Annotated in this window: 50 protein-coding genes, 1 tRNA gene and 2 pseudogenes (1 of these 53 running past the window's edge); 35 read left to right on the top strand and 18 right to left on the bottom strand. The window is 66.3% G+C overall.

Going from position 1 to position 57671, the window contains the following annotated elements:
- On the bottom strand, window positions 1–346 hold the beginning of the coding sequence (locus tag IPM80_09480) for a carbon starvation protein A (GenBank protein MBK8958648.1). 1736 nt of this gene lie to the left of the window's left edge; 346 of the gene's 2082 nt are visible here — the first part of the coding sequence; its start codon is at window positions 344–346; the stop codon falls past the left edge of the window.
- A 125-nt stretch (window positions 347–471) separates the two neighbouring features.
- On the opposite strand from IPM80_09480, the gene IPM80_09475 reads away from it, so the two are divergent.
- Genes IPM80_09475 through IPM80_09460 form a run of 4 tightly spaced genes read left to right on the top strand, consistent with a single transcriptional unit; the run spans window position 472 to window position 10021 of the window.
- The gene (locus IPM80_09475; protein MBK8958647.1) at window positions 472–1710 is read left to right on the top strand and encodes a hypothetical protein; all 1239 of its coding nucleotides are present in this window, start codon (window positions 472–474) and stop codon (window positions 1708–1710) included.
- Window positions 1601–6325 (top strand): hypothetical protein, encoded by a 4725-nt coding sequence (locus IPM80_09470; protein ID MBK8958646.1) that lies wholly within the window; start codon window positions 1601–1603, stop codon window positions 6323–6325. Before IPM80_09475 ends, IPM80_09470 begins: the two co-directional genes overlap by 110 nt.
- Window positions 6322–8421 (top strand): penicillin-binding protein 1C, encoded by a 2100-nt coding sequence (gene pbpC, locus IPM80_09465; protein MBK8958645.1) that lies wholly within the window; start codon window positions 6322–6324, stop codon window positions 8419–8421. Before IPM80_09470 ends, pbpC begins: the two co-directional genes overlap by 4 nt.
- Before the next feature lie 28 nt (window positions 8422–8449).
- Window positions 8450–10021: an AMP-binding protein gene (locus IPM80_09460; protein MBK8958644.1), complete on the top strand. Its 1572-nt coding sequence runs from the start codon at window positions 8450–8452 to the stop codon at window positions 10019–10021.
- A 177-nt stretch (window positions 10022–10198) separates the two neighbouring features.
- Here IPM80_09460 and IPM80_09455 read toward each other — a convergent pair whose 3' ends face one another.
- Window positions 10199–11602 carry a phosphotransferase family protein gene (locus tag IPM80_09455; protein ID MBK8958643.1) on the bottom strand — a complete coding sequence of 468 codons (1404 nt, stop codon included), beginning with the start codon at window positions 11600–11602 and terminating at the stop codon, window positions 10199–10201.
- A gap of 110 nt (window positions 11603–11712) precedes the next feature.
- Here IPM80_09455 and IPM80_09450 point away from each other — a divergent pair, with 110 nt between their 5' ends.
- From IPM80_09450 to IPM80_09435, 4 genes are all read left to right on the top strand, one after another.
- The gene (locus IPM80_09450; GenBank protein MBK8958642.1) at window positions 11713–12312 is read left to right on the top strand and encodes a glutathione S-transferase family protein; all 600 of its coding nucleotides are present in this window, start codon (window positions 11713–11715) and stop codon (window positions 12310–12312) included.
- 9 nt (window positions 12313–12321) lie between these two features.
- Window positions 12322–13152, top strand: coding sequence for an NYN domain-containing protein (locus IPM80_09445; GenBank protein MBK8958641.1), 831 nt, complete (start codon window positions 12322–12324; stop codon window positions 13150–13152).
- A 100-nt stretch (window positions 13153–13252) separates the two neighbouring features.
- Window positions 13253–13876 carry a hypothetical protein gene (locus IPM80_09440; GenBank protein ID MBK8958640.1) on the top strand — a complete coding sequence of 208 codons (624 nt, stop codon included), beginning with the start codon at window positions 13253–13255 and terminating at the stop codon, window positions 13874–13876.
- Window positions 13877–14015: 139 nt separating this feature from the next.
- Complete coding sequence (locus IPM80_09435) at window positions 14016–14993, top strand: LLM class flavin-dependent oxidoreductase (GenBank protein ID MBK8958639.1); 978 nt, start codon at window positions 14016–14018, stop codon at window positions 14991–14993.
- A gap of 48 nt (window positions 14994–15041) precedes the next feature.
- Here IPM80_09435 and IPM80_09430 read toward each other — a convergent pair whose 3' ends face one another.
- Window positions 15042–15743, bottom strand: a complete 702-nt coding sequence (locus tag IPM80_09430; GenBank protein ID MBK8958638.1) for a 2OG-Fe(II) oxygenase — start codon at window positions 15741–15743, stop codon at window positions 15042–15044.
- Window positions 15733–16824 (bottom strand): bifunctional DNA-binding transcriptional regulator/O6-methylguanine-DNA methyltransferase Ada, encoded by a 1092-nt coding sequence (gene ada / locus IPM80_09425; GenBank protein MBK8958637.1) that lies wholly within the window; start codon window positions 16822–16824, stop codon window positions 15733–15735. Before ada ends, IPM80_09430 begins: the two co-directional genes overlap by 11 nt.
- Window positions 16825–17007: 183 nt before the next feature.
- Between ada and IPM80_09420 the strand changes: the two genes are divergently transcribed.
- A complete protein-coding gene (locus IPM80_09420) occupies window positions 17008–17883 on the top strand; it encodes a class I SAM-dependent methyltransferase (GenBank protein ID MBK8958636.1) in 876 nt (291 codons plus the stop codon).
- A gap of 112 nt (window positions 17884–17995) precedes the next feature.
- On the opposite strand, the gene IPM80_09415 is transcribed toward IPM80_09420, so the two are convergent.
- From IPM80_09415 to IPM80_09365, 11 genes are all read right to left on the bottom strand, one after another.
- Entirely contained in the window at window positions 17996–18676 is a 681-nt protein-coding gene (locus tag IPM80_09415; GenBank protein MBK8958635.1) for a response regulator transcription factor, read from the bottom strand.
- A gap of 110 nt (window positions 18677–18786) precedes the next feature.
- Entirely contained in the window at window positions 18787–19779 is a 993-nt protein-coding gene (locus IPM80_09410) for a VWA domain-containing protein (protein ID MBK8958634.1), read from the bottom strand.
- Window positions 19776–20855, bottom strand: a complete 1080-nt coding sequence (locus IPM80_09405) for a VWA domain-containing protein (protein MBK8958633.1) — start codon at window positions 20853–20855, stop codon at window positions 19776–19778. The genes IPM80_09410 and IPM80_09405 overlap by 4 nt, the downstream gene beginning before the upstream one ends.
- Before the next feature lie 19 nt (window positions 20856–20874).
- Entirely contained in the window at window positions 20875–22170 is a 1296-nt protein-coding gene (locus IPM80_09400; protein MBK8958632.1) for a hypothetical protein, read from the bottom strand.
- Between the two features lie 15 nt (window positions 22171–22185).
- Window positions 22186–22404, bottom strand: a complete 219-nt coding sequence (locus IPM80_09395; protein ID MBK8958631.1) for a hypothetical protein — start codon at window positions 22402–22404, stop codon at window positions 22186–22188.
- Window positions 22394–24568: an SUMF1/EgtB/PvdO family nonheme iron enzyme gene (locus IPM80_09390; protein ID MBK8958630.1), complete on the bottom strand. Its 2175-nt coding sequence runs from the start codon at window positions 24566–24568 to the stop codon at window positions 22394–22396. Before IPM80_09390 ends, IPM80_09395 begins: the two co-directional genes overlap by 11 nt.
- Window positions 24565–26073: a hypothetical protein gene (locus IPM80_09385; GenBank protein MBK8958629.1), complete on the bottom strand. Its 1509-nt coding sequence runs from the start codon at window positions 26071–26073 to the stop codon at window positions 24565–24567. Before IPM80_09385 ends, IPM80_09390 begins: the two co-directional genes overlap by 4 nt.
- A 5-nt stretch (window positions 26074–26078) precedes the next feature.
- A complete protein-coding gene (locus IPM80_09380; protein MBK8958628.1) occupies window positions 26079–26858 on the bottom strand; it encodes a hypothetical protein in 780 nt (259 codons plus the stop codon).
- Window positions 26859–27027: 169 nt separating this feature from the next.
- Complete coding sequence (locus IPM80_09375) at window positions 27028–27228, bottom strand: cysteine-rich CWC family protein (GenBank protein ID MBK8958627.1); 201 nt, start codon at window positions 27226–27228, stop codon at window positions 27028–27030.
- On the bottom strand, window positions 27228–27641 hold the full coding sequence (locus IPM80_09370; protein ID MBK8958626.1) for a PaaI family thioesterase: 414 nt from the start codon (window positions 27639–27641) through the stop codon (window positions 27228–27230). The genes IPM80_09375 and IPM80_09370 overlap by 1 nt, the downstream gene beginning before the upstream one ends.
- Window positions 27638–29533, bottom strand: a complete 1896-nt coding sequence (locus tag IPM80_09365; GenBank protein MBK8958625.1) for a beta-ketoacyl synthase — start codon at window positions 29531–29533, stop codon at window positions 27638–27640. Before IPM80_09365 ends, IPM80_09370 begins: the two co-directional genes overlap by 4 nt.
- Window positions 29534–29652: 119 nt before the next feature.
- Here IPM80_09365 and IPM80_09360 point away from each other — a divergent pair, with 119 nt between their 5' ends.
- The 4 genes from IPM80_09360 (at window position 29653) to IPM80_09345 (ending at window position 34487) form a co-directional block, all read left to right on the top strand.
- On the top strand, window positions 29653–30702 hold the full coding sequence (locus IPM80_09360; protein MBK8958624.1) for a helix-turn-helix domain-containing protein: 1050 nt from the start codon (window positions 29653–29655) through the stop codon (window positions 30700–30702).
- 393 nt (window positions 30703–31095) lie between these two features.
- A complete protein-coding gene (locus tag IPM80_09355; GenBank protein ID MBK8958623.1) occupies window positions 31096–32391 on the top strand; it encodes an O-acetylhomoserine aminocarboxypropyltransferase in 1296 nt (431 codons plus the stop codon).
- A 34-nt stretch (window positions 32392–32425) separates the two neighbouring features.
- Window positions 32426–33214, top strand: a complete 789-nt coding sequence (locus IPM80_09350; GenBank protein MBK8958622.1) for an alpha/beta hydrolase — start codon at window positions 32426–32428, stop codon at window positions 33212–33214.
- 16 nt (window positions 33215–33230) lie between these two features.
- Window positions 33231–34487 (top strand): O-antigen ligase family protein, encoded by a 1257-nt coding sequence (locus IPM80_09345; protein MBK8958621.1) that lies wholly within the window; start codon window positions 33231–33233, stop codon window positions 34485–34487.
- 73 nt (window positions 34488–34560) lie between these two features.
- Here the strand turns inward: IPM80_09345 and IPM80_09340 are convergent, their stop codons facing one another.
- Window positions 34561–35970: a dihydropteroate synthase gene (locus IPM80_09340; protein ID MBK8958620.1), complete on the bottom strand. Its 1410-nt coding sequence runs from the start codon at window positions 35968–35970 to the stop codon at window positions 34561–34563.
- A 202-nt stretch (window positions 35971–36172) separates the two neighbouring features.
- Here IPM80_09340 and IPM80_09335 point away from each other — a divergent pair, with 202 nt between their 5' ends.
- The 4 genes from IPM80_09335 (at window position 36173) to IPM80_09320 (ending at window position 39705) form a co-directional block, all read left to right on the top strand.
- Window positions 36173–36394 carry a YdcH family protein gene (locus tag IPM80_09335; protein ID MBK8958619.1) on the top strand — a complete coding sequence of 74 codons (222 nt, stop codon included), beginning with the start codon at window positions 36173–36175 and terminating at the stop codon, window positions 36392–36394.
- A 183-nt stretch (window positions 36395–36577) separates the two neighbouring features.
- Window positions 36578–37354 (top strand): enoyl-CoA hydratase/isomerase family protein, encoded by a 777-nt coding sequence (locus tag IPM80_09330; GenBank protein MBK8958618.1) that lies wholly within the window; start codon window positions 36578–36580, stop codon window positions 37352–37354.
- Window positions 37355–37432: 78 nt separating this feature from the next.
- Window positions 37433–38407 (top strand): HTH-type transcriptional regulator CysB, encoded by a 975-nt coding sequence (gene cysB / locus IPM80_09325; GenBank protein MBK8958617.1) that lies wholly within the window; start codon window positions 37433–37435, stop codon window positions 38405–38407.
- A gap of 218 nt (window positions 38408–38625) precedes the next feature.
- Entirely contained in the window at window positions 38626–39705 is a 1080-nt protein-coding gene (locus IPM80_09320) for a hypothetical protein (GenBank protein ID MBK8958616.1), read from the top strand.
- Between the two features lie 41 nt (window positions 39706–39746).
- Here the strand turns inward: IPM80_09320 and IPM80_09315 are convergent, their stop codons facing one another.
- Window positions 39747–40643, bottom strand: coding sequence for an FHA domain-containing protein (locus tag IPM80_09315; GenBank protein MBK8958615.1), 897 nt, complete (start codon window positions 40641–40643; stop codon window positions 39747–39749).
- Window positions 40644–40806: 163 nt separating this feature from the next.
- On the bottom strand, window positions 40807–41925 hold the full coding sequence (locus IPM80_09310) for an aminopeptidase (protein MBK8958614.1): 1119 nt from the start codon (window positions 41923–41925) through the stop codon (window positions 40807–40809).
- A gap of 131 nt (window positions 41926–42056) precedes the next feature.
- Here IPM80_09310 and IPM80_09305 point away from each other — a divergent pair, with 131 nt between their 5' ends.
- The 18 genes and pseudogenes from IPM80_09305 (at window position 42057) to IPM80_09220 (ending at window position 56573) form a co-directional block, all read left to right on the top strand.
- Window positions 42057–42908: a sulfurtransferase gene (locus IPM80_09305; protein MBK8958613.1), complete on the top strand. Its 852-nt coding sequence runs from the start codon at window positions 42057–42059 to the stop codon at window positions 42906–42908.
- Window positions 42905–43957 carry a VWA domain-containing protein gene (locus tag IPM80_09300; GenBank protein MBK8958612.1) on the top strand — a complete coding sequence of 351 codons (1053 nt, stop codon included), beginning with the start codon at window positions 42905–42907 and terminating at the stop codon, window positions 43955–43957. The genes IPM80_09305 and IPM80_09300 overlap by 4 nt, the downstream gene beginning before the upstream one ends.
- On the top strand, window positions 43930–45321 hold the full coding sequence (locus IPM80_09295) for an FHA domain-containing protein (GenBank protein MBK8958611.1): 1392 nt from the start codon (window positions 43930–43932) through the stop codon (window positions 45319–45321). Before IPM80_09300 ends, IPM80_09295 begins: the two co-directional genes overlap by 28 nt.
- Window positions 45322–45356: 35 nt before the next feature.
- The gene (locus IPM80_09290; protein ID MBK8958610.1) at window positions 45357–46322 is read left to right on the top strand and encodes a biotin--[acetyl-CoA-carboxylase] ligase; all 966 of its coding nucleotides are present in this window, start codon (window positions 45357–45359) and stop codon (window positions 46320–46322) included.
- A 1-nt stretch (window position 46323) separates the two neighbouring features.
- On the top strand, window positions 46324–47061 hold the full coding sequence (locus tag IPM80_09285) for a type III pantothenate kinase (GenBank protein MBK8958609.1): 738 nt from the start codon (window positions 46324–46326) through the stop codon (window positions 47059–47061).
- On the top strand, window positions 47061–47837 hold the full coding sequence (locus IPM80_09280) for an SPOR domain-containing protein (protein ID MBK8958608.1): 777 nt from the start codon (window positions 47061–47063) through the stop codon (window positions 47835–47837). The genes IPM80_09285 and IPM80_09280 overlap by 1 nt, the downstream gene beginning before the upstream one ends.
- Window positions 47838–47893: 56 nt before the next feature.
- Window positions 47894–47969 (top strand) — tRNA-Thr (locus tag IPM80_09275).
- A 946-nt stretch (window positions 47970–48915) separates the two neighbouring features.
- Window positions 48916–49203 (top strand): WYL domain-containing protein, encoded by a 288-nt coding sequence (locus IPM80_09270; GenBank protein ID MBK8958607.1) that lies wholly within the window; start codon window positions 48916–48918, stop codon window positions 49201–49203.
- Window positions 49203–49373 carry a hypothetical protein gene (locus IPM80_09265; GenBank protein ID MBK8958606.1) on the top strand — a complete coding sequence of 57 codons (171 nt, stop codon included), beginning with the start codon at window positions 49203–49205 and terminating at the stop codon, window positions 49371–49373. The genes IPM80_09270 and IPM80_09265 overlap by 1 nt, the downstream gene beginning before the upstream one ends.
- Window positions 49358–49528 (top strand): hypothetical protein, encoded by a 171-nt coding sequence (locus tag IPM80_09260; GenBank protein ID MBK8958605.1) that lies wholly within the window; start codon window positions 49358–49360, stop codon window positions 49526–49528. Before IPM80_09265 ends, IPM80_09260 begins: the two co-directional genes overlap by 16 nt.
- A 1843-nt stretch (window positions 49529–51371) precedes the next feature.
- A complete protein-coding gene (locus tag IPM80_09255) occupies window positions 51372–51686 on the top strand; it encodes a hypothetical protein (GenBank protein MBK8958604.1) in 315 nt (104 codons plus the stop codon).
- 216 nt (window positions 51687–51902) lie between these two features.
- Window positions 51903–52280, top strand: a complete 378-nt coding sequence (locus IPM80_09250; GenBank protein ID MBK8958603.1) for a type I-E CRISPR-associated protein Cse1/CasA — start codon at window positions 51903–51905, stop codon at window positions 52278–52280.
- 33 nt (window positions 52281–52313) lie between these two features.
- Complete coding sequence (locus IPM80_09245) at window positions 52314–52571, top strand: type I-E CRISPR-associated protein Cse1/CasA (protein MBK8958602.1); 258 nt, start codon at window positions 52314–52316, stop codon at window positions 52569–52571.
- Between the two features lie 1465 nt (window positions 52572–54036).
- The gene (locus IPM80_09240; GenBank protein MBK8958601.1) at window positions 54037–54318 is read left to right on the top strand and encodes a type I-E CRISPR-associated protein Cas7/Cse4/CasC; all 282 of its coding nucleotides are present in this window, start codon (window positions 54037–54039) and stop codon (window positions 54316–54318) included.
- A gap of 340 nt (window positions 54319–54658) precedes the next feature.
- A complete protein-coding gene (locus tag IPM80_09235) occupies window positions 54659–54862 on the top strand; it encodes a type I-E CRISPR-associated protein Cas7/Cse4/CasC (protein ID MBK8958600.1) in 204 nt (67 codons plus the stop codon).
- A 20-nt stretch (window positions 54863–54882) separates the two neighbouring features.
- Complete coding sequence (locus IPM80_09230; protein ID MBK8958599.1) at window positions 54883–55140, top strand: type I-E CRISPR-associated protein Cas7/Cse4/CasC; 258 nt, start codon at window positions 54883–54885, stop codon at window positions 55138–55140.
- 61 nt (window positions 55141–55201) lie between these two features.
- A pseudogene (gene cas5e, locus IPM80_09225) lies at window positions 55202–55897 on the top strand (type I-E CRISPR-associated protein Cas5/CasD).
- 289 nt (window positions 55898–56186) lie between these two features.
- Window positions 56187–56573, top strand: a pseudogene (locus IPM80_09220) (type I-E CRISPR-associated protein Cas6/Cse3/CasE).
- Window positions 56574–57671: the final 1098 nt, after the last annotated feature.

The following is a 57671-nucleotide window of genomic DNA, read 5'->3' as shown; positions in this document are numbered from 1 at the left end:
GGGTCGGCCCGATCAAGGGACCCGGGCCGGCGATGGCGGCGAAGTGATGGCCGAACACGATCCAGCGATTGGTCGGCATGAAATCGCGCCCGTCATTCAAACGTTCGGCCGGCGTCGCGCGACTGGCGTCGAGCATCAGCACGCGGGTGGCGACGAAGGCGCTGTAGAAACGAAAGGCCAGTGAATAGACGCACAAGGCCGCGACGATGAACCACAGGCTGTTGATCGATTCGCCGCGACGCAAGGCGATGCCGCCCACCGCGCCGGCGCCGATGAGTGCGACCAGCACCCACACCAGCCACGGTACCGACGCCTTGGCGTCAGCGTCGTGCTTCACTCCCGTCATCTCCTCGCTCCCCGTGCTGCGCCCCCCGGCGGTGCGTGTACGATAGCGGCAGCAGGCCACAGCGACAATGCGCGTCCAGCGCGCGACGGAACCAGGAGGGAATGAACACGATGAGGCAGACAGCCATGCGCCGTGTGCGCCGCCGTGCCCTGTCCTGCTGGAGTCTGTGGTGGTGGGCCTGTTGCGCGTTGGTGCATGGCACCGCTGTGCTGGCCACACCCGGTATCGAGATGTTCTCGCCGCAAGGTTCGATGAAAGACGTGCGCCAGGTCAGCGTACGCTTCACGACGCCGATGGTGGCGTTCGGCGATCCGCGCGTGGCCGCGCCCTTCGCTGTCGATTGCGCCGCGCCCGGACGCGGACGCTGGGCCGACGCGCGCAACTGGGTCTATGACTTCGAGGCCGAGCTGCCGGCCGGCCGTGTCTGCCATTTCACGCTCAAGGAAGGGCTGCGCGACCTCCAGGGCGAAGCCTTCACCGAACACCCGGTGTATGCGTTCGACACTGGCGGGCCGGCCATCCGCAAGTCCATGCCCTACCAGGGTGACGAGAACATCGACAGCGATCAGATCTTCATCCTCGCGCTCGATGCGCCGGCCGACGCGGCGAGCGTCGCGGCCCATGCGAGTTGCGCCATCGCCAACATCGCCGAGAAGGTGCCGCTCGAGATCCTGGACGGCGACAGGCGCAGCGCGGTGCTCGCGCAACGTCGCGCGCTCGGCTACCAGTATTTTTCCATCCTGTGGAAGTCCGGCCGCGAGAGCATAGAGAAAGTCAAAAGCGAGGATCTGGAACGCGCCGAACAGCACTTGCTGGTGGTGCGGTGTCAGCGCGAGCTGCCGCCCGACAGCGACGTACAACTGGTGTGGGGCGCGGGCATCGCCACCGAGCACGGCATCGCCACCGTGCAGGATCAGAGCCTCGCCTTCCACACCCGCCCGGCGTTCAATGTTCGCGTCGAATGCGAACGGGTCAATCCGCGCGCGGCCTGCCTGCCGTTGTTGCCGCTCAGCGTGAATTTCTCGGCGCCGGTGCCGGTGGCGACGGCGCTGCAAGTGACGGTGGTCGACGAAGGCGGCAAGCGCCACGCGCCGCTGGCGCCGCCCGCTGGCAGCGTGACGGTGGAAGGCTTGAGTTTCGCGCCACCGTTCAACGAACACGGTGCGCTCAAGGTCACGCTGCCTGCGGACTTCAAGGACGATGCCGGCCGCGTACCGGACAACGCCAAGCGCTTTCCGCTGGATGTGAAACTCGATGGCTACCCGCCGCTCGCCAAGTTCGGCGCCGAGTTCGGCATTCTCGAAGCGCGCCGGCGGCGTGCTGCCGGTGACCTTGCGCAAACTCGAGACCGCCTTGCCGGGTAGGCGCATCGGGCCGCTGCCCGGCAGCGTCGCGCATGCGCTGGCGGTCAACGATGCCGCGGCCATCGGTGCGTGGCTGCGCCGCGTCGAGCAGGCCATGGCGCCGAGCGGTGAATGGCAGGTCGACGAGCAGGGCAAGTCGAGCTGGCATGAAACGACCGGCAGCCGCTCGGTGTTCGGCGCCAACGACCCGACCAAGGCCTACACGCTGCCCAATCCGCAGGGCGACCACAGTTTCCAGGTCATCGGCATACCGTTGGGCAAGCCCGGCTTCTACGTGGTGGAACTCGATAGCACCGAGCTCGGCGCGGCCTTGCTCGGCCGCCGTGAGCCGCGCCATGTCGCCACCGCCGCCCTCGTCACCGATCTCGCCGTGCATTTTCAATGGGGGCGCGAAACCTCGCTGGTGTGGGTCACGCGACTCGACGATGGCCAGCCGGTGGCCGGCGCGGCGGTCGAAATCGCCGATTACTGCACGGGCGAAAAGCGCTGGTCGGGCAGCACCGGCGCCGATGGCCTTGCCCATGTCGACATCTCGCTCGGCAATCCCCATGGCAACAGCTATTGCGAATCGTGGACGCCGGCGCCGCTGATGGTGACGGCGCGTGTCGGCGAGGACATGAGCTTCGCGCTGTCGCAGTGGCACGACGGCATCGCGCCGGCCGACTTCAGCATGCCGGTGGGCTATGGCGGCGATGCGACGCTGGCCCACAGCGTACTCGACCGCAGCTTGTTCCGCGCCGGCGAAACGGTGTCGATGAAGCACTTCCTGCGCGAACACCGCGGCACGGGTTTCGCGGTGCCGGCGCAGGCGCGCGCCAATATCGAAGCGAGCGTGGTGCACCTCGGCAGCGATCAACGCTATGCACTGCCGGTGACCTTCGATGAGCATGGCGTGGCGCTGACGAACTGGATCATCCCGCCCGACGCCAAGCTCGGCGAGTACCAGGTTCGACTCCTCACCAAGCTCGAGGACCGCGAGCAATGGAGCGCCACCACCGGCAAGTTCCGTGTCGAGCAATTCCGCGTGCCGTCGATGCGCGCGCTGGTGCAGGCGCCGACCACGCCGCAGGTCAATCCGCCGACGCTGCCGCTCGATATCTATGTCGGCTACCTGTCGGGCGGCGGCGCCGCCCAGGCCAAGGTCAAGCTGCGTACCCAGCTCGAGCCGCGCGCGGTGGCCTTCAAGCATTACGGCGACTTCACTTTCGGCGGCGCCGCTGTCAAGGAAGGCGTGAGCAATGAAGACGAAGAGGAGGGCGATCCCTTCGCCTATTACCTGCGCCAGTTCGGCGCCTACCGCGGCCAGGACAGCGGCACGGCCGCGCAGGCCGTGGCGGTGCAGGACATCACGCTCGACGAGCACGGCAGCGCGCGCGTGACGGTGCCGGCGCTGGCGACGGCGAACGGGGCGCGCAACCTGGTGGCGGAACTCGAATACCAGGACGCCAATGGCGAGCGGCTCGCCACCTCCACGCGCGTGCCGCTGTGGCCGGCCGCCATCGCGCTCGGTATCAAGGTGGAAGGCTGGGCCGGCACGCGCGACAAGCTGCGTTTCCATGTCGCGGCACTCGATCTCGAGGGCCGGCCGGTGGTCGACAAGCGCGTCGACGTGAAGCTCTTTCAACGCGAGCGCTCGTCCTATCGCAAGCGACTCATCGGCGGTTTCTATGCCTACGAGACCACCACCCGCGTCAAGGCCATCGCCGCCCATTGCGAGGGCCGCACCGACAGGCATGGTGAGTTGTCCTGCGAGTTGGCGCCGGCGGCGAGCGGTGAACTGGTGTTGAGCGCGGCGGCCGACGATGGCGCCGGCAACCAGGCGGTGGCCAGCACCACCGCGTGGGTGGCGGGAGAGGACGACTGGTGGTTCAAGCCCGGCAACGCCGACCGCATCGATCTCTTGCCCGAGCAGAAGGAATACCAGGCCGGCGACACCGCGCGCTTCCAGGTGCGCATGCCGTTCCGTCACGCCACCGCGCTGGTGTCGGTCGAAAGGGAAGGCGTGCTCGATAGCTTCGTCACCGAGCTCGATGGCCACGAACCACTCATCGATGTCCCGATCAAGGGCAACTACTCGCCGAACGTCTACGTGTCGGTGCTGGCGGTGCGCGGGCGCGTGAGCTGGCTGCAGGCCGCGCTCGGCAGCGTGGTGCGCTATTTCAAACTGCCGTGGGCGGTGGACGGCGCGCTGCCGACGGCGCTGGTCGATCTCGGCAAGCCCGCCTACCGGCTTGGCCTCGCGCGCATCAATGTCGGTTGGAAGCCGCACCGCTTGGAAGTCGACGTCAAAGCCGCGCACACCGTCTACAAGGTGCGTGACACGGCGCACGTCGACATCACCGTCAAACGCGCCGATGGCAGCGCGCTCGCGCCCGGCGCGGAAGTGGCGCTGGCGGCGGTCGACGAGGGGCTGCTCGAACTGGCGCCGAACGAGAGTTGGGATCTCTTGAAGCGCATGATGGGTGAGCGCGCGCTCGAAGTGTGGACCTCGACCGCGCAGATGCAGGTGGTGGGCAAGCGCCATTACGGGCGCAAGGCCGTGCCGCACGGCGGCGGTGGCGGGCGCGGCGCCGCCGCGCGCGAGCGCTTCGACACCCTGCTGGCATGGCAGGGCAGCGTGAAGCTCGATGCGCAAGGCCATGCCGGCGTCGACATTCCGCTCAACGATTCATTGAGCGCGTTTCGCATCGTCGCCGTCGCGCACGACGGCCTCGAGCGATTCGGCACCGGCGCGGTCAGCATTCGCACCAGCCAGGATCTCATGCTGATGTCCGGCCTCGCACCGCTGGTGCGCGAGACCGACCAATACGCGGCGACGTTCACGCTGCGCAATACCAGCGACCATGCCATGACGGTCGAGGCCGAGGCGAGCGTCACGGCCGACGGCCAGGCGCCGCTCGCGCTCGAAACGAAATCCCTCACGCTCGCCGCCGGCGCCAGCCAGGAGGTCGCGTGGCAACACACCGCGCCCATCGATACGCGGGCCTTGCAATGGCAGGTGGCGGTGAGCGAGCAGGGCGGCGGCAAGGCCAGTGATCGCGTCAAGCTCAGTCAGCAGGTGGTACCCGCCTACCCGGTGCGCGTCTACCAGGCCACGCTCACCCAGCTCGACAAGCCTTTCAGCCTCGAGGCGGCGCGGCCGGCGGGCGCCATCGCCGGGCGCGGTGGCATCGAGGTCGCGCTGCGTGCGCATCTCGGCGATGGTCTCGACGGCGTCGCCGAGTACATGGGCGACTATCCCTACATCTGTCTCGAGCAAAGCCTGTCGCGCGCCATCGCGTTACGCGATGAGAGCTTGTTCAATGACGTCATGGCGCGCTTGCCCGATTACCTCGACAGCGATGGACTCGCGCGCTACTTCCCGAGCGACTGGCTGCAAGGCAGCGACACCCTCACCAGCTACATCATCGCCATTGCCCACGAAGCGGGCTGGCAGGTACCGGAAGCGAGCCTGAAGGCTATGCACAACGCGCTGCGTCGTTTCGTGGCTGGCGAAGTCGTGCGCGACTCGGTGTTGCCGACCACCGATCTGGCCCTGCGCAAACTGGCGGCGATAAGCGCATTGGCGCGTAACGGCCAGGCCGACGCCGCGATGCTCGGCAGCATCGCCATCGAGCCCGAGTTGTGGCCGACCTCGGGCCTCATCGACTGGGTGGACATCCTGCGACGCGTGCCGGACATCGAAGACGGCGCTGGCAAGCTCGCCCATGCCGCACAGCTGGTGCGTGGGCGTCTCAACTTCCAGGGCACGGTGATGGGCTTTGCCACCGAGCGTGAAGACGCGCTGTGGTGGCTCATGATCTCGGGCGACGTCAATGCCACGCGCGTGATCCTCGCTTTCCTGGCCGACGGCGCGTGGCGCGAGGACATGCCGCGCATGGTGCGCGGCGCGCTCGCGCGTCTCGATCATGGCCATTGGAACACCACCACCGCCAACGCCTGGGGCGTGCTGGCGATGGAGAAATTCAGCGCCGCCTTCGAGGGCACGCCGGTCGATGGCGAGACCGAGCTCGCCTTCGGTGGCGAACGCACGGCCGTGAGCTGGGCGCAGTACAAGGACAAGAGCAGCATGGAATTGCCCTGGCGTGACACGCCCACCAAGGTCGAAGTCGCCCATCGTGGCGGCGGCAAACCGTGGGCGATGATCGCGAGCCGCGCCGCGCTGCCGCTCACCGCGCCCTTGTTCACCGGCTATACCATCACGCGTGAAGTGCGGCCGGTGGAACAGAAGACCGCCGGCGTGTGGACGCGCGGCGACGTGGCGCGGGTGTCACTCAGCATCGACGCGCAAAGCGACAGCGGCTGGGTGGTGGTGGACGATCCGATCCCGGCCGGCGCCAGCGTGCTCGGCACCGGCCTCGGGCGTGACGCGGCGCTCGTCGCCCAGGGCGAAAAGCGTGAAGGCTGGGTGCAGCCGGCCTTCGAAGAGCGCCGCTTCGACGCCTTCCGCGCCTACTACAGCTTCGTGCCCAAGGGCCGCTTCACGGTCGAATACACCGTGCGACTCAACAATCCCGGCCGCTTCGTGTTGCCCGCCACGCGTGTCGAGGCGATGTACGCACCGGAGATGTTCGGTGAACTGCCGAACGCCCCGCTGGAGGTGGCGGCGCCGTGAGGCGCGTGTGGGCAGCGGCGCTGCTGTGCGCGCTCAGCGCACCGCTGTGCGCGCAGAGTTTCAAGCAGGTGCGTGACGCCTGGCAGCCGTCCTACGCCTATCTCCTGGCGCGCGACGGCACGTTGCTCGAGGCACGGCGCGTCGATTTCCACGGGCTGCGTTTGCCGTGGGTGACGCTGGACGAAATCTCGCCCGCCTTCAAGCGCGCCTTGCTCGCCATCGAGGATCAAGGCTTCGAACGTCACCACGGCGTGGACTGGCGCGCGCTCGCCGCCGCGCTGTGGCAAAACCTCGGCAGCACGCGCAAGCGTGGCGCGAGCACGCTGACCATGCAACTCACCGGTCTCATCGATGCCGCCGACGGCGCGCCGCGCGGCCGCCGCGGCGTGGCCGACAAGTGGCGGCAGATGCGCGCCGCGCTGTCACTGGACGCCCGCTGGCGCAAGGACCAGATCCTCGAAGCCTATGTCAATCTCGTCAGTTATCGCGGCGAGATGCGCGGCCTGGCGGCGGCCAGTGCCGGGCTGTTCGGCAAGGACGCCTCGGGCCTGACCGCCGATGAAGCCTTGTTGCTCGCGACCTTGGTCTCGACGCCCAACCTGCCGGCCGCGAGCGTGGCGCGCCGCGCCTGTGCCTTGGCGCGCGTGCATGCACTCCCGCACGATTGCGCCCATGTGCGCGCACTGGCCGCGCAGCACCTGACAACCAGCGCCGCGCCACCCAAGGAGGCGCACGCCGCCCCGCATCTCGCGCGTCGCCTGCTGCAGGCCAGTGGCGAGCGCGTCACCACCACGCTCGATGCGCGCTTGCAAACGCGCGTCGACGCGATCCTCGCCGAACAGCTGCGGCGTCTCGACGCGCGCAACGTGCGTGACGCGGCGGCGGTGGTGCTGGACAACGCCACCGGCGCGGTGCTGGCGTGGGTGGGCGCGGCCGGCGCAGCCTCCACGGCGCCGGCGGTGGACGGAGTGCTCGCACCGCGCCAAGCCGGCTCGACCTTGAAACCGTTCCTCTACGGCCTGGCATTCGAGAATCGCTATCTCACGCCGGCCTCGCTGCTGGAAGACAGTCCCATCAATCTCGAGACCGCCAGCGGACTTTATATCCCGCAAAACTACGATCGCGATTTCAAGGGCGTGGTGAGCGTGCGCACCGCCTTGGCCAGTTCCCTCAACGTACCGGCGGTGCGTACCCTGGTGCTGACCGGCGTCGAAGCGCTGCGCACGCGCCTGTTCGACTTCGGCTACGACGGCATCCGCGAGGACGGCGAGTACTACGGCTATTCGCTGGCCTTGGGTTCGGCCGAAGTGACGCTGCTCGAGCAGGCCAATGCCTATCGCACGCTCGCCAACGGCGGCACCATGAACGCCATCCATGTGCGCGCCGACGTGGCGCCGGCGCCGGCCCGGCGCGTGATGGATGCCGCTGCGGCCTTCCTCATCGGTGACGTGTTGGCCGACCCGGCCGCGCGCGCGCTGACCTTCGGCCTCGACAGCACGCTGGCGCTGCCGTTCTGGACGGCCGTCAAGACCGGCACCAGCAAGGACATGCGCGACAACTGGTGCGTGGGCTACAGCACGCGCTACACGGTGGCGGTATGGGTGGGCAATTTCGAAGGCGACGCGATGCACGACGTGTCGGGCGTGAGCGGCGCCGCGCCGGCCTGGGCCGCCATCATGATGGCGCTGCATGAGGGCGCGACGCCGGCCGCGCCAACGCCACCACCCGGCGTGGTCGCCACTTCCGTCTCGTTTTCACCGGCCATCGAACAGCCACGCCAGGAATGGTTCATGACCGGCACCGAGATGCGCGAAGTGGTGCTGGCGCCGCCCGCCGCGCGTGCGCCGCGCATCGCGACGCCGGCCAATGGCGTGGTGATCGCGCTCGATCCCGACATTCCCCCGCAACGCCAGCAGGTGACGGTGAGCAGCCGCGGCGCCAATGCCGCCGCGCACTTCGTGCTCGATGGCGCGCTGCTGGGCGCCGCCGACGCCGCGCTGAGCTGGGCGCCGGTGCCGGGCTATCACCAACTCGAACTGCGCGATGCGCAAGGCGTGCTCGACAGCGTGTATTTCACGGTGCGACCGCCGCGCTGAGCGCGCCGACTTTCAATGGAGTTGTTTCATGCTTACGCAGTTTGATGCCAACGCGCCGATCTCGGCGCTGCTAGCGTTCCACGCCCGTCAACGCCCCGATGCCGAGGCGCTGGTGTTCGAAGACCAGCGCATGTCGTGGCGCGATTTCGAGCGCGCCGTCAACCAAGTGGCGAACGGCATCATCGCCAGCGGCGTCGCGCGTCGCGAAATGGTCGCCATCCTCGCGCACAACTCACCGGCCTATTTCGTCACCTTGTTCGGCATCTTGAAGGCCGGCGCCTGCGCGGTGCCCTTGTCGGGCATGGCCGACGTCGGCGCGCTGCGCCTGATGCTGGAAGACTGCGGCGCGAAGCTGTTGTTCGCCTCGGCATCGCTGCTGGCGCTGGCCGATGGTGCGCGCGCCGGCAATGCATTGTTGGACGATGGCCATTGCATCGCCTTCGATGGACGGCAGGCCGGTTGGCAGGGCTTCGATGCCTGGCGCGACGCGCACGCGGTCGACGCGCCAGACGTCGAAATCGATGCGCGTGACCCGTTCTATCTCATCTACTCGTCGGGCACCACCGGCGTGCCCAAGGGCATATTGCAGAATCACCAGTCGCGCACCTCCTACTGGGCGGCGCGCGCCGGTTACCTGTTCAGCACTTCGACGCGCATGATCATCTCGACGCCGCTCTATTCCAACACCACGCAGTTCGCCTTGCTGCCGACCGTGGCCTGGGGCGGCACCGTGATCCTGCTCGCCAAGTCCGATACCAGGACCTACCTCGAGCAGGCGCACAAGGAACGCGCCACCCACACCATGCAGGTGCCGGTGCAATACCGACGCCTGCGCGAGTTCGCCGCTTTCGACGACTACGACCTGTCGTCCTTCATCTGGAAGTTCTCGACCTCGGCGCCCTTGTCGGCCGATCTCAAGCGCTGGCTCATCGACAAGTGGCCCGGCAACATGACCGAGATCTACGGCATGACCGAGGGCGGCGTCGGCTGCGTGCTGCATGCCCACGAGTTCCCGCACAAGCTGCACACCGTCGGCACGCCGCTGCCGGGCTCGATGTTCCGTATCGTCGACGACAACATGCGCGAAGTGCCGCGCGGTGAAGTGGGCGAACTCATCGGCTGGTCGCCGTTCATGATGGACGGCTATTACAACAAGCCGGTGGAAACCGCGCGTTCACGCTGGACCGATGCCGAGGGCCGCGTATGGCAACGCAGCGGCGACCTGGGCCGCATGGACGAGGATGGGTTCGTGGTGCTGCTGGACCGCATGAAGGACATGATCATTTCCGGCGGCTTCAACATCTACGCCTCGGATCTCGAGGCGGTGCTGCAGCAGCATCCGGCGGTGCGTGATTGTGGAGTCATCGGCATTCCGAGTGAGCAATGGGGTGAGACGCCGCTGGCGCTGGTGGTGCGCGACCCCGCGGCGAACGTGAGTGCGGAAGAAGTGCAAGCGTGGGCGAACGAGCGTCTCGGCAAGCTGCAACGCTTGTCGGGTGTCGAGTTCCGCGATGAGCTGCCGCGCAGCACCATCGGCAAGCTGTTGAAGCGCGAATTACGCGAGCCCTATTGGCAGGCGGTCGGAAAACAGATCGCGTGAGCGCATTTCCGTAGGTGCGAATTCATTCGCACACTCGAATGTCAGGCTGAAGCCTGACCCACGGGGGGGCGCACCCTTGTCAGGCTGAAGCCTGACCCATGGGGAGCGCACCTTTTCGGGCCGACACTCAGGAAGCCACGTGCCAGGCTGAAGCCTGACCCACAGGGAAGAACCGCATCAGTAGCTCATGGCCTGCTTGAAGCCCGAGTACACCGGCTGATCGATGGCCAATTCGCCGACCGCCGTCGCGCGCAGATGGGCTTCGAGTCCCGGTTGCGACAGCGGCATGGAGCCATCGCGCAGCTTTTCGACCAGTTCCCAGCGCAGCGCTTCGCGTTCGCCGTCGTGGCCGAGCACCGCCGTCAGGCCGCGCTGCTCGATGGCGCGCAGGGCCGGGCCGAGCTGCAGGTCGCGCAACAGGATGTCGAGGGAATTGGCCGCCACGCGCGCCATGAAATGCGTGCGCCCCGAGGTCGCGGCCATCACGTCGTCGCGCAGGAAGTCGCGCACGCTCACCAGCAGTTCATCGTTGCGCGGTAGTTCGTCGCCGCTGAAGGGCGCTGCCGCCGGCAGCTCGACCTTGCCCGGCATGATGAGATTGACGCAATCGACCTGGCATTCCGAACTGCGGCGACCGATGGCCGGGCGCTCGACACTGCGATCCGCGCCATGGCGGTAGTGGTCGCCCATGATGAGGGCGCCGACCGCCCACCAGAACGAGCCGAACACTTCCCAGAAGCGCACGTGTTCGGCGTCGACCGGCTGGCCGCTGACGGCCTGGTAACCGGCAAACAAGTCTTCGCGCCGGCCGAAGCCGCCGACCGGCCACTGGCTTTGGCCGAAGCGCCAGGAATTGGTGCATATCCAGCCGAGGTCGCGCATCGGGTCGCCGATGTGGGCGACTTCCCAATCCAGCACGCCGACCACGCCGGCGCTCGGCGAAATCATCAGATTGCCGTTACGGAAATCGTTGTGCACCAGGGTCAGGGGCCGTGCCGGCGGCAGGTGTTCGAGCAGCCAACGCGCGGTGAAATCGATCATCGGCTGCGGTGTGCCGAGCTTGCGATAGTACTGCCATTGGCGTTCGACAAAGGCGGCGGGAGTGAGGCGTTCGAGATGTTCGGTGAGGCCATGGGCCTCGACGTCGATGGCATGGATGCGCGCGAGGATCTCGCCGCACTGGTAAGCCAGGCCTTGGCGCACCTCGGCGAATTCCTGCGCCTTGACGATGCGCGCGCCCAGCGTCTCGCCTTCCAGCCACTCCATCACGAAGCCGTCGCCGAGACCGTCGCCGCTGTCCAGCACGTGCACGATCTCGGGCGCCGGCACACCGGCGTCGCGCGCCAGGGTCATCAGCCGCGCCTCGATGGCGAGCCCCGGGCCGCCGTAATCGCGGGCATCGATTTCGCCGCCGGGCGCGCGCCGCAGCGCCAGCCGTCGCGGACCGTCGCGGGTGAGGATGTCGACCGCATAGGTTTCCTGGCTGGCGCCGCCCGACAGTCGCGCGCAGCGTTCCAGGGAAACGAATTCGGGCATGACGCGCGTTAAGACCCGCGCGAGGTCGTGATCGAGTTCAGCCATGATGGCGCGACAGTATACGGAGTGCGCGCCATCGACGCGCGCCCGATGAGATAGGCGTGACGGCGGGGCGTATGCTTGCCAGCATTCAGCCGCCTGCCGATGGAGTCGCCATGATCCTGTTCGAGCACCCGCTGTCGCCCTACAGCCAGAAAGTCAAGATCGCGCTGCGCGAAAAAGGCCTGCCCTTCGAGCTGCGCGTGCCGGACGGGTTGGGCAGCGGCGCGGGCTATAGCGCGGACTTCGCAGGTGCGTCGCCGCGCGTGGAAGTGCCAGTCCTCATCGATGGCGACACGCGCGTGTTCGATTCCACCATCATTCTCGAATACCTGGAAGACCAGTACCCGGGGCGTTGCCCTGCGGCCCGGTTCGGCGGCGGGCGCTTCGGCTGGGCAGACCTGTCGGTGGTGCCCTATGTCAATTGCTCGGCGAGCTTCGGCCATCCGCCGGAAGCAGGCACGCCGCTGGCGGCGTGGCTGGCGCGCGTCAATGCGCGGCCGGCGGTGGCGCAGACCGCGGCCGAAGCAGAAGCCGCCATCCCGACCCTCGAGGGCCTCGACGCGCTGGTGCGCGACGGCTCGTTCAAGCGCGAGTATCGCGACTATCGCCTCGAGTGGATGGTGAAGTCGGGCGGTCTCGAGGTCGTGCTGGACGGCATCGCCAAGAACAACATCCGCTTCTCGGCGGATTTCTCCCCCACCAAGGATAACTGACCCCGAATCATGACCAACAACGACGATCTAATCCTCGCGCTGTTCTGCGATTTCGAAAACGTGGCGCTGGGCGTGCGCGATGCGAAGTACGCGAAATTCGACATTGCCCGCGTGCTCGAGCGCTTGCTGGTCAAAGGCAGCATCGTGGTCAAGAAAGCCTATTGCGACTGGGATCGCTACAAGGAATTCAAGGAGCAGATGCACGAGGCGGCGTTCGAACTCATCGAGATCCCGCATGCCCGCCAGTCCGGCAAGAATTCGGCCGACATCCGCATGGTGGTCGATGCGCTCGACCTGTGTTACACCAAGTCACACGTCGATACCTTCGTGATCATCAGCGGCGACTCGGACTTCTCGCCCTTGGTCAGCAAGCTGCGCGAGAACGCCAAGACCGTGATTGGCGTCGGCGTCAAGAATTCCACGTCCGATCTACTGATGCGCAACTGCGACGAGTTCATCTTCTACGACGACCTCGTGCGTGAAGAGGAGAACAATCGCCGCAAGCGGCGCCGCGCGCCGGCGCGCAAGGCCGCGCCGGCCGAAGCGGTGGCGGCCGAAGCGCCCAAGGCCAAGGAAGAGGATCGCCTGCAGGCCGGCATCGATCTCATCATCGAGACCGCCGACGCCATGCACACCGAGCGCGGCGAGGAGGGCATCCTGTGGGGCTCGATGATCAAGCAGGCCTTGAAACGCCGTCGCCCGGAATTCAACGAGAGCTATTACGGCGTGCGCTCCTTCAACAAGCTGCTGGAGGAGGCGCAGGCGCGCGGGCTGCTGGATCTCGAACTCGATGAGCGTTCCGGCGGCTACATCATCCGGCGCGTCGCGCACGAGGAGTAGGCACGCGTCGCCGCGAACGGCTTGGCAGGGCTGATGGTCCGGCTCAAGCCCGCGCCGCCGGGGTCGCTAGTTTCGGCATTGCCCTCACCCCGGCGCGGTCATGTTCAAACGGCTCCTCGTCCTGTGCGTCATCATCGACACCGTCTACCAGCTGCGCGGTGGCGCACCGTCGGTCACCACCGCCGCGGCTGCGAACATGCCGGCTTTCGATTTCAGTCCGCGCCTCGACACCGCCAGCGATCCCATCCAGCGCGCGGTGCGCGGCGTGCCCGCCATCCGCGCCGAACAATACCAGTTGACACCGCTCGCCAGTTTCCAGGTCGCGGGCCGCGTGCTGGGCGCCGAGTGGTATCGCAGCGGCCGGGCGGCCGAGCTGTCGCCGGTCGATCTCGCCATGGGCTGGGGCCCGATGGCCGACAGCGCGGTGCTGTCGGCGATCGAGATCTCGCAGGGCGGGCGCTTCTATACCTGGCGCGTCGACGCCTATCCCATTCCCGCCCAGGACATCGTCTCGCACAGCGCCAACATGCACATGCTGCCAGCCAGCCACGAGGTGGCAGATCAATTGAAATCGGTGCGCGCCGGGCAGCAGCTGCGCTTCAAGGGTTACCTGGTCAAGGTCGATGCCGACGATGGCTGGCAGTGGCGCAGTTCGATGACGCGCAACGACCAGGGCGCGGGCGCCTGCGAAGTGGTGCTGGTCGATACCATCGAGCCCATCTGAACGGCCGCGCGGGTGCCGAAAAGGTGTAAGCCCCGTCACCGTGCGCAGCCGCGCGCCGTGCGGCACAATGCCCGCAAGGCATTGCACACGACCTGCCGCCGGGCACAGCGGCGCTGTCACAACACAAGGGGAGAAACGCGTGTATCCAGTTCGATTTGGTGTATTCCTGCCGACCGGCGACGTCAACGAAGCGATGGCGGCGGCGCTGCGCGCCGAACGCGACGGCCTGTACTCGGTGTCGACCAACGATCATTTCTTCTCGCCGCTCGGTACGCCGCAGACGCCGCAGAACGAGTGCTTCACCATCCTGACCGCGATTGCCGCGGTGACCTCGAAGATACGCCTGGCGCCGGCGGTGGCGGCGGCCTCGTTCCGCACGCCGGCGCTGTTGGCCAAGATCGGCGCGACGCTCGATCACGTCAGCCGTGGACGTTTCATCATGGGCCTGGGCGCGGGCTGGCAGGACAAGGAATACCTGGCGGCGGGTTATCCGTTTCCGCCCATCAAGGAACGCCTCGCCCAGCTCGACGAGACCATCCAGGTTTTGAAAGCGATGTGGACGCAGGACGTGCCGAACTATCGCGGCCAGCATTTCGAGATCAAGGAGCTGTTCGCCAACCCGCGGCCGCTCGCCAAGCCCCATCCGCAGATCATGCTGGGTGGATCCGGCACCGGCCTGTTGCGCATCGCGGCGCGCGAGGCGTCGATCATCAATCTCATTCCGCCGACCGGCAACGGCAAGGATTTCGTCAACGATCCGGCCGCCACGCTGCGCTTCGACATGGCGGATCTGAAACGCCGCATCGGCATGCTGCATGGCTTCATGCGCGAGGCCGGGCGCGAGCCGTCCAGCATCGAACTCGGCGGCCTGGTGATGTTGGGCCTGTCGCGCGACAAGGACGACGCGACCCTGCGCCAGCTCGCTTCCCATCTCGGCTTCCCGAGCTACGAGGCGGCACAGAAGGCGCCGGTGGCGCTGCTCGGCACGCCGCAGGAGGTCAAGCGTGAACTCGAGGAGCGCATCGCCAACACCGGCGTCACGTATTACATCGTGTTCCCCGCCACCGCCGACAGCCAGCAGCTCTTGGTCGACGAGATCATGCCGGCGTTCTGCTGAGCGCGCCCGCCCGCTGGCGTTGCGTCGCCAAGACGACGCAACGCCGCTCTACAGCGCGTCGTGAAAAATGATGCCGAGGGTGTGACGGTGACCGCGCCGCAGGCGGCTCACGCCGTGGCGCATGGTCACCCGGTAATCGCCGCGCGTGCCGCCCATCGGACGCTGATTGACGGCGAACACCACCGCGTCGCCTTGCCCGAGCGCGATGACTTCGACCCGCGACTGCTGGCGCGGGCGTTGTTCGGTCAGCACGAACTCACCGCCTTCGAAATCCTCGCCCGGCGACGACAGCAGCACCGCCACCTGCAGCGGAAAGAAATGCTCGCCGTATAAATCCTGGTGCAGGTGGTTGTAGTCGCCCTCGCCGTAGCGCAGCAGCAGCGGCGTCGGCCGCAGCTGGCCGGCGCCATGGCAGCGTGCGATGAACTCGTCGTGCCGCGCCGGGAAGCGCGGCGCGAGGTTCATGCGTTCGTACCAGCGATTGGCGATGGGCACCAGCGGCGCATACAGCGCCGCGCGCAGTGTGGCGATGGCCGGCGGCAAAGGGTAGCGGAAATACTGGTATTCACCGCGCCCGTAGCCATGGCGCGCCATCACCACGCGGCTGCGAAACTGCGCGTTGTCGTCGTAGCGCGCGCCCACGGCCGCGCACTGCGTGCTATCGAGCAGTGCGGGCAGCAGCGCCGCGCCGCGCGCATCGAGATCGTCGGCGACGCGTTGCCAATCGAGATCGGCGACATCAGTGCTCACCGCGTACCTCGCTCGCCAGCAGCGCGCGCTTGCGCTCCACGCCCCAGCGATAACCGGACAAGGCGCCGTCGTTGCGGATCACGCGGTGACAGGGAATCGCCACCGCCACCGGGTTGGCGGCGCAGGCCTGCGCCACCGCGCGCATCGCACGCGGCGCGCCGATGCTCGACGCGACCTCCGCATAGCTCGCGGTACGGCCCGGCGGAATGGCGCACAGCGCCTGCCACACGCGGGCCTGGAAGGCCGTGCCGCGCACGTCCAGCGGCAGGTCGAGACCGAGCGCCGGCTGTTCGACGAAGCCCACCACGCGCGCCACCCACTGCTCGAATTCGGCGTCGCCGCCCTTGAGCGTGGCGGCCTTGAAGCGCGCCTCGAAGTCGCGCAGCAGCGCCGCCGGGTCGTCGCCGAGTTCGATGGTGCAGATGCCGCGCGCGGTGGCCGCCACCAGGATCGCGCCGAGCGCGCACTGTCCGACCGCGAAGCGTATGGTCTCGCCGGCGCCACCGGCGCGAAAACGCGTGGGCTGCATGCCGAGCGCGCGCGGCACGTGATCGTAGAAGCGGCCGTTGGAGTTGAAGCCGGCGTCGTAGGCCACGCGCGTGACGCTGTCGCCGGCTTCCAGTCCGTCGCGCACGCGCGCCGCGCGCCGCGCGTCGGCGTAGGCCTTGGGCGTGACGCCGACGATGCGCTTGAACACGCGATGGAAGTGAAACGGGCTCAGGCCGGCGCTGTCGGCCAGCGAGTTCAGATCCGGCGGCTGCTCGGCGCTCTCGATCAGGCGACAGGCCTCGGCGACCAGCGCCGCATGGCGCGCCGCGCGCGGCGCCTGGTCCGGCTGGCAACGCTTGCAGGCGCGGAAGCCGGCGGCCACCGCCGCGGCCTGGGTGGCATGGAAAGCGACGTTCTCGCGCCGTGCCGGGCGCGCCGCACAGGACGGCCGGCAGTAGACGCCGGTGGTGCGCACGGAATAGAAGAACACGTCATCGGCGCGCGCATCGCGCGCCTGGACCGCTGCCCAGCGCGCTTCATCGTCGTCAAAACGCGGGGCTGGCACGGCGCGGGGGATGTTCAATGCCTGCATGTTGGCTTGCTCCAAGTGGCGGTCCGCGGAGTTGCTGGGACCGGCTGGGTGGCATTCTGATGGCGCCGACAGGGCCCCGCACTCCGGCTCTTGCGCTCGAATTCGCGACGCGCGGCGGGTGCTCGCCCGATCGGGTGACGGCGCACCTGGGGCCCGCCGGATTGTGGCTAGAATACCGGGGTCATGCTCGACCGCAACCACAGCCGCACCGCCGAAGCGACCGCCGCGATCCGCGCCTGTCACCTGCGCTACGACTCGCCGCTGGTATTCGCCGATCCCTATGCGGCGCAGTTGACCAGCCCGCTGTGGCGCGCGGTGGCCGGCAATCCACTGCTGTACTGGCCGATAGTGCGCGGCCTGCTCGGCGCCCTGCGCCCGGTGCACGGCTGGATCCTGGTGCGCGACCAGATGACGGTCGACGAACTCGAGGCTTTCGTCGCGCGTGGCGGTCGCCAGTACGTGCTGCTCGGCGCGGGCTTCGATTCCATCGCGCTGCGTCGCCCGGCGTGGCTCGCCGACGTCAACATCATCGAGATCGATCACCCCGCCACCCAGGCGGTCAAGCTCGCGCGCATGGCGGCCAGCGGCGCGCGCCTGCCGCTCGCCCATTTCGAAGCGGTGCCGGTCGATTTCGAGCGCGAGCACCTGGGCGATGGCCTGGCGCGCTCCAGTTTCGATGCGAATCGTCCCGCGTTCTTCGCCTGGCAAGGCGTCATCTACTACCTCTCCAGCACCGCCATCGCCGATACCTTGCGCCACATCGCCGCCGCCAGTGCGCCCGGTAGTGAACTGGTGTTCGACTTCCTGTTGCCGGGCTTCGCGCTACAGCAGGGTCGCGGCCATGTCTTGTCACTGACGCGCGCCGTCACCGCGCGCATGGGCGAACGCTACATCAGCTATCACACGCCCGAGGATCTCGAACGCCTGCTGGCGGCGGTCGGCTATGAACTCGTCGATGTGCAGCGCGATCTCGATCTCGAGGCGCGTTACTGTGCCGACCGGCGCGACGGCTTGAGCGTGATGCACGGTTTCGGCATCGCGCGGGCGCGGAAGCGCTGACCACGGCCTTCCTGTAGGTGCGAATTTATTCGAACTTTGCTTTGCGCGGCCATCGCGGCCGCCGGTGTGCGATTGAAATCGCACCTACACGGGGCCCAACCCGCACGCCTGCCTATTTCGCCTCGTGCACCCGCACGAATCCCGCCTTCAGGGCCAACAGGCACAGCTCCACGTCGCTGCGCAGCTTGAGCTTGCGCCGCATGTTGTTGCGGTGGGTCTGCACGGTCTTGGGTGACATGTTGAGATCTTCCGCGATCTCTTCCACCGCGTAGCCGCGCGCCAGCAGGCAGAGCACCGAGCTTTCCTTGCCGGTCAGTTGCCTGAGCTGTTGGGCGGGGCCGGCATCGCGCGCGTCGGTGGCGAGGTGGTAGGCAATATCGGCGCCGATGGCGAGGTCGCCACGCGCCACGCGGCGCATGTTGTCGGACAGCTCGCGGGTGGTGATGCGCTTCGACAGGTAGCCGCGGCCGCCCGCTTCCAAAAGGGCCAGCGGGTAGTGGCCGGTGGCGAAGGCCGACAGCCCGATGATACGCAGGCGCGGATCGATGGCCAGCAGTTCGCGCGCCAGGCCGATGCCGTCCTCGTGTCCGATTTCCATGTCGAGCAGCACGATGTCGACGCGGTGTTCGGCGACGTAGTGTCGCGCCGCCGCGCCCGAGTTGCCGCTGCCGACCACGGTCACGGCGGTGTCGCCGGACAGGCGCAGGATCAGCAGTTCAGCGACCAGCTTGTGATCATCCACCACGTAGACGCGGTAGGGCGGCGATAGCGGTGCGTATTCCTGCATGCGCATGCACTCCCTTTGCATGTGGACAGGTTTCCCGTTCTGGTGCGGGATGGGCGGATGTGTTCATCGCGTCCCACGGCATTATTGCTGGAAGCTCGGGAAATGCGTCAACCCCATTAACGGTAGGCGTTGAGCCCGACAAAGGTGCCGCCGTTGCGGTGGGTGAGGCGGCGCGCGAAGGCCGCGAAGTGCGCGCCGGCGTCGCGGTTCATGCCGACACGGGTGGGAAAGCCGATGGCGTGGATGCGGATGCGCGGATTGCCCTGGGCATCGCGCGGATTGATGCCATCGACGTATTTCACCACTTCGTCGATCGAGCCATTGGCGAATTCGTCGCCGAACACGTACAGGCTGATCTTGCGGTCGTCGCGGTAGAAATCGCGGATCGCGGTGTAGATGCCGTGCTGCGGATTGCTCGGCGAAGTGGCCCGCCAGGCCGGGATGGTTTCGATCAGCTCCTCGCGCAGCGCCGGGCTGTCCTGCAACCAGGTTCGTGCGCTCTCGGGGATCAGGTAGTCACCACCGTCGCTCAGGATCTGCAGGCCCTTCAAGCGCGGGTAGACGGTCAGGATCTCGCGCATCTGCCGCTTCAGCGCGACGGTGACGCGCTCGGCCATGCTCGCCGAGGTGTCGATGATGAAGATCACGTATTCGCTGTCGATGGGAATGCCACCGACCAGCGCCGACTTCACCCGCTGCTGACGCTCGGCGCGCAGGCGGCGCATCTCCTCGCTCAAACTCTGCTGCGCTGTCTTGAGCTTGCCGAGCTCCTCGGCATCGCGCGCGGCGGCCTGCTGCGCGCCGCGCGCGCGAAACTGGCTGGCCAGCAGCGCATCGCGCAGGCGCTGGGTTTCCTGCTCGAGCGCCGTCAGCTGCGGCGTGCTGGCATCGAGTTCGGCGCGCACTTTCTGCTGCTCGTCCTCGAGGCTGAACAACTGGCGTTGCAGGCGCGCGATGGTGGCCACGCGCGGGTCGTCGAGCGGCTCGGGGGCGGCGGCCGGCGGCGGCTTGGAGATCATCAGCAACAGGATGATGGCGCCGATGCCGCAGGTGATGACATCGAGAAACGCGATGCTGATCGATTCCTCGGCGCGACGGCTGAGCTTCATGGCCAGTCGTCCGCCGGCGCGAGGAAGGCGCCCTGGGTGATGCGCGCCAGCTGCCAATAGGCTGATGCCGCCACCGGATCCCCTTCCAGCGGCAAGAGGATGGTGTTGATGGCGATGCCTGGCGACACGTGTTTCATGGCGCGCTCGAACAGGCGGTTGCGTTCCAGGCCCGTGACATTGCGGTTGCGCGACGCTTCGAGACCGAGGGTCGGCATGCCGTCGGTGATGAGGTAGACATTGTCCGGCGGCGGGTTCATCTCGCCGATCACCATGAGCGCGCGTTCGAGACTGTTGCCGCCCTTGGGCACGCGTTGCTTCATGGCCTCCACCGCCGCATCGAGGCGCGCGCTGTCGCTGACCGCGAGCCACTGGCGGTCGGTGCCCGGCAGCGCGAAATGCACCTCGCCATCGAAGCCCGCGATCTGGAAGCTCGACGATTGCGGAAAGTGCGCGGCTATCCAGTCGACGATGCGCAGCGCCTGTTGCCATTTCTTCGACTGCCGTTGATGCGCTTCGTCCATGTTGCGCAGGCGCAGTGCCTCCACCGGTTTTTCGACCAGCATGCTGGTCGAGGTGTCGAGCAGGATCAGAATGCGTTTGCCGCCGAGCTGCACGCCGGTCAGGTATTCGCGATTGCCCTCGCCGACGATGCTGCGCAGGTAGCGCGATTTCTCGTACGGCTGCGACAGCAGCATGCGCTTGTCGGCTTCGAGTTTCTTGACCGCCTGGCGCAACGCTTCGATGTCGATGACGCTGCCGGGCTTGGGCGGCGCCTGGCGCCGTTGCTCTTCCGCCAGCGCCTCGCGCGCGGCGCGCGCGGCGTCGGCCGCCGCCGCGAGTTCACCGCCGCGTGCGACGAGCTTGGCGCGCAGCCCGGCAATCTCGTTCTCGGTGTTGGCGAGCTGCTGCTCGAGCACCCTGACCTCGGCGCCGTAGTCGTAGGTCGGCGTCTCCACGCGCTGCGTGGCGCCGTGCTTGGAGATCATGAACAGCAGCACCACCGCGCCGAAGCCGCACGACATGATGTCGAGGAACGACAGCGTGAAGATTGAAAATTCGCGGCGTTTGACCAGCACGGTGCGCAGCCAGGCCTTGTCAGCGCGTGACGACGATGGGCACGAACAGCGCGCGCCCGGCGGCCAGCGTGATGTGATCGCCGGCGCGCAACAGGCTGGTGCCGGCCGCCGGCACGCCGTTGATACGCGTCTCGACGCCGTTGACGTGCAGCACCGCCTGTTCGCCTTGCACGCTGATGGCGCAGCTCGCGCCATGCGCCGCCGCTGCCACCTGTCCGTCGGCATGCAGGTAGAGCGGCGTCGCGCTCAAGGCATGGGCGGTATGGCCGGCGAGCACATGGCTGGGCGCGCGTCGCGGCGCGCTGCGCGGCATGGCCTCGGCGTGATGCTCGAATTGCGGCGCGCGGGTCAGCGGCAACTGCGTGACATAGGCCACGCCATCCTGGCCGGTGCCGAGCGCCAGCCGATGTTCGGCCACCGCGCGGAAACAGGCGTCGGCCGGCAGCGCGCGGGCCGGCGCCAGCAGATCGAGCGCGCCGGGCAGTGCCGCCAGGCTCGCGCCGACCAGCACCTCGGCGTCGCTGCCCAGACGTTCGCACACCGTCGCCAGCACCATGCTCGTGACATGCACGAAGTCGCGCGCCGCGACCTGGGTGTGAAAGCGCTTGCCGTGGTATTCGAGCGCGATGTCTATCTCGTTGCGTTGCGCGGCCTGCGCCAGCCAGCGCGGCAGTTGGTCGTGCAGGCGCTGCGCGCTGTCCGCCTCGTGCAAGGCATCGAAACGCGCGTCGCCGAGCAATGCCGCGGCCACCAGGTCGACGGCCGCCGCTTCGAGTCGTGCCAGCCCGGCCTGCGCGATATCTTGGTAGCCCGTGCGCGTCACCTGCTCGCCGGCCTCGACGGCGCACAGGCTCACATGATGGCGATGCATGTCCACCACCACGTAGCGGCCGGGCGGCGCGCAGCCCGCCACCGCCGCGACGCTGCTGTCGAGCAGGCCCGCGACCTTGAGCTTGAGCGACTCGGCGATGCCGAGCAGCAGCGACAATTCGGCATCAGCGTAATGCGCCGGCACCACCAGCACCGCTTCGGCCGGCCGGCCGGCGGCATCCAGCACGCTCGCCAGGTGGTGCCAGGCGAGATCGGCATGGTGGCGACAATGGCGGCGCGCGTCGGGCAAGGGCGTTTCGTTCAATTGCCGCCAGAAATGCTGGTAGACATCGCGCGGCTGTACTTGCGCGCGCGCCAGCGCCGCCTCGCCGCATACCACGCCGTGGGCATCGACCAGCGCCACGCCGGGACTTAGCGCCACCACCACGCCATCGCGCGTGACGCGCAGGCCGCTGTCGTTCAACTCGATGACGTTGAGGCTCATGCTCGCTGTGTGTATTCAAAAATCGTCGGGCAAGGGGATGGCCTGCTCATCGGAGATCTCCTTGCGCGGGTGCAGCGCATCCTCCGACAGCGGCAGGGCCTGGTATTCGATGCGATCGGGCACGTCACGCGGTCCGGCCACGGCGGTTTCGTCCGCCGGGCCCGCCGCATGCAGCGGCGCGATCGCGAGCAGCAGCAATAACAACGGCGTCTTGCGGTGGTGCCTACTGCGCATAACGGGCCAGCCTGAATCCCACGTCGTTGCGTCCGCGTTCGCCGCTGGCGCGCGCCGCGAGGCGCAGATCGGTGGCGGACGACAAAGCCCAGCTCGCGCCCTTGATCACGTGCAGCGTGCCGCTCGGCGGCCCGAGCGGATCGGTGCTCGGCGCGGCCGCCGGGTTGGCGTCGTAATGGTCGTGCACCCATTCGGCGACGTTGCCGTCGAGATCGTACAGACCGCGCGGGTTGGGCGGAAAACTGCCGACCGGCGCGCTCAGCGCAAAGCCATCGCGCAAGCCGCGCAACACGGTCTTGGCAACACCCTCGGCGGCTTCGTCGGCGTAATTGCCGTGCGCGCGCGCCGGCGGATAGACGTCGCCCCAGGCGTAGCGCAGCGACGCGCCCTCGGGCGTGGTGCGTGCCGCCCATTCCCATTCCGCCTCGGTCGGCAGGCGGTAACCGGTGGCGGCGGGATTGACGCCCAGCACTTCGCCGTACTTGATCTGATAGAACGGCGGCAGACCATCGCGGCGCGACAGCCAGTTGCAATACAGCGCGGCGGTCTGCCAGTCGACGTCGACCACCGGCTGGCTGTCGTCATCGAGTGTGCCCTGCGGCGGGTTGCTGGCGTGATGATTGCCGAGAAAGGCGCGGAACTCGCCGTTGCTGACTTCCTTGGCGCCGAGATAGAACGCGCGCTTCAACACCACCGGCCGCTCGGTTTCATCGGCCCGGCGCGCCGCGTCCGCGCGTGAGGAACCCAGCACCACCTGGCCGTTGCCGAACAGTTTCAACAGCTGGCCGGCGGACGTCGTCACGCTGGGCGTGGCCGCCGCGTTGTCGTCGCGCGCCTCGCCATTGCCGCTGCGCGTGGCATCGCCGCCGGCGCTCGCGGTGTGTGTCGCGGGCGGCGCTTGATCGAACGATGGTTGCTCGGCGGCCGCCTCGGCGATCGTTTTGAGGCGCACCCTGAAGCGCTTTTCCACGCCTTTGCGCGGCGTCACGTGCATGCTGTAGGTGGCATGGCCGAGCGCGCGCAGGGTCACTTCATGGTCGCGCGTCGGCAGGGCCAAGGTCTGGTTGGCGCTGCCACGCGCAATGCCATCGACGAGGAGTTCCGCGCTGTCGGGCGTGGTGATGAACTGCACGTTGGCGAGCTCGGGCTCGAGCTTCAAGTCCAGCGTTTCACTCGCGGCCGCGGCCAGCGTCAAGTTTCTTTCGGCCGCCACGTAGCCTTCGGCCAGCACGTGCAGACGATGACTCCTGCCGGGCGTGAGCGCGATGGCGAGCGGCGTGCGACCGACGAAGTTGTCGTCGAGCGTGACGCTGGCGCCGGCTGGCGTGGAATTCAACTGCAATTGACCGTCGGCCTCGGTCAGCACCACCGTGCCGAGTTTCACCGGCATGCCGGCCACCACTTTCAGGGTCTGTTGCCAGGGCTTGTAACCGCGCTGCGTGATCCTTACCGCGCGGCGTCCTTCCAACAGTTCACCTTCGTAGGGCGTGGTGCCCAGTACTTTGCCGTCGACACTGAGTTCGGCATGGGACGGCTGGCTGTCGATGCTGGCCACCGCCCAGGCCGGCTCCAGGCGCGCCGCGAGGCTTTGTTCGATGGCCTTGCCTTCGATCTCCATCCGCACGACATGGGCGCGATAGCGTGGCGCGCGGATCTCGACCTGGCGCGTGCCGGCCGGAATGTCGCGCACCACGCCCGGCGCCGTGCCGAAAGGCTGGTCATCGACGAACACCTCGGCCTCGATGGCCGGCTCGAGACGCACGTTGAGGTGGCCGGGCAGGCGCTCGAGCACGATGCGGCGCGTTTGTATCGGTGCGTCGTCGACGCTCACCATGGCGTCGTAGGCGTGATAGCCCGGCGCGCTGGCGCGCACCCGGTGTTCGCCCGGGCGCAGCAGCCAATGGTTGGAAATGCGCGGCGCCAGCCACGCGACGACTTCGAGGCTGGCGTCGGCCGGCTCGCTGGCGAGCGTCACGGCGCGCGCGGTGAACACGTACCACGCGGCCAGTGCCCACACCGCCAACACCAGGCTCGTGAGCAACGGCAACCAGGCGATCTGCACGCGCGGCAGCGCGGCGCCGCGCGGCGGCGGACGAAACGCGCGCGCGCGAATCAAGCGGCCGACCTGCGGCGGCGTGGCCGGCATGGATTGCGGCTTGGTCATGGCGGGTTGACTAGCGTGATACGCGGCGCGTCGGCGCCCGGCGCGATGTCGAATTCCACGCGCACTTCGGCCGCGCCGTCGTGAAGCAGCACGGCCACGTGATGGCCGGGTGCGAGGTTCACGCGATGTTCCTTGAAACGTCCCAGCGCGCCGGCGCCCAACAGCCGCACCTCGCTCTGACCATCGGAAAGCAGCGTCACCGCCACCGGCTCGCGCGCGATGCGCAAGGCTCTGCCCAGCGCCGCCACCTGGCCACGCAGGCGTGGCCCCGGCTGGGCGATGCCTTGCGCGCGGCGCAGCGCCTGTTCCGCACTGTTGCGCAGCGGCCCGCCGGCCAGCGCCAGCACGTCGCGTACCAGGGTCTCGAGTTGCGCGTCTAGCTGCTGGCGGTCCGCCGCCGCGCGTTGACCCTGCGCGGCGTCCTCCAGTTCGGCATCGAGCGCGAGCGCCGCGCCGTAGGCGCGCACCGCGTCCGCCCAGGCTTCGGCCTTACGCGCGCGCTCGGCGCGTTCGAGGGCGCTGGCAATGCCGGCGGCGGTGGCACGCCGCTCGGTTTCACGCAGCGCTGTCGCCGCTTCCGAGCCATCGCCGCCGAGCGTGGTGGCACGCTTGAAGGCGCTGCGCGCGGCGTTGAAGTCGGCGCGCTCGAGAGCGCGATGGCCGTCGGACAGGGCCGCGCGCAGTTGGCGTGCCCGCGCGCTGGCATCGAGCCGCGCGAGCCCGGCCTTGACGCTGGCCATGCGCGCATCGAGACGCGCGGCATCGGTGTAGACCTCGCGTGCCTTGCCTTCGTCGCCCATCTGCTCGTAGGCCTCGGCCTGTTCGACCAGCGCGCGCACGCGGTCCAGGGTCGCGGCGCGGGCGCGCCCCAGCGTGGCGTCGCGATGCTCGGGCGCGAGCGCCAGCACCTCGCCGAAAGCCGCGTCGGCCGCCGCCGAATTGCCTTGTTCGAGCGCCGCGTCACCGCTGCGCAGCAGCGTCGCGATCACCGTCGGCAAGCGTGCTTCGATGGCCGCGGCGCGCACCAGGACCGCGCGATAGGCGTCCTGCGCGGCGCGAAAACGCTGCTCGCTGTAGGCCTTCTCGCCCTCGCGCAGCGCTTCCATGACGCGATGCATGCCCCCGCGATCCCAGCGCTCGGCCTGGATGGTCGACAGCTGTTCGATCCGCGCGAGGCTGGCGCGTAACAAGACCTGGGCGGTACGGCGCGCAGCCGCGTTGCGCTGTTCGTCGTCGGTGAGCGGCGTGGCGGGTGGGTCATGTTCGACGGCGGGCGCCGTGGCGAGCGTCGATGCGGCTGGCGCGACGGGCGGCGCCCAACGCGGCAGCGATGACAACAGCGCCACGGCCGCGCCTGCCAGCAGCAGCATCACGCTCACGGCGCGCCACGGCAGCGCTTCGCCACGCGCCTCGACGCCGGCCGGCGGCAGGCTCACCGGCGCGAACGGCGCCGGGGTGATGATGCGTCGCGCGCCGACGCTGCAGGCGTCACTGACGGCGGGCACGGCGTTCACAGGCCGGCTTTGTACTTGCGATATTCGGCCCACAGCCTGGCGCGCAGCTGCGGGTCTTTTTCCTGCTCGGCCGCCTCGCGCAACTGCTGCGCGAGGATGTCGTCCTCGATCACGGCCGGCGTGATCTCCGCGCCCGGGCCGCTCGCGGCAGGCGGGGTGGCGAGGCTGGTGCCGCGCTCGTCGCGGCCACCGTCGACACCGAGGCGCCCGCCGTCCTGTTTGGCGCGCGCGGTGGCGTTGCGCTCACGCAGGCCCGCCGCCTCGCCTTCGCCACCGGCATCGCCGTCCGATGTGGGACCTTGCTGGTAATGGATGCCGACCACGCCCTGCGTGTCGTCGTGTCGCGGCGGTGGCGCGGCGCCCGCCGCGCTCCTGCCATCGCCGGTGCGCACGGCGGAAGCATCCATGGGCGCGCCGCCGCTGCCCGCACCGCCGGCGCCACCACCTGCGGCGGACCTGGCGCCCGCGGGCGCCGGCCGCGCATGGCCGCGCGACGATACGACGCGCGTGCTGCCGTCGGCCGCCACTTCCTCTTCTTGTACTTCGGCGGCATTGGCGCTGGTCGCGCCATAGCCCTGGCCGCTGCCGGCGGCGCCGGGCCCGCCGCCAGCAGAGGTATTACCGGACTGGCCGTCCGGCGCGGGCGGTCTCGCGGCCTGCTCCGAGACCAGCGGTTTGGGCTTGGGTGGTTTGGGCGGTGGTGTACTGCAGGCAGCCACCAGCGCGGCTGTCAACAGCAGGGCTGTGCATCGCGTACGGCTGTGCGTCCTGATCACGCTGGGCGGGCTCCTCGCGGGCAACAAGTCTGCGCTGAATATGGGGTGTCGCCGGCGTCCTTGCCAGTCACGCGATCGCCGCCGCGGCAGTGCGCGTCTTACACCTCGTGGCAGTGTACATGAGGGTGCGCGCCGCCCGTTTGATGGTGGTCAGGGCGCTTGGCGAAGCTCAGTCGCGGACCGGCGGTGGCGTGCTCGGTGCCGGATGGGCGGCAGCGATCTCGGCCAGGCAGCGCGGGCAGTAGCAGTCCTTCAATTCATCGAGCGCCGCGGCCGGCAGCGGTGGCAGCGCGCTGCACCAGCACTCGGCGTCGTTGCGCCCGCAGCCGAAGGCCGCGCCGCAGCGTGTGCAGGATTTCTGCTCGGGCATCACAGCGGCCCGGCGTCTTCGAGCATGAAGCTCGCGCTCGATTCGGCGAACACCGTGCCGCTGCTCTTGTCGGCGGCGCTCGCTTCGAGCTGCAGCAGACGGCCCTTGCGTTTCACCACCGTGCATTCGATGCGCGCGGTGGCGCCCACCGGCATCGGCGCGCGGTAACGGATCTCGGCCTTGGCGGTGAAGCCGCGCGCGCCCTGCAGGAAGAACCAGTTGGCCATGGCATCGTCCAGCACGCTGAACACGATGCCGCCATGGGTCACGCCATCGAAGCCGACATGTTCGTCGCGCGAGGTGAATTCACCGCGGCAATGCTCGCCTTCGACCTTGAACGCGAGCTTGAGGCCAATCGGATTGTGCGCGCCGCACACGAAGCAATGGGTGGCGTCGCCGCGCGGCTCGCTCACTTGCACATGTCTCCGTAGCGATTGGCCAGGTGCAGATCCACTTCATGGGCGAAGCCCGGCAGGTGCACGCCGTCGGTGTCGATGGTGATCTCGTTCTCTTCGATGAGCGCGTCACCGAAGCGATAGATCGGCTGCATGGGGCCGGCCAGGCATTCGGCATCGTAGGCCTGGGCCTTGTCGAGCACCGCTTCCTGGCGTGCGCGCCAGGCGGCCATGGCCTGGGCGCCGTGGCGCTGCGCGAGCATCGCCTCGGTGCGCCGCGGCGAGATCACGGTGCCGGTGGCATTGTTGCCGCCGAAGCCCTTGGAGTTGAGAAACGCGACTTCCGCGCGATCGCCCAGGTCGACATCCTTCAGGGCAATCGCGAGATGGCTGTCCTCGAGATCGTCGGCGAGCTTGTCGACGGTCTTGATGCCCGGCATCACGCCGTGACGCAACACGCCGAGCGTCACCGTCATCTGGTCGGCGCTGGCCGGCGCCAGCGAATGACCGACGAAGGCCTTGATGGCGGTCACCGGCCAATCCTCGATGCCGAACGCGCCGGCCACGAGGTTCATGATGCGGCTCTCGGTGGTGCGGTTCTGCGGCGTGCTCGAACCATGGGCCTGCACGAAGCTGCGATTGCGGATGACGTCGTCGCCGAACATCGCGCGCGCGCCGGCCACCGCCTTGGCGAGCGTGATGTAGTTGCCGGGGCCGGGCGCGGAAATGGATTTCTTGAAGCCGTCGGCATTGACGAACACATCGCTGACCGCGCCGTGCACCTGGGCGCCGAGCTGCAGCGCGAGGCTGTCGTCCATCAACACGAAATACTGGCCGGACTCGCCGAGCGTGAAGCCGCAGTTGTCGCCGAACGGGCGGCTGGCGCGGCGATAGTCGGGCACGCTGACGCCGTCGAGACGACACAGGTCGCTGTCGGTGGCGAGCGCGCTCATGGCCGCGTAGCCCTCGATGACCTCGGGCAGCAGCGGCGCCTCGGCATTGCCCACCACCACCACGCGACGACGTCCGGACTGGATGTCCTCCACCGCCAGGCGCAGGTTGTAGAGGAAGGTCGCGCAGGCGCCGGCATTGGCGCCGGTGGCGCCGACGCTGCCAAGCACGTAGGCATTCACGAAATCGGCCGGCATGGTGTTCAAGCCCAGCGGCAGCTGCTTGGAGCTCACGCGGTTGCCGCGCAGGCGCGCCTGCAACATGCCGCCCGTGCCGTTGCCGTCGAGCTGCGCCATGGCGCTGGCGGCGTACACGCCGATTTCATCGGGATGCACCGCGTCGACGATGGTCTGCCACTCGATGCCGGTGGAACGCACGGCGTCGGAGGAGGCGATGATGGCGAGCTGCAGGCCGCGCGGATGGAAGCGCGACGGGTAGAGAGCCGCGGGATCGAAACCGCTGGGCAACTGGCCGCCCGACTGCACGGCGAGCTTGCGCCGCGTTTCGACCACCAGCTGGCTGCCGGCGGCGACCGCCACGCTGACCTTGCCATCGCTCGAGTCCAGCACGCGCCAGCCGGGCGGCAGGGGATCGGGCAGGTCGCGGCTCGCGACCGTGATGACATTGCCGCCTTCGCCGAGCACCGCCATCACCGCGTTGCCGGTTACCTGGTCGGGATCGAAGCGATCGTTCTCCAGGCGACGAATGAGGGTGCCGCCGAGCACCGTCGCCTCGAGGGCGGCGAGACCGGCCTGGTCGAAGGGGCTGCCGTCGGGGCGGCACAGCTGGCCGTTCCTGACGGCGCCGAGGTTCATCATCGCCGCGAGGGCGGTAACGGTGCGTTGGCGACGGGCGCTGTCGATGCTTTCCCAGATGATGCGGTGATAGGCATGGTGGAAAGACGAACGCCCGGCCGGGCCGACGCCGCCGAATCCTACGATTACTGGCAAACGGGTCATGGTGCCACTCCGTGCTGAATGGGCCGGTATTCTAGGGAGAGCGGGGCAGATGACTGTGGCCACATGCGTCATATACTTGGCCATATGCGACACATCGTTCTCTCCTTGCCATGAGCTTGATGAGCCGTCACGGCCGTCTGCGCATCGGTTTCGTGCTCACCCCCGGCATGCTCGCGACGGGCACGGCGCTGCCCTACGAGATGTGGCTGGCGGCGGCCGATCGCCGCCGCGCCGAACGCCGCGCCGACGCGCGCATCGAGCTGCGCCTGATCGCGGCGCTGGAAGCGCAGCACGAATACGGCCGCCTTGCGGTGCGCGCCGATTGCGAGCTGGCCGATGCCGGCCGTTTCGACGTGGTTTACCTGCCGGCCCTGTGGCGCAACCCCGCCACGCTGCGTCGCCCGCTCGCGCCGCTGCGGCGCTGGCTGGTCGAACAATACGAGGGCGGTGCGCAGATTGCGGCGGTCGGCACCGGCGTCAGCCTGCTGGCCGACACCGGCCTGCTCGACGGCCGCGCCGCCACCACCCACTGGTACAACTTCGAACGTTTCGAACGTGACTACCCGGCGGTCGATCTCAAGCGCCAGTTCTTCATCACCCAGTCCGGTGCGCTGTACTGCGCGGCCAGCATCAATTCCCTGGCCGATGTCTCGGTGCATCTCATCGAGCGCACTTTCGACCGCGCCACCGCGCGGCACGTGGAACGCAATTTTTCCCACGAGATCCGCCGCACCTACGAGGAATACCGCTACATGGATGGCGGCCTGGCGCCGCTCGCCGACGAAGTGGTGGTGGAGGCGCAGCTGTGGATCGAGGCCAACGTCGCCGCGCAGATCACCGTCGCCGAACTGGCCGCGCGTCTCGGCGTGAGCGTGCGCACCCTCGACCGGCGCTTTCGCCAGGCCAGCGGCCTGAGTCCGCGCGCCTTCTGGCAGCAGCGACGCGTGCGCCTGGCCAAGGAACTGTTGGAGAAGACCAATCTCACCATTGGCGAAATCGCCTACCGGGTCGGCTACCAGGACGCCGGCCATTTCTCGCGGCTGTTCGAGCGTGAACTGTCGGTGGCGCCGTCCGCCTATCGCCAGACGGTGCGCGCCAAGCTGTTCCAGGCCGATCTCGGCGGCGCGCTGCGTGTCAATTCGATGGACAGCGCGGGCGGCGACAAATAGCGCAGCAGGAACAGGCGATTAGGCGCTGGCCTACATCCAGGGCGTGACGCTGCTTTGTCAATCAGCTTTACACGGCTTTCGAAGGGCTCGCCGGGCTGTGCGCCAAGTGCTTGGAATGACACTACAAAAAAACTTGGCAACAGTCTTGCTAACGGTAATCCGCATCGGGTTCCGTTTCCCGTGTTCAACCGATACGGCGTAGGAAATCGTGGTCACGGCTGTGCCGCCGCGACAATACATGGCTTCCGTGCCCACGTCGTATCGGTCGTGCCCAAGGGTCGTACACGTGCACGACCTGACCTTCTCGGCCCCGGCCTCACCGCCGGGGCTTTTTTTTGTTCGCGGCACGCCGTGCGCGTTACCATGCCGGCCGGTTCAAGCGGAGTAGTGTGAATGGCCGGCCCCAGGTACCCTGGATTCGATACCTTGTCGCTGCATGCCGGGCAACGCCCGGACGCGACGTTTGGCAGCAGGGCGGTGCCCATCTACCAGACCGTGTCGTTCGTGTTCGAGGACAGCGACATCGCTGCCTCGCGTTTCGACATCGCGCGCTCGGGCCATGTCTACTCGCGCATCTCCAACCCGACCACGGCGGTGCTGGAAGAGCGCCTCGCGGCGCTGGAAAAGGGCGTCGGCGCGGTCGCGACCGCCAGCGGCATGGCCGCCATCCACCTCGCCCTGACCACCATCGCCGGCGCCGGCGCGCACATCGTCGCTTCCCATGCCCTGTACGGCGGCACCCATAACCTGTTGCGTTACACCCTGCCGCGTTTCGGTATCGAGACCAGCTTCGTCGACCCGCGCGACCCGCAGGCCTTCGCGCGCGCGGTGCGCCCCAACACCGTCGCGATGTTCGCCGAGACCGTCGCCAACCCGCGCTGCGAGGTGTTGGACCTGCCGGCGGTGGCGGCGGTGGCACGCACGGCCGGCGTGCCGCTCGTCATCGATGCGACGCTCACCACCCCCTATCTCATGCAGCCGCTGGAACACGGCGCCGACATCGTGGTGCATTCCCTGACCAAGTTCATCGGCGGCCATGGCGTGGTGCTGGGCGGCGCGGTGATCGACGGCGGACGCTTCGATTGGGAACAGTCCAAGAGCCGCTACGCGACGCTGTGTCAGCCCTACGACGGTTTCCACGATCTCAATTTCGTCGAAGAATTCGGGCCCAAGGCCTTCATCATGCGCGCGCGGCGCGAGGGCTTGCGCGATTTCGGCGCGACGTTGGCGCCGGCCAGCGCCTTCCAGTTGCTGCAGGGCCTGGAGACCTTGCCGCTGCGCATGCAGCGCCATGTCGAGAACGCGACGACCATCGCCGAGTTCCTCGCCGGCCAGGAAGTGGTGAGCAACGTCACCCATCCGAGCCTCGCCAGTCATCCCGATTACGAGCTCGCCCAGCGCCTGTTGCCGCGCGGCAGCGGCTCGGTGTTCAGTTTCGAAGTGAAGGGCGGTCGCGCCGCCGGGCGCAAGCTCATCGAATCGCTGGCGGTGTTCTCCCATCTCGCCAACGTCGGCGACGCCAAGTCGCTGGTCATCCATCCGGCCTCGACCACCCATAGCCGCATGGACGAGGCCGCGCTGGCAGCGGCCGGCATTTCGGAAGGCCTGGTGCGCCTGTCCATCGGTCTCGAGGACCCGGCGGATCTCATCGAGGATCTGTCGCGCGCGCTCAGCCGCTCGCAGAAATAAGCCCGCGCAGTCGCGACTGGATCAGGAGTCAGCCATGTATTTCGAAGTCGATGCTCAGCCGGTGTTCGCTGCCGGCCGTTTGCAGGCGGGCGCTGCCACGCCGCCGGTGGTGCTGGTACACGGCGCCGCCATGGATCACACCGTGTGGGTCTATCACACGCGCTATTTCATGCACGTCGGGCGCAGCGTGATTGCGCCCGACCTGCCCGGCCACGGCCATTCCGGCGGCACGCCCTTGGCCAGCGTCGAAGCGATGGCGGCGTGGCTGCTGCGCGCGCTCGACGCGCTCGGTGTCGGTGAAGTGGCGCTCGCCGGCCACAGCATGGGCGCATTGGTCGCCCTCGAAGCGGCCGGCATGGCGCCCGAGCGCGTCACGCGTCTCGCGCTGCTCGGCGCGGCCTTCCCGATGCCGGTCAGCGACCTGCTGCTGAACGCCGCCAAGGCCAACGCCCCCGAGTCGCGCGACATGATGATGATCTGGGGCCACGGCGCCGCCGCGCAGTACGGCGCGAACCCGGTGGCCGGCATCCACATCGTCAACACCACCATGCGCCTGCTCGAGAAGGCCCAGCCCGGCCTGCTGCATACCGATCTGAAGGCCTGCAACGACTACGCCCACGGTCTCGAGGCGGCGGCTGCCGTCAAGGCACGCACCACCTTCATCTGCGGCGTCGAAGACCGCATGACGCCGGCGCCCGCCGCGCGTCAGCTGGCGGCCGGCATGGCCAATTGCCAGGTGGCGACCATCGCCGGCTCCGGCCACATCATGATGAGCGAGCAACCCGAACTCACCCATCGCCAACTGGTGGCCGCGGTCGCCTGAACGCTGCCCCGCGTCCATGAACGACCTCCCGCCCGCTGGCGCGCCGGGCTACGCGCAGCGGGCGAGCAGCCATGCCAAGGCCGGCTTGATCCTGGCCACCCTCACGCTGTTCGTGTCCGAGCACCTGGTGCATTACGCGCTGGGGCTGATGGCGGTGCTGGGCGTGATCGATGCCGTGCGTCATCCGAGCGCGCTGCGTGAATGGCGTTCACGCCAGCTGCTGTGGTTGTTCGCGCTGCTGTGGTTGCCGATGGCGATCGCCTGCGTCGACGCGGTCGCGCCTTCGCACACCTTGCGCACGGTATTGCCCTATGTGCACCTGCTGCCCGCCAGCTACTTCATCATGCGTGCCTGCGCGGACGTCGAGGTGCAGCGCCTGGTGACGGTCGGCGCGGCGGTGCTGGTCGCCTTCGTGGCGCTCGACGCCTTCGTGCAATTGCTCTGGCACCGTGACCTGTTCGGCTACCCCTACGACCGCAATGTCCTGAAAGGCGTGTTCTATCCCAAGCAGCGCCTGGGCCTGGTGCTGGCGGTGTTCGCGCCGCTGTATCTCGACGGCGTGCTGCGCGGCTGTCGTGAATACCCGCGCCTGTGGCTGCTCTTGATCCCGATGGTGGTGATCATCCTGGTGTCCTTGAAGCGCAGCGCCTGGATCATGCTGGCTTTCGGACTCGTGGTGTACGCGCTGCTGTATGCGCGCCAGCGCGGCGCGCGCTGGAATGGTCGACGCGCGATGTCATGGGCGCTGGCGTTGGCGCTGGCGGCGGGACTCGCGAGCTTGAACACCAGCCTGCGCGCGCGACTCCACGAAACCGCCGGCCTGTTCTCGACCGATACGCAGGCCATCGACGTCGCCAGCGGTTATCGCCTGACCTTGTGGCGCACCGGCGCGCGCATCTTCGCCGATCACTGGCTGACCGGCATCGGGCCGCGCGGCTATCGTCATGTCTACGGCGAGTACGCGGACAAGGACGATTTCTGGATCAAACGCATCGGCGGCGGCCAGACCCATCCGCACCAGTTCATGCTGGAAATCGCCATCGAGACCGGCCTCATCGGGCTGGCGGCCTTCGTGTTCTTCTACGCGCGGCTGCTCGGCCTGTTGATGCGACCGACGCTGGGCCGGGTCGCGCCGGTGTGGCTGCTGGGCGCGGCGGTGGCGTGGCTGCCGCTCAATGCTCACCTCGCCTTCTACGGCGCCTACTGGGCGAGTCTCGCGTGGCTGCTGCTGGCGGTGGGATTGGCGGAGGCGCGGGAGCCGGAGAATCCGTAGGTGCGAATTCATTCGCACATTCATGGGCCCGTGCAGCATCGCCGCGCCATCGAATGTGCGAATGAATTCGCACCTACAGGGGGTTATTCCTGTGCTTCTTCCTGGCCTTTAATGTGCTGCGCTCCGCCGCGAACACCTGCTTGTCATCCACTGCGCGCGGGCGCACGCAGCCCCACTCCAGTTCCTCGTCCTGGTTGTAGCGCTTGCCCAGCTGCCAGGCTATTTGAGCGCGCGCGAGTTCGAGTCCAAGGTAAAACGCATGGGCGCCGTCGGCCTCGACGCCGAGCGCGGTGAAGACGTCGTAGGGATCGCGCGCGGTGTGCAGGCCACGACGGTTGTAGATGTGAAAGCCTTCGTCGCTGACCTGGATGCGGAAGTTGTCGTCCGTCACTTCGCGCGCGAAGTCGGCAATCTCGGCGGCGCTGTAGGGAAAGGGATGGCGGTCGTGCAAGGCCATCAGCGATTCATCGAGGTGACGCGGCGGAATGTTGTCTTCGCGCGCCGCGTGCATCACGCGTCGCGCGCGATCCACTTCGCGCACCACGCTCACGCAATGACGGCTGACCTCGGTGGTCAGGAGGCCGGTGATGCGCAACTCGGACACCACGCCCAGCAGCAGCGTATTCAAGCCCAGGGTATCGGTGTGGGTGAGTTCCGACAGGTTGCCGATGCCCATCAGGATGTCGATGTCGGGGTAGCGTTCGCGCAGCGCCGCGTAGCGCAGCAGCGAGCGGGTGAAGCCGTAATGGATGGGGTCCAGCACCGGGTCGGCGAAGAACGGCCGGCCGAGCTTGGCAAAGCTTTCGATGGTGCGATGGAGATCGTCCATGTCGCCCGGATGCCGGGCGATGAGTACCGGCGTGCAGGCGCTGTCGGCCACCAGCTCGAGGCTGCGACCGGTGAGCGAGAACACGTAATCGGCGCCGGCGGCGATGGCGCGCTCGAGTTCTTCGCGGTCCAAGGAGTCGACGCTGACCGCGACACCGGCCTCGCGCAGCGCGCGAATGCAGTCCTCGAGATGTGGAAACGGCGTCGCCGGCAGGCAGCCGATGTCGATGACGTCGGCGCCATCGGCGCGCAGGCGCAGCGCCTCGGCCAGCACGTCGTCGACCGTGCCGTGGGGCGCGTGCACGATTTCGGCGAACAGCGTGATGTCGGTCGGACCAATCTCGCGTGGCCTGGCGCGTGTCCCAAAATGGGCCGGCAGGTCTTTCAGTTCGTCGGGCCCGCGCTCGAAGGGCAGACCGAAATGGGCGCTGAGTTCCTCGAGGTTGCCGCGGCAGCGCCCCGGCACGATGACCTTGTCGAAGCCGGCCAGCGTGTCGAGGCGGCGCTTCAGCATCGCCACCGTCAACAGCGCCGCGACGTTGATGCCCGGCACGCGGATCTCGTAGCTGAACGGCCGCCCTTCCATGGACGACAGCACCCGCGCCAGGCTCTTTTCCGCCAGGTGGCCGGTGATGAACAGCAGGTGTTGGCTCATGGCGCGGCGCTTGCAGAGGTTGGGACGGCCTGAGCGCGCGTCCGCCGCTCAATGGTCGGCTGCCTGCCGCCGCTAAGGATCATGGCGGCCGGTGCGATGCGCTTGCGGGTCAATCTCAATCGCGCCCCTTGTTCCGGCCCCATCGCTGGTCTAGTTTTTGATCGGGAGATGAGTCAAGCCAAACCGGTTCGGAGGATCATTTATGTTCGATTATGATCAGGCTACCGTCGACAAACTTTTGAGTGCGGACGACGGCTTTCGACGTCTTTATAACAAGCATAGCGTTCTCAATGCAAAGGTCGACCAGGCGCACGCCGGCAAGGCGGCGATGGACGACATCCAGCTCGAATTGCTCAAGAAGGAAAAGCTCTACCTGCGTGATCGCATGCAGGCCATGATCCACGCCCACAGCGCCCGACCGTAGGCCTGAACTCATGAACGCATGGTCCCGGCGCCGCCGGGACCATGCATCCCACCCGCCGCTTCCGTCCATTTCCCCATCGTTTCACTCCCCGCCGTTTCACCGCGCCGCCAAACGCGCTAGCTTTGCGTTTTGATTCATGCGCGCGCCGTGGCGCGCGCCGCAGAGCGTGGAGTGCATGGCGCGATGACCTACCAGTTTCTCGAAGTGGCCGATGATCAAGGCCTGCTCAAAGTCACCATCAACCGGCCGGCCAAGCGCAACGCGCTCAGCCAGGCGGTGCTCGGTGAGCTGCGCCAGTGTTTCGAAAGCGCCGCGCGGCGTGAGGATCTCATCGCGGCGGTGATCCGTGGCGCCGGCGACCGCTGCTTCGCCGCCGGCGGCGACCTGCAGGAATTCGATGGCATGCGTTCGCGCGAGCAGGCCGAGCGCATCGGCGTCGATTCCTGCGCGGCGCTCGATGCCATCCGACATTTCCCGGTGCCGGTGGTGGCGCTCTTGAACGGCGATGCACTCGGCGGCGGCGGCGAACTGGCAGTGGCCTGCGACATTCGCGTGGCCGCCAACCATGCGCGCATCGCCTTCGTGCAGGGCACGCTCAATATCGCGCCGGCGTGGGGCGGTGGCATGGATCTCATGCGCCTGGTGGGGCCCGCCCAGGCACTGCGCCTGTTGTGCCGCGCCGACCTGGTGGCGGTGGAGGAGGCCTTGGCGCTGGGCCTCGTCCAGGCCTATTGCCCCGCGGGGCAGGAGTTCGAGGCCTGGTGCGAAGACTTTCTCGCGCCGTTCCGCGCGCGCAAGCCGCAGGTCACGCGTGCCTTCAAGGCGCTGGCCCGCGCGCAGCGCGAAGGTCTGCAGGGCGAGGCGCTGCGCAAGCTCGAGAATGCCCTGCTGGTCGAAACCTGGTGCCATGCCGATCACTGGGAAGCCCACGACAAGGTGTTGGCCCGTATCTCGGCCTGAGCCGAACACGGTGGGCGGGACGCCCTATACTCTGCGCCCTGATTGATACGCCATTGGATTCGACCAGCCGGAGGGGCGGTGAAACTGCAGCAGCTGCGCTATATCTGGGAAGTGGCCCGCCACGGCTTGAACGTGTCGGCCACCGCCGAAAGTCTCTACACGTCCCAGCCCGGCGTCAGCAAGCAGATCCGCCAGCTCGAGGACGAGCTCGGCGTGCAGATCTTCCAACGCAACGGCAAGCACCTGACCGAAGTCACGCGCGCCGGCGCCGCCATCATCGACGTCGCCGGTCGCATCCTCGGTGAAGTGGAGAACATCCGTCGCATCGCGCAGGAGAACAGCGACAGCGGCCGTGGCAGCCTCTCGATCGCCACCACCCATACCCAGGCGCGCTACGTGCTGCCGCCGACCATCAAGAGCTTCATTACCAAGTACCCACAGGTGGCGCTGCACATGCACCAGGGTACGCCGCTGCAGATCTCGGAACTGGCGGTCAATCGCACCGTCGATTTCGCGATCGCGACCGAGGCGCTGGAACTGTTCGACAACCTGGTGATGCTGCCCTGCTATCGCTGGAACCGCAGCATCATCGTGCCGGTCGGTCATCCGCTGGCGGAGGTGCAACCTCTGACACTCGCGGCCATCGCCGAATATCCCATCGTCACCTACGTGTTCGGCTTCACTGGCCGTTCCCAGCTCGACGACGCCTTCACCGCCGCCGGCGTCGAGGCGCGCGTGGCGTTCTCGGCGGTCGATGCCGACGTCATCAAGACCTACGTGAAGCTGGGGCTCGGCGTCGGCATCGTCGCGACGCTCGCCTACGACCCGGTCGAGGATCACGATCTGGTCGCGCTGCCCGCCAGTCACCTGTTCGATTACAGCGTGACCAAGATCGGTTTCCGGCGTGGCGCGTTCCTGCGCAACTACATGTATGACTTCATCGAATTGTTCGCCCCGCACCTGACGCGCGAGGTGGTGGATGCGGCCATCGCCGCCGGCACACGCGAAGAGTTCGACAGGCTGTTCGAGCGGGTGAAGTTGCCGGAGCATTAAAGGCGGACAGCGGGCACGTTGTCGCGTGCTCGCTATCCCTGATCAGAGCGTTTGCTGGCCATCACCCGAGGCCAGCGCCCTGCGCGCACTGCCTCTCCCTTCTGATCGTGGTCAGCATGGTGAGCCCTGCCTCTCGCTAGATTTCCCTTCAGGCGCTCCCACGGCGCCTTATCGCTACAAGCATCAGAACGACAATAATCGACTCGCGGAGGGACATCATGGCCCGTCTCGTATTTCCCGCACTCAAGGCAGCGCTGCTACTGGGCTGCGTGACCGGCGCCCATGGCGCAGTGATTTCCGATGGCTCCGACGGCGCGTTCGTCGCCGTTGCCGGCAGCAATGTCATCGATCTCACCCTGCCTGGCCGTGAGGACGGCATCCTCAATTTCACCACCATCACGATCCCGGCCAACGCCACCGTGAGCTTCAAACGCAATGCGCTGAACACGCCGGTGTTCATGGCCGCAACCGGCAACATCGACCTCCTTGGCACCGTCAACGTGTCGGCCGGCGGCAACCTGGCAGGCCCTGGCGGCGGCGAAGGTGGCAGCGCCGGTCTCGGTGACGTCAATTGCACGGCAGCCGAGTGTCGCCTCGCCACCGGCGGCGGTGGCGTGCTCGGGGGCAACGCCGGCCCGAACGCGGATGCGGGCGGTATCAAGTCGACGCCCGGTTACGCGGGCAGCGGGGGTGGCATGGCCACGGCGGGCCTGGCGGCAGATCCCGCCCGCTTCAGTCGCAGCGCGCCCCCCACTGCCGCGCTTTCCCAACTGCCGGCGCCGTTGGTGGGTGGCTCCGGCGGTGGCGGTGGCGGCGGCTGGATGTTCTTCGGCGTCGAACTCGGTGGCGGCGCGGGCGGTGACGGTGGCGGCGCCATCCAGTTCAGCACCCTGGCCGACATTCTGTTCGGCGGCACCGTGCTCGCCAATGGCGCCAACGGCAGCTACGCCTTCACCAACAGCGGTGGTACCGGGGGGCCCGGCGGCGGCGGCAGCGGCGGTAACGTGCAGATGGTCGCCGACCACATCACCGTGCAGGACAGCGCCGCGGTGCGGGCCGTCGGCGGCTGGGGCGGCTGTCTTGGCACCGAAACCTGCGACGCCAATCGTCCGGCGTTCAGCAAATTGAACAACGGTGGCCTCGGCTTTTTCGACCTTACCGCGCGCACGGTGACGCTGAGTGACGCGGCGGATATCCAGGCCGTGCTGGCCGTGCATGCCGTGCCGCTGCCATCGGCCTGGCTCTCGATGGCGCCGGGTGTATTGCTGACGGGGATGATGCGCAGACGTTCGAGCTGAGCGCCGGCCCGTGGTCGGGTCCGACATTCCACCATCGCCCGTCAATTCTCGCCGTGCGGTACCAAGGCTGTCGGCAGGAAGGTGCCGTGGGATGACAGGTCGGTAAAGCGCAGCACGCCACCGTCCAGCGGTTCGATGATGAGGTGCATGCGCGACACGTCGCGCAGTGCGCTGTCGACCACGATGTTGCACACCGAATCGCGGCCGATGATGTTCTTGCCGGGTTCAATCTTGTGCGCGTGTCCGAATTCATCCACCAGTTCGCGCACCGCGCCGTTACGGAACTGGAACGGGTGCTTGGACAGGCGCAGGTCGAACTCGCTGTTCATGGCCGGCTTGATGCTGACCGCTTCGCCTTTCGGCAGGCGCGTCAGCGCGGAATTGGGCACCGGCTCGACCGGCATTTCCAGCGACATCGATTCGAAGATGCTGGTTTCCTTGAACTGATCCTTGGTTTCTTCCATCGGCGACAGCACTTCGCGCGGTGCGCTGTGCTTGTTGGTCTTTTTGAGCTTGACCTTGTAGGTCTGCTTGATGACGTCCTGCCGCGAGCGCAGGTATTGCATGTATTTCACCACCGCCACGCGCCGCAGTTCGTCGTAGGCTTCGTCTTCCTGGTTGAGGGCCTTGAAGATGCTGCGCCAGTCGTAGTCGTTGGAAAACACCTGGATGTCGACTTCGCGTACCAGCCGGCCAATCTCGCCCGGCTGTTCGATGGAGCGCGACAGGATGTCGACGAAGCGCTTCTCCACCGCCTTGATGCTCTTGGCCTCGCGTTTCAGTTCATCGGGGCTCAGCATGATGAGATCGGCCAGCTTGGTGGCCGGAACGTTGGTGCGGCCGCCCAGTGCGAATTCGAATTCGGCGAGGGTGTGAAACGAGATCTCCTCGCCGTTGATGACGAGTGATAGCGCTTTACTGAAGAGCCGGTCCAGCATGGGTGTGGTTCTGCGTGGCTGATTCGTTATTCCCTGCGTGCCCTGGCGGCCTTGCCCAAGGTGCGCATGTCATGGGCGGGTGGCGCGCGGCCACCCGGTCAAGCCGCATTATAGGGACAGCTTCGCGCCGCTAGCCATGCGCGCGCGGCGGCCGTGACGCCGATCACAGGCCGGCCGCGGCCTTGCAGACGACGCCAGGCGTGCCGTCGCCGGCAAGCTCACCGAGACAGCTGGTGCGCTCGGCCGACGGCAATTCGGCGAGCGCGTCGACAATGCGGTAGAAGCGCGCGAAGTCCTGACCGCAGCGCGCCAGCAGGGCAAGAAAGTGCGGAACCTGGTCGTGGTAGGCCGCCAGCGAAGCGAGCTTGGCGTTGTTCAAATCGGTTGTCATCCAGGCGTCGTAGGCGTTGTCGCCCCCCCAGCTCGCCTTCAGTGCGCGGTAGCGGTCCATGAGTTCGGCATACAGCGCAGCCTTGGCGATGCGCTTGTCGCTCGCCGCCAGCGGGCCGTCGTAGACCTTGGCCAGTCGCGCGCCGGTGTCCTGCACGAGCGCGATGAACTCGGCCTCGCGCTGTTGTTCGGCGCGGTAGCGGGCCAGCGCCGCTGGGTCATCGGCCAGCCACAGTGCCACGCCGGCGCGCGCCACCGCCATCGCAAAGCTTTCGTTGAAAGTGGTGTCGCCGGCGATGTACAGGCGTTGATGCGCGAGTTCGTGAAAGATGATGTCGACCAGATGCGCATCGTCGCGCCGGAGCACGGTATTGAGTACCGGGTCGTTCAACCAGCCGAGCGTCGAATAGGCGGCCACGCCGCCGACGAAGGTGTCGTAGCCGCGCACCTGCAGCGTGGCGGCATGCAAGCGCGCGGCGGCTTCGCTGAAAAAGCCGCGGTATTCCACGCAGCCGACCAGCGGATAGCAGGACTTCAGCGCGGCGAGCGACAGCTCGGGCGCCGCGAATACATTCCACACCACGTAGTCACGACCGAGATCGGCATAGCTGTGATAGCTGCCATGATCGGCCAGCGCGAGACGTGTGCCGGCAAACTCGCGGGCACGTTCGACCAGCGTCAGCTTGGCGCGCACCGCCGCCGGTGTGCCGTCCTCCGCCAGCCACCTTTCGATGGGCCGTTGACGATGCCAGATCTCGGCCTGGCCGCGCGCCGCCTGCAGGTAATAATCGAGCGAGCCGCAGCCGACTAGCGTCAGCGTCAGGGCGAGCAGCAGCAGGGCCCGCCCGGTGCGCTGGACGGTCGTAATGTTTGGTCTTAGTCTTGCCGGCATGATGCGTAGCGGTGAGGCGCGTCGGTGGCGTACCGCGCGATGCGCAGCGTAACGCCGCACGGCGGACCTTGCGAGTGACAGGTGTGGCGCCACGGCCGCCACCGGGCGCCCATCCAATCACGGAAGCTTCAATGAACAGCAACGCGGCGGGACCGCTGATTCAGGTGGCCGAGCTGGCGGCCGCGCGCGGTCGCGAAGCGCTCGTGGTGGTGGACTGCCGTTACGATCTGATGGCTCCCGAGGCCGGCCGCCTGGCCTGGCTGGAAGCGCACATCCCCGGCGCCGGCTACGCGCATCTCGATCATGATCTCAGTGGCCCGCCCAATACCGACCATGGCCGCCATCCCTTGCCAGCGCCGGAGCGCCTGGTGGCGCTGTTCAGCGCCCTCGGCATCGACAGCACGCGGCAGGTGGTGGCCTATGACGATGCCGGCGGCATGTTTGCCGCGCGCCTGTGGTGGATGTTGCGTTACATGGGGCATGACGCGGTGGCGGTGCTCGATGGCGGCTGGCAGGCGTGGGTGAATGCCGGCGGTGCGACGGCAAGCGGCGAGGAGCGACCGCGCCCGCGCGCGTTCAGCGGCACGCCGCGCCGCTCGCGATTGGTGACCCTGGACGAAGTCGCGAGCGTCGCGCAGCTGGTCGATGCGCGCGCCGCGCCGCGTTATCGCGGCGAGGTCGAGCCGCTCGACAAACACGCGGGCCACATTCCCGGCGCCATCAACCATTGCTGGCAGCACAACCTCGGCACCGATGGGCGCCTGGCCGCGGCCGAGCAGCTGCGGCAGCAATGGCAGACGAGCCTGGGCGCGCTGCCCGATGCGGCGACCGTGCATTATTGCGGCTCCGGCGTTTCCGCCTGCCATAACGTTCTGGCGCAGGTGGCGGCGGGCTTGCCCGAGCCGCGCCTGTATTGTGGATCTTGGAGCGAGTGGTGCCGGGACAGTGGCCGGCCTCGCGCGATTGGTGGAGAATCCCGATGATGAGCCCGTCCTTGCACAGCCGCGCCGTTGTTTCACGCCGGGACGGCGCCCGCGCCACCGCGCGTCGCGTGCTGGCCATCGCATTGCTGCTGTTGGCGATGCCGCTGTGGGCCGCGCCCACCGACATCATCGTGCTGCTCGACAACTCCGGCAGCATGCGTCAGAACGATCCGGCCTTCCTGCTCAAGGGCGCGGTCACCAAGTTCTTCACATCCTTGCCGGCCGATACCCACGCCGGCGTGGTGGTGTTCGATCAGAAAGTCTCCTACCCGGTGCCGCTCGCGCCGGTCGACGCCGCCGCGCACGCCGCGGTCAAGGACGCCCTTGCCAAGGTCGACTATCGCGGCCAGTACACCAACATACCGGCCGGCATGGAGCGCGCCATCTACGAACTGAAGAGCAGTGCGCGCAAGGACGCCACCAAGGTGGTGGTGTTCATGACCGATGGCATCGTCGATACCGGCAACCCGGCGGTCGACGCCGAAAAGGCCAAGTGGCTGCGCGACGAATTGGCGACCGACGCCGCCGACAGCGGCATACGCATCTTCGGCATCGCCTTCACCGAGAACGCCGATTTCTTTCTCATCCAGTCGCTGGCCAAGAAAACCAGCGGCGAATATTTCCGTGCCCTGAAGCCGGAAGATCTGGATGGCGTCTTCAAGAAGGTCGAAGACAAGCTGGCCAGCGCCGCCGCCCCCGCCACCCCCGCGCCGGTGGTGAGCGCGCCGGCCGCGAGCACGCCGCCGGCGGTGGCCGTAGCGCCGCCGGCCGCCGATGGCGCGGCCTGTGTCGCGGAAATGGCGGCCGACGATCGCGCTTCCATCGAGGAAATGGCCAAGGCCGCCGGCAGCACCGCCGAGCAGCTGTGCCTCGAAATGAAGGCCACGCCGCCCGGTCAGCCGCTGGTCACGCCGGCGCCGAGCGCCGAAAGCGGCGCCGCCACGGCGCCGGCCACGAGCAGCCCGCCGCCGCCGCGGCCGACACCGCCCGCGACAGCGATTCGAAAATGGGGGTGGCGCTGGTGGCCGGGTCCGCACTGCTGCTGTTGATCGCGGCGGGCGTCCTGGTGTTCATGTTGATCAAGCGCCGGCAGCAGCCGGCCGCCGCCGTCGCGCCGGCGCCCAGCGTCACTTCCAGCGGCGCCATCGGCGGCGCACCGCGCGTGCCGGAGGCCTATCTGAAGGACATCAACGGCATCACCGACAAGGATGCCATGCAGATCACGGCCAAGCCGATGATGGTCGGCCGCATCGCCGGCACCGATGAAGAACACATCGACTACTTCGTGGTCGAGAAGCCGACCGTCGGTCGCCGTCACGCGCTCATCCGTTATCGCGATTTCGGTTTCTGGTTGTCCGACCAGGGCAGCGTCAACGGCACCTTCCTGAACGGCGAGCGCATCGAAGGCGAACGCTCGCTCAAGCACGGCGATCGCGTGCGCTTTCACAAGTACGAATTCGAATTCAGCGTGCCGGAGATGGATCACGCCAGCCATACCATCTACGCCGACCCCATGAATCGCACCATGGTTGGCGATCTGGACACCATGGTCGGCACCGCCGCGGCGGTCAGCAGCGCGGCGCTTGCCGGCGGCGCCATCGGCCGCGCCAGCGCCGCCGCCACCAACCAGGACGACGACGATGATGAAGACGTCTTCGATCTGACCGGTGGCGCGGCTGCGCCCGCCGGCAGCGACAAGACGGCCTTCCTCTCGCCGCAGGATGCGCTGCCCGCCACTTCCCGTGCCGATCTGCCGGGCGACGACACCGGCGCCGGCGGCGGCATCGACGATGAAGACTTCATGGCGCTGGACAACGATGAAGTCGACGAAGCGACCGCCGAGACCCAACTGCCGGTCAACCTGCGCTCGGCCATCCTGTCCGGCACGCGCGCGCGCGCCGAGGCCGAGTTCGACGCCGAGGCGTCGGCGTTCTTCGACGAGGACGATCTCGCCGTCACCGCATCGCCCTACAGCAACAGCACCATCGAGAAGGGCCCGATACTGCGCCTCGACGACGATGGCACCGACGACGGCGACGACGACAACGCGCAGGACACCATGCAGATCCCGGCTGCGCAGTTCGCGCCGGCCGCCGCGCCGGTCGCCGATGAGTTCGACGAATTCAGCGAAGGGGAAACCATGCTGCCCGTCAGCCCCGGCGTCGCCAACCAGACCCAGGGCGTGGACATCAGCCTCGACGCGTTCATGAACACCGATTCCTTCGACGAACCGCCGGCCGCCAGCGGCGACTTCGACGACGAGGACGACGCGACCCTGCTGCCGCACCAGGTGCCGGACATCGACGACGTGTTCGACGTCACCGCCGAAGGCACCATCCCGCCCGTGTCGCGCAAGCAGCTCGATGACGATGATGACGACTTCGATCACGACAAGACCACCTTGCTGCGCTGAGCAGCCGGTTCGCGACACGCCCGAATCGTCCGCGCATGCGACGTGCTTTTGCCCTGCTTGATCTCTTGAGCGACGGCGCCGAGCATGCCGGCGCCGAGCTCGCCCACGCGCTCGGCGTGACGCGCGCCGCGGTGTGGCACCAGGTGGCGCAGCTGCGTGAGCAGGGCTTGGGCATCACCGCTTCGCGTGGCCATGGCTACAGACTGCCGGGCGGCTTCGAGGCGCTGTCGGCTGACGCCATACGCGCCGAACTCGGCGACGGTGCGCGTGAGCTGTTGCGCATCGACACCGTCACCATCACCGATTCCACCAACGAGCGCCTGCTCGCCGCCCTCAACCAGGGCGACATCCACGGTCATGTGTTGCTCGCCGAGCACCAGACCGCCGGCCGTGGCCGGCGCGGCGATCGCTGGATCTCACCGCCCGGCAGTGGCCTGTGCCTGTCGCTGGGATGGCGCTTCGATCAGCCGCCCGCGACGTTCTCTGCCTTAAGCCTGGTGGTCGGCATGGCCATCGCCGAAAGCCTGCGCGAACTCGGCGTCGCCGGCGCAATGTTGAAATGGCCCAACGACATCCTGTGCGAAGGCGGCAAGCTGGCCGGCATCCTCATCGAGATGCGTGCCGAGGCGGGCGGGCCGTGCCGCACGGTGATCGGCATCGGCATCAATGTCGCGATGTCGGCCGAGGCGCGCGCGCAGATCGATCAACCGGTGCAGGATTTCACCCACGCCAGTGGCCATGGCGTATCGCGCAATCGCCTGGCGGCGGTGCTGCTGACCGCGCTCGCGCGCACCTTGCCGCGCTTCGGGCGCGACGGCTTTGCGGTGTTTCGCGACGAGTGGCGACGCTACGATGCGCTGGTCGACACGGCGGTGAAACTCGAGCTGCCGAATCGCACCGTGCATGGCATCGCGCGCGGCGTCGATGATCACGGCGCCCTGCTCATCGAACACCAGGGGCGACGCGAAACCTTCGTGTCCGGCCACCTGTCGCGGGCCTGACATGCTGCTCATCGACATCGGCAACACCCGCATCAAGGCCGCGTTGGTCGAAGGCGGCCAGCCGCGCATGTTGCCGGCGCTGGGCACGCGCGACCACGCACCGTTCAGCGCCTGGCAGGACGCCATCGCCGCGCGCCCGTCGCGGGTGCTGGTGTCGAACGTGGCCGGCCCCGAAATGGCCATGCACGTTCTGCGCTACACGCGTGAGCGCTGGCAACTCGAGCCCGAATTCGCGCTGCCGTGCCGAAAGCGCGCCGGCATGACCACGCGCTATCAGCATCCCGAAAAGCTCGGCGTCGATCGCTGGCTGGCGGCGCTCGCCGCCTGGCACGAAGCGCGCGGCGCGGTGTGCGTATGCGACGTCGGCACCGCGCTCACCATCGACGTGGTGACCAGCGACGGCACGCACCTCGGCGGCCTCATCGCGCCGGGGCCGGACCTGCTGCGCACCAGCCTCACGCGTGGCACCGCGCAATTGGAAAGCGATGGTCTCAGTCTCGTGCAGGGCTTCGCCGACAACACCCGCGATGCCATTTCCCTGGGCTGCACCGATGCGCTGGGCGGCCTGCTGCAGCGCGTGGCCGCGCGCCTCGCCGAGCACGAACCCCGCGAAGCGTTTCGCTGGTATCTCACCGGCGGCGCCGCGCCCCTGATGGAAGCGCTGTTGCCGGCGCCCGCCGTGCATCTGCCGGATCTCGTGCTGCGCGGCCTCGCGGTGCTGGCCATGGCCGACGCCTGATGAAATATCTCGCCATCGCCCTGTTGCTTGCCAACGTCGGCCTCGTGGCCTGGCAGTATCAAACCCACGTGCGCGAATTGGCGCAATCGAGCGTCGAGCACGAGCCGATTCCGGCCGACGCCGCGCCTTTGAAACTGATTTCTGAATTGCCAGCGTTGCCCGAACCGCGCGTGGCGCGCAACGCCGCCCAGCCGCCCGCCGTCACCGCCGATGTGAATACCGACGTGGTGGCCGCCGACTTGTGCATGGACATCGGCCCGTTCGGCGATGTGCCGTCGCGCGACGCGGTGCGCGACTGGCTGCGCGACTATGCGGCCGCCACCTACATGCGCGTCGAAACCGTGCGCAAGCGCCAGTTCTTCTGGGTCTACCTCGAACCGAGCTCCGACAGCGCCGCACAGAAGAACCTTGCCGAACTGCACGACCGCGGCATCCACGACACCCTGCTCATCCGCCGCGGCGACATGAAGAACTCGATTTCGCTGGGCTTCTTCCGCTCGCAGGATTCAGTCAACCGGCGTCTCGCCGAACTCAACGAGAAGGGCTACAAGCCGGTGGTGGTGCCCCGCTTCGAAACCTCGGACCTGTACTGGCTGTCGGCGCGGCTCGCCGAGCAAAACGCCGAAGCCCCCGAGGTCCCCGCCACCCTGCTCGGCAGCACCGCCAAGCAAAGGACCATCGCCTGCGAAGCGATGGCCACCGACGGCCAGGACCCTGCCGCCGCGACCACCGAAGCCAAGGCCGACAGGCCCATGGTCGAAGGCCTGACGGATTAGCCGGTTAGCCAAACGCCGCCATCCGCGCCACAATACGCGCCCCGATAAGTCCCTTCGCCGGCTTAGCTCAGTTGGTAGAGCAGTTGATTTGTAATCATCAGGTCGCGGGTTCGATTCCTGCAGCCGGCACCATTCCTTCCCTGTCTGTTCCTTTAATTGTTTTTTTGTTTTCGGTGTTCCACCTTCCTCTTCCCCTTTTTAACCGTCCCCGTTGCGTACTATTGGGACTCGAAAAAGGGCAGCTTGTTGCTAAACACGTGCTACATACTGCCGGACACAGGCTAGCCACTGGCAGCATCGAACGAAGGTCTGAGGTTGCGCTTCTCATGGTCTAGGGGATTTGGAGCTTGCGCACAAGCGCAGAAAGCTTCCAAACTAAGTTACTCATGTATACGTCGCGGTGCGCGTCGCTGGGTCCGCAGTCGCCCCTGAGGTGTGAGCGGGGTCGCGCACATTTTGGCGTATCACGATATGGGCCGTAGAAAGCGAATCAGCACGTAATCTGAGCGTGAGCAAACTCGACGAGCTCTATCGCCTGCACCGCCTGCTTGATGGGCGGCGCACCGGTATCCCGCGCGCCGCCTTGATAGGTGTGCATGGATTTGCGCGCGCCACTCTAGCTCGGTTAATCGCCGATTTGCGCGACAAACCGGAACGCGCCGCTCATTCACGACAAAGACCGAAACGGCTACCGCTACGACACTACAGACGGTCGCTTCGCGCTGCCGGGATTGTGGTTCACGGCGGACGAACTGCTCGCTCTTTTCGCCCTGAAGCACTTGCTGGACAAGCTTGAGCCCGGCCTCCTCGACGACCATTTGCGTCCCCTGCAAGCCCGCATCGATCAATTGCTTACCAGCCGCCATCTTGGCTCGGGCGAGGCGGAACGCATTCGCTTATTGACCGTGGCGGCGCGCCGAAAGAACCCACGGTATTTTCAAATCGTGGCAGGCGCTGTGCTGCAAAGGCACCGCCTCAGGATCGACTACTACAATCGCGAGCGCGATGAGCTGAGCACGCGTGAGATCTCCCCGCAACGGCTCGCCCGCTACCGTGACAATTGGTATCTCGACGCCCGGTGCCACCGTCAAGGAAGCTCCGCATCTTTGCCGTCGAATGCATCCGTTCAGTTGAGCAGTTGGCCTCGGCGGCCATCTCTGTGCCGGAACCGTCGCTCCACGGCGAACTCAGCAGCGCCTACGGTATCTTCGCGGGCAAGCCAATTGCCACCGCGACCCTAGTCTTTACCCCCCAGCGGGCTCGCTGGGTCTGTGAAGAAATCTGGCATCCGGAACAGCAAAATTGCTGGCTGGCAGACGGCCGGATGAGTTGCGTCTGCCGTATTCGGACGATCGTGAGCTGTTGATGGACATTCTCAAGCATGGGGCAGAGGTAGAAGTCCTGGCCCCCTCAGAATTGCGCGAAGCAGTAGCGGCATCGCCTGATCAGCCGCTGCTCAGTATCAACGTGAGAATCAGCAAGGCTCAGGTTTTGAGACTGGCACCTGATATAAGGTGGCCATGGGAATTTCCTTAACGGGTGACGAGCAGCTTCTCTGGGCGAAAAGCAGCCGGAGTGATGATGAGCGTTGGCATCCGCTGGTTCTTCATCTGCTCGACGTTGCCGCGTGCGCTGACGCGATCCTGGCCCGTGAGCCTGAAAGACGCCGAGCGGCTTTGCATCCGCGTTAGGGGTGGACTGGAATAGAGGCCGCCCGTGGTTGCCGTTACCATCGCCTGCCATGACCTCGCAAGGCATGTCCGGGATTTCAATGCAAGTGGAGGAATTTGGTCCACTCTCGCCACCGGCCCAGCCCACACGCAAATCAGTCATGCGTTTGTCAGCCAGGTGAGCTGCGCGAGCTATTGCTCGAGCGGGAATGGCCAGAAGAATTGGCTGAGTTGGTAGCCGATGCCGTGGGGTGCCACCACGGTGAGCGGGCAGGTCCAACGACGATCCAGACCATCGAGGCCAACCCATTTGGGAGGACACTTGGGGTATCCGGGTGGCAGCGAGCGCGCCGCGCAATCTTTGACGCCCTGTTTGTGTCTTTGCGCTCACCGACCCGCCGAGCAAACTTACGCTGAGCGGCCCGGACTTTATGCTGTTCGCTGGCCTCGCCAGTTTTGCTGACTCGATTGGCTCAAATGAGTCGTTCTTCCTGTTCGGCACGCCGGAGCACTGAATCGGATCTTTTTGGCGTGGTTCAACGAGCGGCGCGCCTGGCCAACGCTGAGGAAGCACTAAGTCGTATTTGTTGGTCGCGTCTGCCAATCGGTCGAGGATTATCGCTCTTCGATGCCACCTTCGGTAGTGAAGGCACGCCCCTTGCAAAATGCACGGCCGAAGCGGCTAGTCAGCATCGGACCAGCCCGGATTTTGTTGGTCGAAGCGCCTATAGGCGAGGGTAAGACTGAAGCGGCGTTCTATGCGCATCTTGAACTGCAGCGGCGTTTCGGGCACCGCGGTCTTACGTCGCATTGCCGAGCGTGGCGACGGGGCCATGTTCCGCCGGGTGCCCAGTTTCCTACAGTGCCAGCGCGGCGACCGACGCCTGGATTTGGAACTACTAGCACGGAGGCGCACTGCTCAACGACGACTTTCAGAAGCTCAGGCCCAGCGGTATTTATGACACCGCACAAGGCGGCGAGGTACGCGCGGTTGAATGGTTCACGCCCAAGAAGCGTGCGCTGTTGTCCGGAATACGGCGTCGGCACGATTGACCAAGCGCTCTTGACCATTTTGCCGGTGCGGCACCAGTTCGTGCGTCTGTGGGGACTTTCGAACCGCGTCGTCGTTTTCGATGAGGTCCATGCGTATGACGCCTATACAGGTACGCTTCTGCTGCACCTCCTGCGTTGGCTGTTGGCTTTGGGCGCGTCGGTCATTCTGCTTTCCGCCACGCTTCCAGCTACGGTTTCGCCGCCAGCCCGCAGAACTGGTCGGGCAGAGCACTCGGAGCGCGAAGCAATCTATCCGCGCCTGTCGGTTTTTCAGACGGGTGCGAGAGTCCAACAACTCTCCTTCAATGCTGCGCCTGAACGCCGGCTTTCAATCAGAGTGCAGCTCTGTCGAAGCGAACCTTGCCGCGATAAAAGCCGCATTAGATGGGCACTGGTCGACGGCGGCTACAACTGTTTCTTGACTCAATACAGTGCAGCGCGCCCAGGACTTGTATCGACATTACGGAGCCGGTGAGTCGTTGCTGTTCGACGGCGCGAACGTCGGAAAGCGCTTGCCCGACGGCACCGAGATTTATCTCCTTCAGCGCCCGTTTCCTGCCGATACGAGGCAACATCGCGAGGACGCCGTGTTACAGATCTTCGGCCCGCCCACAGCCGACGACCATTGCGCGCGCGCGCCGATGAATCCTCATCGCGACATAGGTGCCGAGCAAAGCCTGGACCCGATTTCGACCTCATCGCCACCGACCTTGCGCTATCGATCTGCTCCTGCAACGCGCTGGGCGGCTTTGGGAGACATTCGCGCGATGTGCGGCTTCTGGCCCAGGCAGTCCTCATCATCGCAGGCCTGTTGGAAGATCCCCTCCTTCGTTCTCGGCCGCTATGGTGGTGCGCTATTTACTTCGAAGCTCCTATTGTTCGCACCCACAGCCTGCCGCACAGCAAAAATACTCCGCAACTGCCGGATGAAATCGACACCCTGGTAGCGTCCGTTTACGAAGAGAAGGGCAAGCCGAAGAACTTGGAGGCGCGCCTCGACCGCGCATTGCAGGACGCGCTTGGCAAAGAGTACGCCCACATTGGCCAAGCGCACCAGGCCATCATCGGCCTGCCGGACGACACTTCATGGAAATCCGGCGTCCGCTTCACGCTGTATGACGCATGACGAACCCGGCGTCCACCCCAGCCTCAAAGTCAGAACGCGGCTCGACAGGATTCGGCCATTGTTATTCCGATCGTTGATGCGGACGGTTTCGACCCCGACCTTGTACCTGATTTCTGTAGGCTCGAGCCTGGGTGCAGCGTGCCATGAGTGTTCGCGCAAGAACATCCTCAAACGGCTGCAAGAGCGAGGTGTCCGGAAGGCTGGAAGCAAAGCCCCTTGTTGCGTAACGCTTATCCGCTGCGGCTCGACGCAAACTTTCGCTGGGCCGAAGACTGGCATGTCGAGCTTTCGGAAGATCTGGGACGTGTTCACGCCACCAAGGAAACCGGAACGAGCGCTTCATCAAGCCGATTCAACCGATCGGACGAAGCTTGGATTCCGGTACGTAAGCTAAGCGGCGAGCGCGTTGAGCTCGGTATCCGCGACACACTGATCCAAGCGACACATATCGCAACGATTGAAGACGCCTCGCCGCTTGTGACGGCCAGCCTTCATCGTTTTTGCTCGCGGTGCTATACCGGGCGTTGGAGGGGCCGACTGATATCGATCAGGCAAAAGCTTGGTTCAGATCGGACAACCAGCGGAGCGGATTGACGCTATCTCGAACGGTGGCGGGATCGGTTCTGGTTGTTCGATGAAACCCATCCGTTTTTTCAGATTCCCGATTTCGAACCGAACGCTTGGCGTGCCTGGACCGTACTAGCCGCTGAGCACAACGCTGACAACGCCAAGGTGCTTTTCGATCATGTAGACGTTACACGGCCCGGCGGAGTGCCAGCAGCTTCAGCGGCGCGTTGGCTGCTAGCGGCACAGAGTTTCGCAGTAAGCGCGGGGAAAAGCGAACTCCGCGCACACCGAACTACCCCTCCGCGACAGCGGCGATGATTTACCGCTGGGCCGTCAATTGGAAGACACCTTGCCAACGAGCCTGGTGCCGCAGGGTCGGTGATCGCAGAGATGATTTGCCATTTGGGAGCGCGACCCGGAGTCGCCATTGCTTAAAAGGGGATTGAGCGCGCCATCGCTGGTTACGCAGACCGATACACCTGGCGAACCCGGATCGGTGCGCCTGCGCGAGACGAACACGGCGACGTGCGCACTCTAGCTTTCGCTTCCGGCGTGGAGTACGAACCCGGGGACGGATCGACCTTCTGTTGGGATATCGCGTTGATGAAAGTAACGGAAAAATGCCTCTACAGCTTCGTGATCGCGGCCTGTGTAGCGACTTCGATCTGCTGCTGCTGGACGCCGCCAAGCTCGCCCGAAGTGGTCGAACATGCAACAACGCTAACGCGCATGGACGGGTCGCGCTTTCCGCGTGCGATATTGGCACTAGGGCAGTTGAACAGAAAGGCGAAAATAGAATTCTGGCGGCTGGAGCGCGGTGCTACGGGAAGCGCTGTTAGGAGCGATCTATTCGAGCAGAGGTGAAGCAGCTGGTTGTTCGATGGCGACAAATGAGGAGGAGCCGCGACGTTCCCTCATTAGTTTCGTGTGGGACGTGCTGGGACGGGGGCGAGCGAGTCCTGACAAAGATGACATCAAACGCTTCGTTGAAAGAATTCGGCTACCGCCATGTACTGGTCAACGCCTGAGGCCGCGTTTCATGAGGCGCTACTCAGCTATACGGCTGAATGCAGAACTGATCTCATCCGCCTCGACTGGCCGATAACCGTGTGAGCTGCCCTGCGTCAGGCCCGGGCGCTGCACGCTGGATCGGCATCGATCAGTGACGCGTGGGTAATTCGGCGCTTCAGCGCGCCGGCGCCATCATCGTCAAGCAGATTGGCGAATTGAACGAGGAAATCCAAAAATACGAAATGTAAGTCCAATCACGGGGAGATTACGAGCGAATTCATCGCTTGGCTTGAAGAGGTGAGCGAGCGCGATACTAAAGTGCGGCAGTGCTCAGGCGTAGCCTCGCGTTCCTTCCGTGGATCATATTCCGAGTTAGCCTATGTCGCCTTTTCAGAGGGGAAGAGGAAGGCTGGCGCAGGCAGACATATTATCTCGTTGCCGGCCTGTGGGCGGCACACTGGCGAGAGGGCAGAGAGCCCGACTATTCCGCTTGCCAGAGTATGCGCACTCTATCCAGCAAAAGAAGAATGCGGCGAGCACCGAGCGGCGCTTCATTCATTTGCTCGATTCCGATCCTCCCAACTCCCGCACCGCTTGCGACAGAGGTACAAGTGCTGCTTAAGGAGGAACCGCTCGACTTCCGGATGCTGCTGAATGATGTGCTGATCTGGAACCCGTGATGACAAGCGTGTGCACAGAACGCCTGGGCGCGTCAGTATTACCGCACTCTGAACCCTACCGAAACGTTTGAAGTCGAAACGGAGACAGCCGCATGAGAACTTTGGTCGAAATCCACGTTCCCGGGCAGAATTACGCACCATCCAACCTCAACCGTGATGATACCGGGGCGCCCAAGGATGCGTTGTTTGGTGGGATACGTAGGGGGCGCGTGTCGAGTCAGTGCAGCAAACGTGCGGTGTGGAGTATTTCGCCGACAGAGTTCGCGACGGTGTTTTCAGTGCAGATGAACTTGGCAGTGCGCACCAAGCGTGTCTACCAGGCGATCGCCGACGCCTTTGCTGGCAAGCGGCCCCAGGTTGGAAGTCCCCGCTAAGGGGCGGAACGTGCGCCTCCTATTGCAAAATAGATTCAAGAGTGATAGCAAGACGCACTTGCTTTTCCTTGGTCGACGGGATCGCCGCGCTGGCGGGACACCATTGACCGGAATTGGAGTTTGATCATTGAACCCCAGGAGCCGGAGTCTGAAGACGGCGCGGCAAAAGAAAACCAAGACCAAGACTCAGTAAAGATGCCGCCGGCAGCGCACCGCAGAGGTGAAGGACCAACTCCGAAGCGGTTTTCATCGGCGGCAAGGCAGTGGACGCGGCCTTGTTTGGTCGTACGCTCGCGGACATGCCTGAGAAAATCACGCTGCCTGTCAAGTCGCACATGCTATCTCGACGCACGCGGTCGAGCGCGAGTTCGATTTCGTACACAGCAGTAGACGACCCTTGCTGGAGGATATTTTCGCGGGCGCGGACATGATGTGGACAATTGAATTCAACTCGGTATGTTACTACCGCTACGCCGTTGTAGATTGGGGAAAAGCTGGTGGCGAATCTCCAGGGCGAGACGCGGTTTTGGCATCTAAGGGTTAGATGCTTTCCTGCGGGGCTTCGTGGTTGCTGAACCTACCGGCAAACAGAACAGCTTCGCTGCGCATAACCCGCCGGAATTCGCCGCGATGTCCGTTTGCCGCGACGCAGCCCCACGCACCGCCAACGCTTTTGAAATCGCCGTTCGGGCCAAGCCTGGCGAGTCGCTGACGCGCAAATCGACGGAGGCGCTGGTGGCGAAAGCGGGCGAGCTCGGCGTAAGGCCTACCCGCGCAAAGGCCAAACTCACGTGCTCAACTCGCCATTGCCGACGTCGGTAATCTGGGGTGCACGCAGGATCCGCTTAACGATTTGGTTGCTGCTGCTCGCTGCGGTCGAGGAATGATCCAGGTGACCCTCCTTATTAGGCTGGCGGGCCCCATGCAATCGTGGGGCACTATCAGCCGCTTCGACCAGCGTGACACAGGGAAGGAACCGAGCAAATCCGGCGTATTGGGCCTTTGGCTGCTGCCTTGCATAGACCGCGGAAATTGGGTTGCGTTGGAACCGCTTACAGCGTTAGGCAATGGGCGTGCGGTACGACCGTTCCGGCATAATGAAGCGCGACTACCAGACCGCACAGGGTATTATTTCCGGGCTGACAGATCGAAGATCCATGATACGGCCGTCACTACGCGCGACCATCTTGCCGGGATGCCGTATTCCTGGTCGGCCTGGAAGGTTCCGGATCGCGCTCTGCTGGAATGTGTATAGCGCCGCCCCACAGAATCCTGTTGGCCGTTGGCTTTGGGACGCAAGTACTACGTGCCAGCCGAACCTGTTTGCTGGCGAATGGCCCTCGCTGACGCGCCGCTTCTGTCCACACTCGCTTCCTGGCCCTGGGCTTCAGCGACGCTGCGACCGAACGAATCTGTGCGGCCAGAGCGGTTGCTGGTGTCTCTCGAATCTCAGGACGGCAGAGGTGCGCTACGTATGGATCAACCGCTGTCATCTTTCGCCGAACGCCGGTTCGGTGCTCGCTATGTGTGTTCTGAATGGGTCACGCTGGGTGGGGGGGCGAGCGATGTTGCTGTATAGAATCCATTTGAACCCACGATGCAAAGTGGCGCGACGCGATCTCGCCGATCCTACCAGATGCACGCCACACTTTGCTGCGCGTATTTTCCCCGCGATACGCATCCGCCCACCTGGAGCACTGTTGTGGCGGTTGGAACCGGAATCCGACGCGCAAGGCCGGCCGCGCGTGTTGATTCAATCTCCATCGACGCCGGACTGACCAGCTTGGCAGCATCCGGTCGGCTCGCCCACGCCGACCTGGCAGCTAGACCCGCGCAGAAACTGTCGCTGGACACCCTGGCGGAAAGGCAGACGTTCCGCTTCCGGATGCGGGGCCAATCCTCGCAACACCGCGCAGGGTAAGCGGACGGGATTAGTGACACCCGATGCCCAGATAGCGTGGCTCGTGCGTAAGGGTGAACAGCACGGCTTTGCGTTGCTTGCTGCCGGTACGGTGGATTACTTCAGTTTTGCACAGAGCCCCAGCGGGCGGCCCAATCCAGACGTTAGCCTCTCGCAAGACCAGATGTTGATCGGGCGGCGGCATGATGGCATCAACATCCGCGTGTATTCGGTGCTTTATGAAGGGCGTCTCAGCGTGAGCGATCCGGGCAAGCGAAAGCGACGCTGGTTTCCGGCATCGGTCATGGCAAGGCCAAGTGGGGCTAGGCCTTCTGGTCCATCGCTCCTCAAGTGAGGCGAAATGCGCAGACGCTCGGTTTCGGTCGTTTGCCGGCCCTGGCGCCGGAACTCGACACGAACATATTGCTGGACGACGAGGGGGGCACACTACCGTCCAGCGGTTAGGTTGTGGGGGCATCGGTAGAGTGAGCGTGCTGTTGCTTGACGAGCACGACAGGCTTGCGCCTGGGTCGTTTTCGGCCGAAACCGCTGGCCGAAGAGGTCTTCACGCCCTGAAATTGTCGAAGATGGTGCGCCTTGAGGGTGAGTAGCCGCCTATGCCGGATCCGCTAAGTTCCCACCCACTCAAACCCATAACCATCGGGATCGCTTGTCGGTTCTCTAATGAGCGTGGCAATCTCGATGTGCTTGATGGGGCGTTCGTCGCGGCCGACATTCCGGCGTTCGCACCCATATCCGGTCGGTGGTGTAGCGTGCTTGATGCGGGCCAGGTACGCGCGTCTCGCATGCAGCTTGTGCTTATCTGCACGCGTGGGCACCTTTGTTGGTGTGGACCGGGGAAGCCGGTGTCGACTCTACTCAGCCGGGCAACCCGGTGGTGCGCGTGCCGACAAGTTGCTCCATCAGGCCCGGTCCGCGCTCGACGACGGCTTGCGGCTGAAAGCCGCGCAGATGTACGCATTGCGCTTCGGTGACGAACCGCCGCAGCGCCGCTCGGTGGAGCAGCAGTGTGGTGTTGAATGAGTACGCGTTCGGAAAGCTACAAGCTTATTGCCGGAAACTATGGCGTCGCGAATGGAAGGCGTGAAATTACGATACCAGTGAGTGGGAGAAGGTGATTTGTCGAATCGCTGCTTGTCATCCGCAACCGCTTGCTTGTACGGCGTGACGTAGAGGCCGCAGTGTTGGTCGCTGGGTATGCCCCGGCGATTGGCCATTCACACCGGCGTTCCACTGTCGTTCGTGTACGACGTGGCCGACGTGTACAAATTCGAGACGGAATGGCGCTAGTTTTCCGCGTTGTTGCGAGTAAGCCGCGCAAACCGGAACAGCAGATTTGCATCGCTTGTCGCGACATATTCCGCGGTTCGCGTCTGCTCGAGCGTATCATCCCAGGTATCGAAGATATGCTTTCCGCTGGTGAAATCGAACC

The sequence above is a fragment of the Pseudomonadota bacterium genome (assembly GCA_016719885.1).
Lineage (GTDB): Bacteria > Pseudomonadota > Gammaproteobacteria.
This window is presented reverse-complemented; position numbering and strand designations above follow the sequence as displayed.

Coding starts and splice junctions, on each gene's coding strand:
- IPM80_09475 (MBK8958647.1), top strand. CDS start 472: ATGCGCCGTGTGCGCCGCCGTGCCCTGTCCTGCTGGAGTCTGTGGTGG.
- IPM80_09470 (MBK8958646.1), top strand. CDS start 1,601: ATGGCTACCCGCCGCTCGCCAAGTTCGGCGCCGAGTTCGGCATTCTCG.
- IPM80_09460 (MBK8958644.1), top strand. CDS start 8,450: ATGCTTACGCAGTTTGATGCCAACGCGCCGATCTCGGCGCTGCTAGCG.
- IPM80_09455 (MBK8958643.1), bottom strand. CDS start 11,602: ATGGCTGAACTCGATCACGACCTCGCGCGGGTCTTAACGCGCGTCATG.
- IPM80_09450 (MBK8958642.1), top strand. CDS start 11,713: ATGATCCTGTTCGAGCACCCGCTGTCGCCCTACAGCCAGAAAGTCAAG.
- IPM80_09445 (MBK8958641.1), top strand. CDS start 12,322: ATGACCAACAACGACGATCTAATCCTCGCGCTGTTCTGCGATTTCGAA.
- IPM80_09440 (MBK8958640.1), top strand. CDS start 13,253: ATGTTCAAACGGCTCCTCGTCCTGTGCGTCATCATCGACACCGTCTAC.
- ada (MBK8958637.1), bottom strand. CDS start 16,824: ATGCAGGCATTGAACATCCCCCGCGCCGTGCCAGCCCCGCGTTTTGAC.
- IPM80_09420 (MBK8958636.1), top strand. CDS start 17,008: ATGCTCGACCGCAACCACAGCCGCACCGCCGAAGCGACCGCCGCGATC.
- IPM80_09415 (MBK8958635.1), bottom strand. CDS start 18,676: ATGCGCATGCAGGAATACGCACCGCTATCGCCGCCCTACCGCGTCTAC.
- IPM80_09410 (MBK8958634.1), bottom strand. CDS start 19,779: ATGAAGCTCAGCCGTCGCGCCGAGGAATCGATCAGCATCGCGTTTCTC.
- IPM80_09400 (MBK8958632.1), bottom strand. CDS start 22,170: ATGAGCCTCAACGTCATCGAGTTGAACGACAGCGGCCTGCGCGTCACG.
- IPM80_09395 (MBK8958631.1), bottom strand. CDS start 22,404: ATGCGCAGTAGGCACCACCGCAAGACGCCGTTGTTATTGCTGCTGCTC.
- IPM80_09390 (MBK8958630.1), bottom strand. CDS start 24,568: ATGACCAAGCCGCAATCCATGCCGGCCACGCCGCCGCAGGTCGGCCGC.
- IPM80_09375 (MBK8958627.1), bottom strand. CDS start 27,228: ATGCCCGAGCAGAAATCCTGCACACGCTGCGGCGCGGCCTTCGGCTGC.
- IPM80_09365 (MBK8958625.1), bottom strand. CDS start 29,533: ATGACCCGTTTGCCAGTAATCGTAGGATTCGGCGGCGTCGGCCCGGCC.
- IPM80_09360 (MBK8958624.1), top strand. CDS start 29,653: ATGAGCCGTCACGGCCGTCTGCGCATCGGTTTCGTGCTCACCCCCGGC.
- IPM80_09355 (MBK8958623.1), top strand. CDS start 31,096: ATGGCCGGCCCCAGGTACCCTGGATTCGATACCTTGTCGCTGCATGCC.
- IPM80_09350 (MBK8958622.1), top strand. CDS start 32,426: ATGTATTTCGAAGTCGATGCTCAGCCGGTGTTCGCTGCCGGCCGTTTG.
- IPM80_09345 (MBK8958621.1), top strand. CDS start 33,231: ATGAACGACCTCCCGCCCGCTGGCGCGCCGGGCTACGCGCAGCGGGCG.
- IPM80_09340 (MBK8958620.1), bottom strand. CDS start 35,970: ATGAGCCAACACCTGCTGTTCATCACCGGCCACCTGGCGGAAAAGAGC.
- IPM80_09335 (MBK8958619.1), top strand. CDS start 36,173: ATGTTCGATTATGATCAGGCTACCGTCGACAAACTTTTGAGTGCGGAC.
- IPM80_09330 (MBK8958618.1), top strand. CDS start 36,578: ATGACCTACCAGTTTCTCGAAGTGGCCGATGATCAAGGCCTGCTCAAA.
- IPM80_09320 (MBK8958616.1), top strand. CDS start 38,626: ATGGCCCGTCTCGTATTTCCCGCACTCAAGGCAGCGCTGCTACTGGGC.
- IPM80_09315 (MBK8958615.1), bottom strand. CDS start 40,643: ATGCTGGACCGGCTCTTCAGTAAAGCGCTATCACTCGTCATCAACGGC.
- IPM80_09310 (MBK8958614.1), bottom strand. CDS start 41,925: ATGCCGGCAAGACTAAGACCAAACATTACGACCGTCCAGCGCACCGGG.
- IPM80_09305 (MBK8958613.1), top strand. CDS start 42,057: ATGAACAGCAACGCGGCGGGACCGCTGATTCAGGTGGCCGAGCTGGCG.
- IPM80_09300 (MBK8958612.1), top strand. CDS start 42,905: ATGATGAGCCCGTCCTTGCACAGCCGCGCCGTTGTTTCACGCCGGGAC.
- IPM80_09290 (MBK8958610.1), top strand. CDS start 45,357: ATGCGACGTGCTTTTGCCCTGCTTGATCTCTTGAGCGACGGCGCCGAG.
- IPM80_09285 (MBK8958609.1), top strand. CDS start 46,324: ATGCTGCTCATCGACATCGGCAACACCCGCATCAAGGCCGCGTTGGTC.
- IPM80_09280 (MBK8958608.1), top strand. CDS start 47,061: ATGAAATATCTCGCCATCGCCCTGTTGCTTGCCAACGTCGGCCTCGTG.
- IPM80_09265 (MBK8958606.1), top strand. CDS start 49,203: ATGGACATTCTCAAGCATGGGGCAGAGGTAGAAGTCCTGGCCCCCTCA.
- IPM80_09260 (MBK8958605.1), top strand. CDS start 49,358: ATGGGAATTTCCTTAACGGGTGACGAGCAGCTTCTCTGGGCGAAAAGC.
- IPM80_09240 (MBK8958601.1), top strand. CDS start 54,037: ATGAGAACTTTGGTCGAAATCCACGTTCCCGGGCAGAATTACGCACCA.